The sequence below is a fragment of the Yersinia sp. 2540 StPb PI genome (assembly GCF_052217165.1).
GTDB classification, from domain to species: domain Bacteria; phylum Pseudomonadota; class Gammaproteobacteria; order Enterobacterales; family Enterobacteriaceae; genus Yersinia; species Yersinia enterocolitica_E.
This window is the reverse complement of sequence record NZ_JAZGQC010000003.1, coordinates 1-57,671: the sequence shown is the minus strand read 5'-3', so window position 1 is coordinate 57,671 and position 57,671 is coordinate 1. Positions and strand designations below refer to the sequence as shown.

The following is a 57,671-nucleotide window of genomic DNA, read 5'->3' as shown; positions in this document are numbered from 1 at the left end:
GTGCTGTAAATGGGATTACGGGAGATATAAAACTCAATAATGCTCTTTGGAAATTGGCCGAAGAAATGAAAAAAATTAAAGCCTAATTCACTTTATGGCGGTGCTGATCACACTGCCTATAGGAGCAATTATGAGTAAAGAACTGGAAGTTAAACGCTGTCTGGTTTGCTCTACAGCACACATGACATTTGATGATAATACTGTTCTTGGCCTGTACGGTTGCCGGATTACGCCACATGCCAATTGGGTTTTAGAATATGAATATGGATTTATTATTGATTTGTGGGGCGGGAGAGTCGCTGTGTTGCGTTTGAAACGTATGGGATTATCAAAAACTCTCAGAAAATTTGTTTATCAGATGATGACAAAATATGACATTAAAATGATTCAATTTGATTGCGACGGTGGTGTGATTTCAGGAATGCCAGTCTGCAATTGGTGAAAAATATTTATCCATTAGCAGCACATTGAGTGCCGCTGATGGATATTAATTGATTCGAGACATGAATCTATATTGCATTAAATTTACCCTTTCTGCCGTTCACGGCATTGAGCCATGACCGACAGATTTATCAACTCTGTACTGCCACATTTGTTCCGGTATTTTCTACTTCTGCTTTTTTAATGCTTCTTACTTTCGATAATGAAGCCGCTTTCTTTTTTGTCACAGCTACAGATTTAATGGCTTCCTGAATAGCTCTTTCACTGACAACAATTTCGCAACTTTCCAATGCTGATTTTATATCTTTAGCTGTATACCCTTTTTGCGTAGCCAAGATTAAAATTTGCTCTTTTAATCCTGCCAATACTTCCTTACCCGTGAGACGCTCTGTTCTCAAATCAGGTAATTCAGATAATTGTACTTTCGCTAATTCTAACTGCTCAGTACTGTAATGATTTTTTGCCGCCATATGCCATATTTCCCCATTCTAAAAATTTTAGGTACGACAATAGTATACGGGCGTTTCAAATCAGCACAACTCCGAAAAAAGTTCTCCCATGGTGTAATGACTTCTCAAACCATTTAGGGCAAAATACAAATATCCGGTTTCAAATACGGGACTGGATATCAGTAGAACTGCCTACATTGGCAGTCTGAGATGTCGTAATTCCAGCGACAAAGTCTTGCTGTAATGCCATTTGTAAAGGTACTGGTGACATATTCGTGGTCATGGCAGAGGCTTGAGTCACGATACTGGTGTTGGTTTTTTCAGACAGTGCTTTAATAAATGCCGCAGACCCTTTTCCTTTTCCATCCAGTAGGGTAACCCCACCACTCATCGCATTCTCGGCCGCATTCGCAAATGAACCTGTTAGCATGCCTTTGACGCTGCCGCTGTTAAAGACGCCTGTCAAATCGAACCCCAGGTTTTCCTGATTACGGGCTTCGACACTGTAAACCTGAACATTAAAGACCACTTGCCGGTTAAGCTGTTTATTACGGTCAGCGATATAACGGCCCACAGCTTCAAGTACTTGAGGTGTATCGCTGACCGTTAACATTCCAGCAGAAAGATTCATACGACCCGCTTTAGGCGTCAGCATAGCGGTTACAGTGGTTTTGATATCGTCATATAAACTGGTTTTTATCTTCGTTTCGGTCGATTGTGATGTGTTGTTATCGCCGGCAATACCGCCTGAAGAAGTGGTCCCTCCTGAACTGCCGTTGCTGGTTGTTGTACCGCTGACTGTCGTGGAAGAAAAGACCGTCATGTTATCCATAAAATTGACAGGAAACGTGCGTGTATCAATGTAAAAAATAGTTATTTTACCCTGCTCATAACGCCACGATAGTCCAAGGCGGGTAGTGATGTTATCCAGGAAGCCATCTAGTCCACCTTGCCAGAAAACACCATGCAAAGTGTTACTGGTCGTAGTCATCGGTGTAGCAGAGGGTCCTGACATTGAACCTAATTGTGCCAACGGGATCATGCCCGTAGTCGGATCAGGCGGGGGAATAGAACCGCTCATTGCCTGAGTCGTTGTTCCCCCCGAGCTACCGACCCCTTGGGCATCCGGTGTGATAAATAACGGAATTCGGCAGGTTGTAGAAATGAAAGCACCAATATCTGCAAGGCTAACGTCACCGGCACGACTAAATGTTGGTGCGCACGAAGGGAGTTGGCTCTTTTCGCTGCCTTTTCCGGTGATGGGAGTTGTATTAATCCATTGCGATGTCAGCTCTTGAACGACCTTGCCCTTTCGCATGTCCTCAATCTTGCCAGTAACGATTTTCTGAGTATTTTCAGTATCACTGATCTGAGTATTAATGCGGTCCAGACTTGGGCAGCCCGTCAGTAACAGGCAGGCAAAAATAGGGGCAAGTTTTACCCTTGGTTGTAGCAACATGTGTTCTCCATTAATTGATGTAGACGATTGACCCATCTGGAATTGATGTGGGAGCCATGAGTCCTGTGCTGAGTCCCGCGTGATCAAACAGCTGCCGGTTGTAGACTCGACCTACAAGCGATGAACTCAGTGATGCATTGATTAATGCATTCATGAGTCCAGGATAGTCAGGTTGATAAACCCATGTTTTTCCTTGGGTTATGAGGTTATTGACAGGGCCGAGAGGGAATACTGGTTTTGCGATATCAACCACGCCATCGTTCTGTGGGTGAGTGTAGAGCGTGTCGTTTATCTGGTTGATATAACTTACCGTTGCCACAGCTTGTGCCTGCGCCTCGGTGGTTTGAGTAGACAACGCATTCATTTCAGTGTGCCGGGGCGGGACGAGCGTCAATGTCAACAGACCGACCATAAACACCATCATCCAGTGCGTCATTTTGGCACCTCGTCACTGACGGTCACCTGACACTGCTGACTCCGAGTTCCTGCATACAGCGGCACCGAAGCATTCAGATAAAGGCTAAAAGCACCGTTCAGTGCATCCATAAATGTTCCATGGAACACCAGCGGAGCATCGATACGGTAATTCACGGAAGTTAACCACTCCACGGTCCAGTGTTTAACGTTTGGAAGTGAACATTTCGCTTCGGCAGACCATGTCAAAATTGAGTCTTTGAGGGTGCTACCCGGCGCCATAATCCAGACACGCTGTGCTTCTTTCTCACCAGGCGTGGATATTTTTGCAGAAAGTACTGTTTGGGTTTTCTTCTCTGGAACAGATTTTCCAGTGAATGGATTGCTTTTATTGACTACTTCGGTTTTAAGGGATGGTGCGGTAGTTGTTGTGATCGCGGAGGCTTTGGGTACAAGTGGGACTGTCGTGGATAACGTAGAAACAGAAATCCTTCGATTTGGCCAGTCGATTGATGCTTTTAGTTTTTCCTGCGTAAGCAAACTATTCAGTACATACGGCCACTGATCATTACCGCGCCACTCTAGTGGTCGCCGCACATCGGGCCTAATACCTAGGCCATAACTTTGTTGCCAACCTACTGGCGCTATTCGTGTAACTGCCTGCCTCAGTGTCTGAGCTTGACCCGCGCCCGCCAGCGCTGGAGTGCCCGGTCGTCCATCAGTAAAACTAACAGCGTGTAATCCAGCAATCTTCTGGCCCGACAGCATAGATGATTGTGATTTATTGGCCGCATTTAATACCGGTTTGTTTGCTTTTTGTGGCACAACCGGCAACGGATTCTTAGGTTTTAATCGGACATTGCTGACTAACGCCAGTTCAGCCTGAGCTTGTTGAATAAGAGGGCGCTGTTCTTGTATCAGCGTGGTAACAAATTGTTGTGCCGGAGTTGCAGGGGGCTTGTGATTCGTCAGGGCACAGCCGCTCAACACCATCGGCGCTAATGCCATGGGGATGAGCATTTTCATTGGCGTTTATTCCTGGAGCCGCGTGTTCGACGGGGTTCGTTGGCTATATCGAGGACTTTCTGAGCCAGTTCAGCGCTGTCGATTTGGTAAGCCAGGTCCAAAATGGCGTAAAGGACATGGCGACAAGCAATGGGCCGGTCGAGTCTTCCGGTCAAGTTTACGGCCTGTTCTGTCAGCATTTGGTCATGCTGAACACCCAGGGAATATGTTTTGCGTAGAGACATTCAAGTCACCTCGGTTACGCGGTGGCGTATGCAGGAAAAAAAGACCACCCGACATTACGGGTGGTCAAGAGGTCAGTGGAGACTGAGGGTGCTACTGGGGGTAGGAATGCCGGCGTGGCCTACAAGAGTTCAAATGGGAAATATATTGTGGGAGATAATCTTTACCGGTGTCGTGTGTTTTGTTACCCGGACTACGAACATCATTTTCTAAGGTAAAAGCTTGTAGAACAAAATCATCAGATTGCCATTCAATGACAGGGGGAACATCTTGGACTTGCTTTGACATCTATCCTCCGATTAAGCAGAGAAATACTGAAATCAAATACAACAAACTCATTAGTAGCTAGCGGATTGCCTCGATAAAAGCGAAGAAGAGTGCGCTGCGGACTTCGCCATCCTTTTCATCAACCAACGACTGGATCTGCTGGCGTTGCACGTTATTGAGTGGAATCTGATTCTTATCCCACTGACGTTTTCCGGGATGAATGCTGGCAAATGCCTGCACACAAACCGGCAACCGCATCACACTGTCCGCGACTGTTTCGCGGATAGGCGCGATTTCGCCCGCAAAACGTACCAGATGGCTGATGCCTTGGGAGGTTTCGATTTTAGATGAGTGATGAATTTCGGGATCGAAACAAATAAAGATATAACCAGGAAATAACTGCTCAATGACTTGTCGGTTTTGGCCCGGACGGTCGGCCCGAGGACGATAAGTGCGCATTATTGGACTAAAAGCCATGACATTAATGCGCTCCAGGGGCATCTGGGCTTTGAAGACGTTATCTTTTCCTGCTTTATGGCAAGCGAGATACCAGCGTTCCATGATGTTCCCCGGTGATGAGCGGAAGAATAATGAAAAAGCGCAATGTAATGAGTAAGCTCCGCCAAAATCGAACCCAGTGGATTCAACTGACAAAGACGAGCGATAGTGAAAACGTGCATCGCGGCTCTCCTAACATGCGCTTTAGCCTGGACTGTACCCGACAACCAAGGGCAGAGAGGTACCGGTAGGAAGCTACCAGGCACAGTCCAGGCTAAAGCAAATATACGGGTTTTTGGCGGGTGTAAGTTGGCGGACTTGCAAACCGTTTGAACCTGTACTTAAGTATGGGTTGAATGGTATTTTCAATTTAATATGTTGTAAATTACTTTTTAACGATCATATATCCTGACATGAATGTATAAAACAGTGATAAATAACTATTTACCCCTACTTTTTGATCAAAAGATCTGGGAAAGATCCTTTTTGCAGATCAATTGATCTTTAAAACTAAATAATCAGAATATTTGACTCCCATAGTTACTTTGCTGAGTGGTTAAATGTTGATCGATAACGGGCTAAAAAATTGAGTAATCGGAATGTTCTTGTTTTCTTTTCAAGCTAATTATGTTTGAGGAATGGTTTTTTTTACGGATTTTGTTGGTTGTGTTACTGGAGGGGATACAAAATAATCGTGCGGTAAGATAGGATACGTAAATGGTGGCATTCGGCACAAAAAGAGATCACCAGAGATCCAATTGTTGCAAGCCGGCCAAAATCCGGTAGTATTTACGCATGTTTTTGCTGGGGTTTCTTAGTGGCATAAGCATCTGAGCAGCTATAGAAGAATGAGTAAGGGCGATGTTTTATAACGTCGTTCTGTTACAGGATGGGGCATATCCTTAAATGTCCGGGGTTAGAGGCACCAGATTTATCGGGCCTTAAATGCAAAAACCCCCCGAAATCCTCTCGAACTTGGCGGGACGAAGGATATCAGGGGGTCACAAAGCAGGCGCTGGCCTGTGAGAGATTATAACTCATGCAATCTAGAAAACAATACCCATCCGCCATCTGTGTAGGATGGGGTGAATAGTCAAAGCCAACAGGCAATTCAGGTACATCCTGATCCTCTAAAGCGTACACGGCGCGGCGAATCGAACGCTTTGCGACGTGGACAATCTAAAGTTCATCGGCGTTATACACCCCAGTTGTGTTGCTCTGTGCCTCGAGGCATGGCGGCTAAAGTTGTGGCGCGTATGCAAAGCCATAATTGGCACCGCAATCATGATCTCATTGAACTGCGGCGGGAAGGTTATGTGCCATACACCAAGCGTAATGACCCTTACTTTACGCCAAAGGCAATGCGTATCTCGGCACGTTCTGAAAGCTGTGAAGCACTGACAGCGTTGTCAATGGCACTGGCTGCCAATTGCGATTATAACCCTGACAGTGATTACCCGTTCGAAATCATGGCCCCGTTTGAGCAAATTGCGGCCTCGATGGGGATGTTGCATGTTTATGATAATGGTCGCAAAGCTTACGACAGTCCTTTGCATGCGTTATCCGTGCAAGAACAACTGGGCTATGTGATAGCGCTTCACGGTAAAGATACTGACAGTGGCCAGAACAAGCCGCTGCGACTGTGGCTAACCGAGAAATTCTTCATTTCACGGGGGATTGCCGTTGAAGAGATCCGTCATTGGCTTGGCCAGTTCAAAACGTGGGCGATAAAAAACGGGTTGACTGAAAGTCTGCGTAAGAAATATGAACGGCACCTGTTGCGTGTTGAGCGGATTGGTATTGATCTGAATGACAAACCCTCTCTGAGAAATCGCTTGAAACAAATCAAGCGTTGGGTTGTTAGTCCTGACCTGGCAAAAGAGAAACAAGAGAAAGTGGCTCTTTTAGAAGGGCGACTGGCTGAAATAGACAGTGATAATACCCCGCGCCTCGATCTTATCCTGGATCAGACACAGCAAAATATACGCAGTCTGGCCAAGGCGAAACATAAACGGCAAAACCCGTATTATCAGTCGTATGTTAAATGGTCAACCAGTGGGGCCGTCATGACGCATGAAGTCGTGATGCAAGAACAGGCGTTGCAGAAAGAACAGCCTGGACTCAAACACAGTGACCCTGAAACCTATTACAGACTGTTGCTTGAGCGGGCAGGCATAATCTAGCCCCAATATCCCCCCATTCTGAAGCTTACCGTGCCTGGCGTGGTTTTTGTGTTGGCCAAAAGACTAAAACAGGGTGTTATTTAAATACCCACCGACTCTTCATTTAGCATTATTCTCCCGAATTTATGACTGAGAGTGACGCAATTCAGACAATGCTGGATATTTGTACTATTAACTTCGAGTTGATGTGCTTAGTTTCGTAATTTGTCTTATAAATATCATTAAGTTCGAATGTTATTACTGAACAAAAGAAGCCTCTAAATAGAGGAGTACTTTTCGAGCGGCTAAAGCCAGCTCTCTAAAGTAGCTCCCCTCGCTTCGCTCAGGGCAAATTACACATTGGCAATACAGAAAAAAGACAATAATAAGTAGCTCCCGGCTAAAGCCGGGCAAAAGGACTTCGCATAACCATAAGTTATTAACTAGGATTAATCCTACACATCAGTTTCAGTCGCTAGTTCTTTCTTTTGTCTCCGACCGTTAAACTAATTCATTGCTGTAAGATTAGTTAAACGGCTCTCGCACAGCTCAAGCCTCAAAAAGATAGGTCTAGCAGGATGGGGGAGGTAACGGGATTATGAAAGCTTGGAACCGCTACGCGGGTCACCGGCGACCCTTACCAATAGCGTTTATCTTTTACATTGTTGTCGCCTGCATACGGCATAGCCGTATTGATCAGTATTCGATCAATCATGAACGATGGATCGGGTTTAACACTGGTTTTACAGGCAGGCAAAGTGCTATTCCAAAAAAAATGACGTAGGATTATGGGTTTAGCCATGAATTCAGATTGCCAGGTTTCTATGTCCACGTTGTTTATTGATTTACTAATCAAACCGCGTAAAAGATTTACGATAAAAACCCGCACGCATGATGCATTCGTACAATGCCTGGTTGCATACGTGCAATTACACTATGCGAAAGAGCCTGGTTGGTCATTGTACAAATATGGTACAAGCTGGGGATGTTTATGCCAGGTAGTTACACGGCCCTTTCTTAGCTGGCTTGAAAAGTTTAGAGATAACCCACGTATTAATGAAATCCTAGATACTTTTTTACCTCATATTCCAGAAAATGGAAATGAGCTCGATCCTCCAATAGCGGTATACATCCCGCTTTACTGGTTCTGTATAACAATGCCTCCTGTTCGTGATCAAATACGGGACATGTGGCTGGGTAAGACTACTCATACTGTTTTGACTGCCTCACCGCCGCGCATTACAGTGCCATCCCTAAGGCCTTCCGATTACTATCTACTGTATGAGGGACGGGTTGTAGCTCAGGATTTACAGCAACATTTCCAGCGGTGCTTAAATGAGAATATCCCTTTTATTGGGGTGTGGCATTATCGACCTAAACAACATACTTATGCGCACAGGTATGACATTCTCTTCTCCTGGGAGCCTTTTATAAAAAGCCATCCCCATATATTTGATAATCCAAAGTACCCTAGTATTGATAAGGTTATCCTGCGGCGTATTACACAAATCCTCAAAGATAACAAATCATACGATGGTTTTGAAAAAGCACAGATACAGAGCCAGTTAACTAAAGGGCAGCTCAATATTCTCAAATTGAATTTTATGGCAGCGGAACAGCTGACTCTAGATCTGGTAAAGCTAACGCTGCAGCTGATTGAGGAAATGGAACAAAAGTTAGAAACTACCGAGGCTTTGGGAACAAAACTGGGGGTATTGGAATAATTAACTAGGGCGCTATTATCTAAGCGCCCTGGATATTTTTTTAACTATTTCTACGCTGATTTAGAAGTTCAATGGCGGATTCCATTTCTGCGTATAATCTCTCCAAATCACTTCCTTTATGTACATTAGTACACCAGTGAGACAATATTGAATATGCAGCACTTGGATCATTAATTTGCTCGTTTTTTCTTCTCAATTTATAAAACTGAACAAGACAAACAAAAATCAATGTAATAAATAATAAAACCAGAGTCGTTATAGTTGCAATGTGCACAAAAACCTCAATTTAATATAAAAATTGGAAAGGTATTTCAAAAAGTGTCACAATTTAATATGCGACTACTAAGTACTATATCTTTAATCTTAACTGTTGTTAAAGCTAAATATAATTTATTATCATATACATTAATGATAGTTAATGCGGCTCCGTTATCTGATAGGCCGAATGTATTGGTACCTTCGAATGTGATACCATTACCCCATAATTTATATGATTGCATTAACTTATAAATCCCTAATTTATTTCGACTTAAAATGTCATTTTTTATGCTAGCATTTAACTTATTTACTCCCTCGATAGCAAGGGTGGTAGCTAATGGTTCGAAGTCTCCATTTTTTGAAATACCCTCTAAACTAACCTTATGATTTATTTTACCATTTTCTTTAAGCGCATTTGTTAAAACTTCATCAGTAAGGACCTGGTTTTTAGAGTCCGGTTTAATAACGAGGACATTGTGTCTAAGTGTAGAAAGTCTCAAACTGTCGGCGACAGTTGCAGTTGTAAATCCGGTAGATTCTAATTTTTTAACTGTATTTGTTAAAGCTAAGTCGTCTTTATATGATAGTTCATATATAACAACAGTTTCTAAGTGAAATTTATTATCTTGAAAATTAATTTTAATTTCTGGAATGTTGAGTCCAGGAGATTTGTTCACGTTACTTTGAGAGTGAACTATTGGCGTTAAGAGTAAAAAATAAGAGTTAAGCATTTTAGTAGAGTATTCATAATAATCCTTATGTGTTGATAATAGAGTTATCGGCCTAATTATATAAATCTTTATACCTTTTGATGATTAACTTATCAGTAATAGATGTGAGAGGGGAATCTATGTTTGGATTAATATTATATATAATGTCGATAATAGTTGGGTATGTGGTTTTATATCTTATATAAGTGCATCTAATAACTTTAATGAATAAAGGGAATTGTCATGAGTGAATATTGTTTTGATGGGATAAATTCAAATGGAGCTTGCGCTCAATGCCCTGCTTAGTGGTGTAAGGCGGCAGTTTGGATATCGAAAATAATTGTACGTTAAGACTAATTTTTGACCTGTTCTACCTGAACGTCGCACAGTGGTAGGAGAGCATGAAATTGTGTGGGGCAATGACGTAACACGTTGATGGAATAGCCATGTTTTTCTCACCCACAATCTGCTTTTACTACAAATCTAGCTTTCTATGATGTGACCAGTATCATGGCGTGCCCCATGTTTTTTCATGCTCTCCATTCACCACCGCCGACCCACTGTGCGCTTGTGTCGGCGAAAAACCTTATCCAGCAGCGGCACCAGGCGGATAACCCAACGGAGTAACGTGGAATAGTCAACGGCAATACCGCGCTCTGCCATCATCTCCTCGAGATTACGCAGGCTGAGGGCATAAGCGAGATACCAGCGAACACATTGCGCGATAACATCAGTGGGGTAATGCAGGCGACGGAAGGCTTTTCGGATTAGAGACATGGGCAAGCAACATCGTAAAAAAAAACAGCATGTTGCCTGACGACGCCTTAATACGACAGAGCCCTTAGGTTTGGTGACGTAATTGACGGGCTTACTGTGTTGGTGAAGATGAATTTGAAAGGAAAGATAAGAAATGTTAAACTGAAGAGCCCGGTCAGCAGTGACTTTTTGCTTATCCTGTCTGACCGGAACATTTTTCCCTGGTGTTGGCTGAATTAGCTACCTGACCGATAGGTCAGGTTTTTTTTATCATTCGCCTAACGAGTGTTATTATAAGTTGTGTCTCTTGATTCGTAAGCTGTTTTTAAGTCTCATGAATACCTATACTTAAGTTCAGGTTCTATCGCTAAAAGGGAAATTAGACTGCAACGGAGCTTGTATGTTTTCTGTCTTCAATGAAAATCAGACCATAACGGAAACGCTCCGTGAGTATATAGACAGAAAACTGTCCTCATTTGGGCAGCTGGAATACTCTTATATGGTCGTTAGCAAAAAAAATCCTTCAGATGTGCTTATTATTTCCACTTATCCTGATGAATGGGTAGAGCTCTACCGTACTAACAACTTTCAACTCACTGACCCGGTGATATTGAGCGCGTTCAGGCGTACATCTCCCTTTTCATGGGACGAAAACATTACCCTTATGTCTGATCTGAAGTTCACCAAAATCTTTTCCCTCGCTAAACATTACAATATCGCCAATGGCTTCACTTTTGTGTTACATGACCATATGAATAACCTAGCGTTGTTGTCGGTCATTATTGCCAGCAACGGACAAGGGGACTTGGAAGCGCGGCTCTCGTCTGAACGCGGGGAAATACAGATATTGCTGATAGATATTAATGAGCAGATGTATCGTCTTGCCGGTGCTAGCTCATCCGGTAGGCAAAGACATAATGTTGATACGGTAAAACCCATTTTCACCCTGCGGGAAAACGAAGTGCTGTATTGGTCCAGTATGGGAAAAACTTATGGGGAGATTGCCGCCATAGCGGGTATTTCCGTGAGTACGGTGAAGTTTCATATGGGCAATATTGTATCCAAACTGTGCGTCAACAACGCCCGCCAGGCAATCCGGCTGGGCGTTGAGCTAGGACTTATTACACCGGCAGCGACAGCGGCCAGGTAATAACTGAGGCCGCGGGGTAGCCGAGCTCGCTGATGAGCCCTGATGCCATCTGATCCCGCTCCTCCACTGCAGTTGGCAAAAACACCAGATAGATACGCTCCCGCTCACTGAGGAAGGCCTCTTTAAGCGTCCTTATCTGCCATCCTGAACGTTTCAGGATAGTCAGCATCGGCCGGCTTACAATGGTGTGAATGCCGTCGCGTTCGTTGTGACGAGCCCAGTTGATCATGGCAAGAAACAGGATCTGACTTACCGGATAGCGTCTGCCAAGTAGTTGCTGTGCACGGTCTTTGTCGACAAAGAAACGGCTTGATTCTATACCGCCGAGAGGAAGCGGGACTGTGTCAAAACAGGCCCGAAATGTGTGAGTTATCATGTTGGGTTGTTCAAGGCCAGTAAAGCGCACACTGCAGACCAGCTGGCCATTGTACAGGCCAAGAATATAGCGCGTTTCAGGATTATCGAATTCATCAAACTCCATATCGGCATTGCACACCACGTTCCATCCCAGCCGGTCACTGAAAGTTTTTTTTCTCAGCCGATAAAGTTCATTCGAGTGCGTTACCTTCAGCTCATCATAGCTAACGTCAAACAGTTCAAGCACTCCATCGAAAGTCTGTGTTTCCATTCCTTTTTTATTCATTGTTTGCTGAACCTCGGATCCTCTAATTGTTTGTCTTGATGTTTTAAATTCACAAGCCACACTTACTATGCTGTTTGAAGCCCTGCGGTGCGGAAGTGTGTACGTTAAGGTAACAACCCTCTGATTTAATTGAAATCGTAATTTTTAAGTATACCATAATGGTTATTCGACGCTGCTAGCGTTATGGGCTTGTTGCAAAAAATGGAGTTGTCATGAAAACTGAGGCTATTCATCCCTTATTCAGTGAACCCACATGACCCCTAGCGATTTCAAATGGAAACATTTTGCACCCGAGATCATCCTGTGGTGCTTACGTTGGTACGGTTCAACCCCGATGAGTTATGTCAATGTCAGCGATATGCTGGCAGAGCGTGGGATTTCCGTTCATCGCTCTACCATTTACCGTTGGTTTATTGAATATGCACCCATACTTCGTCAGAAATTGAAACGATATCAATTTATGCATGCCGACTCCTCATGACAACTCGATGAAACCTATATCAAAGTCAACGGAAAATGGTTTTATCTCTATCGCGCCATCAATAAGCACGGTACTACATTAGATTTTTACTTTTCGCCTAAACGAAATAAAAATGCTGCCTATCAATTCCTTAAACGGGTGTTAAAGCCCTATCCTGTTGAAAGACAGCCGAAAATACTCAATACCGATAAACATTCTTCATACGGTTACGCTATTACTCGTTTGATGAAAGAAGGAAAGCTACGGGATGATGCAAAGCAGCGGCAAGTCAAATACCTGAATAATCGTATCGAGTCTGACCATGCACCCATCAAAAAATTGGTAAAAGCGGCCGGGGGGTTCAAACGGCCAAATCGAGCGTGGTCAACGCTTCAGGGATTTGAAACATTGCGACGACTGAATAAAGGTCAATTTGATATTTGGCTACGCCGTGACGAACCTGAATGTCTAGTGCGGGAAAGATCCGCCTTTATGAATCGGCTCTTTAACATTGAGACGGTTTTAGCCTAATTATTCCACCCATCAATGAGTAAAATCACCGACTCTCATTATTTGCAACAAGCCTGTTCAGGGACGTTTGGAGTTAGCTTACTGACGAACTCTCTTCAGGAGTGGCAAGCCCCGCATCACAGGCAAAATATTCGTTGCTATTTGGGTTCAGACTCCCCAATAAAACCGATATTGCACAGCTCACCGATTGGTTAACTGAATTTACCGAAGGCGATTGACTCACTGACAAACTGGCGTTCTCCGGCCGCTTTCAGAAAATGGCCAAGATTTTCAGCAGACACCAGGCTTGCGATAGTTTGCTGCAGCTGAAGAATATAAATGTCCTGCTGTTCGGCAGAAGCCTGCTTATCAATGTCCATCCGCAACGCCGGGTGCTCTGACAGCGGAGGAAGCAAAGATTTGATGAAATCGATCCCGTTACGCCGCCTGAACGCAAAAGAGATGTGCAGTGAATGGGAGTCACTCGGCTCTGGTGCATGCCAGTGGCCACGCGGCAAATACAAAAAGTCATTACTTTTTAGGATCAGGCTCTCTGCGGGCGGACCTTCAGGAGGTGACATACGACTTTTATTCTCTGTGACAGGGAACAGAAAGTCAGGTGTCCAGAGATCCCATTTTTTTCTGCCGCTGAGCTGAAAGATCAGGGTGTCACTGTCATCCCAGTGCGTGGTAAATCCTTTCGTGCCACCGGTGCTGAAAAAGACTGTTGCGCCGGTTTTTTCCTGAAATTCAGTGGCTATGGCCTCAGCAATGTGTCGCACTTTGCTGGATAAGTCTTCGACAAAATCCAGTACCAAGGTAGCCCCGTCTCTCAATTCCCTCATGACGCGGTTTGGGATCAATTTCATGACAGGTTCACCCAGCGCTGAATGCGACCGCGCATTATATTCCACCGGGTTTAAGGGTTTTCCGACACGGACAAGACGGCAACGGTGAAACGACAGACGCCGGGTGTTGATAATGTCCTGTAACCCGTCCAGAGTTAGAATTGTGCCAGCCACCTCCTTGTGCATTTTGCCGCGGTAGACGGTATTTCGCGAAAAACATCCCAGAAATGCCTTGTACTGGTCCGGGCCAAGCAGGGAGGCCAGAGTGAGCATCATTTGTGTGTTATCCATATTATCTTCTTCCACTGAACGCCTCCGGGTAGGTTTTTTCGTAGTAGCCTTTCATTTCGGTCTCTTCGAGGGACAGGGCCTTTTTCAGATGCCATGACCAGAGGAGAACTGGCGCCACCAGGATCACGGCGATCCCAGAAAATACGGCGAAGGGAGTGACGCCAAGCCAGTGAATGTACCAGCCGGCAATGACCACACCGAAAGGGTTAGCCAGACTTGAGAGAAACGCCGCCATTGCACTCATTCGTGTCCGGTAATGCCCAGGTGTGGCAGTCGATCGTAGAGTGCTGAGGTTGACATTGATAAAGATGAACGCCAGACCACTAAAGAAGGCCAGGGCAATGGAAACATAGATGTTAGGTGCCATCACAATTCCGATGACACTCCCGCCTAGCAGTACAAACCCAGAGACTACATTCCAGAAGCGTCCAACCAGTTCCCTAATAGCCGTGTTCAGATACAGGCTGCCCGCCAACAGTCCGAGGGCAAATGAAAACTCAAATGCACCAAGATAAGACGCCGGCAGTTGCAGTTCAGTACTTATCCAGAATGGTACCGTCACCGAAAAGAAGGGGAACATGGTAAAATTGATGACCGAGGAAATTAAGGCGATATGAAACTCTGATTTCACACGGTAAATGGCAGTAAACCCCCCTTTCGTTTTGCTGAACCAGCTTTCACCACTGAGCGCCAAGGATGCAGGCACGGGTTTTTTCGCGAGCACAATAAAGGCCAGGCACGAGAGTCCCTGCAGCACGGCGGCGACATACAGCGCCACACCTACAGAAAACAATGAGATGAGTGAGGCGGCCAGTACCGGTCCGGACAACATAATCACTGAATTGATGGCTGAACGACTGGAAATCGCCCGGGATATTTCCCCCTCTCCGACCAGATCGGGTATCAATCCCATGATAGTGGGTTCTCTGACCGAGACCACGGCACTCATGACAATTAGACCTGTGGTCACGGCAATGATGTGAAAGTGACCAGCTGTATTGGCGAGGCAAAACAGAATAATCATTGTCAGAACAGCGAGCTGGCAGAAAACGATGAATTTTATCCGGTGAAACTGATCGCCAAAAGAGGCCAGGAAAGGCTTTAGATAAACCTCTGCGGCAACCGAAAATGCGATCAGGGATGAAAATGCGACCGCCGAATTCGTTTCCTTTAAACACCACCAAGCCAGGGCTAGGCGGAACACATGGCCAGAAAACAGGCTGAAGGTAGTGCCGGTTTGTAACAGGAAAAATCCGGGGCCGAGCCGCATGAACGCATCAATTTTCATGGCGAGTATCAAACTCCTGCAGTTGATTCCGTTCGTGCGGAGTCAGTCCCATTACGCCACCTTTGAGGCTAAATACGCGACTGAAACCTTGATCCTGAAGAAAAAGTATCGCCCGCTGACTGCGGCTGCCGGATTTGCAGTAACACACGATTGGAAGCGTCTGCGGCAATTCTTCAAGACGTTCAGGTAGCTCTCTTAAAGGGATATGTACGCCACCGATGGAAACCGATTCACGTTCAGCCTGTTCTCTAACATCCAGCAAGATCAGTGACGGAACACTGGATTTCATACGAATAAGGTACGAGAAACTGATATTTTCCAGAGTCTCTGTCTGCGCGGCTAATTCATTGACCTGTATGGAACTGCGCGGCTTCAGACGAAGCAGGGAGGAACGATTGCTGAGGGCATCGTAAGTCATGACCCGATCGCAGAGCACATCCCCCATACCTGTTACAATCTTGAGAACCTCTCCGGCCTGCATTGTGCCGAGGATCCCCGGCAATACACCCAGGACGCCTGCCTCACTGCAGTTTTCACGAAATTCAGCCGGTGGTGGTGCCGGAAACAAATCCCGGTAGCTCAGGGAAGTGCCGGTTGTTCCCCTGTAGTGAAAAACCGCCAATTGTCCCTCAAACTGAAAAATGGACGCATACACCAGCGGTTTCTGCAGTTCATCACAGATATCATTAAGCAGATATTTGGCCTCAAAATTATCGGTACAGTCCACAACGATATCGTATTGGCTGAGGAGCCCCTTGGCATTGACGGCATTGACCCGTTCCTGGTTGACCTCAATGTCGATAAAGGGGTTCAGGGCAGACAGGCGCTTAGCGGCGAGAATGGCTTTACTTTCACCAATGTTCTGGTGACTGAACAGAACCTGCCGTGGAAGATTACTGGCACTGATCACGCCATGATCAGCAATGCCTATGTGTCCGATACCCGCCCCAGCAAGATAAAGCAGACAGGGTGCGCCAAGGCCACCGCTGCCTATCACCAGAACGCGGGCGGCTTTCAGCTTTAACTGCGTTTTTTCATCAAAACCCGGCAACGAAAAGTGCCGCAGATAATACTCCTGCTCACTAACGGACAAGTGACTCATCTTAGCCTCCGGCCACAGCAACAATAATCTGGATCCGTGAATGGGGAAGCACCGGCATGCGTAAGTCGTCGGCCATTTTTTCATTCACAAAGATATTCACAAAATTACGCAGCGTCCGGTCCTGATTATAAATCTGTGCCTTCAGCATAGGGTGAGACTGCACTAGATCGTCGAGTGCCTGCTCAATGGTGGTTGCCTCACTGATAAAGTCACCTGTCAGGTTGGTGTAGTTCATCAGCTGTCTTGGCAGTGTTAATTTAACCATAACGTATCTTTTCTCCCATCACTTGGACGATATCTTTTCCTGTCGGCTTTAACTCACGCATAACCATGAGTTGTTCCATGCATCCGGAGTAATACATCTTCAGCCATGCAAAACGCTCTTCCTCCTCCGGCGATAATTTCACGATGGTGTTCTTTTTTTGATAATAGACCAGCGTGCAGGCAGCAAAGTGAGACGCAAAAATGACGGCACTGTTGCAAAAATCTGGTGATGATAAGCTAAAGCGTCATTTCGGCTGAAGGAGAGCGTATGACCCCATTCAAAGGTCGGCATTTTCAGAGTGAAATCATCCTCTGGGCTGTTCGCTGGTATTGTAAATACGGCATCAGCTATCGCGAACTCCAGGAAATGCTGGCTGAACGGGGCATCAATGTTGACCACACCACGATTTATCGTTGGGTTTAGCGCTATGCACCTGAAATGGAAAAGCGCCTGCGATGGTACTGGCGTCATCCGACCGACCTGCGTCCCTGGCATCTGGATGAAACCTACGTCAAAATCGGTGGCAAATGGGCTTATCTGTACCGGGCCGTAGACAGCCACGGTAGAACGATTGATTTTTATCTTTCGTCTCGGCGTAATACTCAAGCGGCTTATCGATTTTTGAAGAAGATGTTGGGTCACTTACGGGATTGGAAACAGCCACGACGCATTATTACAGATAAAGCACCCACCTATGGCAGAGCGCTCGCGTTATTGAAACAGGAAGGTAAATGCCCGCCAGACGTGGTGCACCGTCAGGTGAAATACCTCAACAACGTGATTGAATGTGATCATGGTAAGCTGAAGCGGATAATCAATCCGATGTTAGGCTTCAAATCCATGAAAACGGCTTATGCCACGATCAAGGGTATAGAAGTGATGCGTGCGTTGCGTAAAGGTCAGGCTGAACCTTGGTATTATGGTCATCCTCAGGGCGAAGTGCGTCTGGTGAACTACGTTTTCAGCCTCTAAGGTTTTTTAGCCTAAGGGAGCGTTGACCCTAACGGGCTATTTGCAACAGTGCCTCCTGCGTGGCGTGAGTTTTTTAAAGCACGGATGACGGTGTTGATGCCGATTTTCAGCACTCTGGCGGAATCTCGGACACCGGAGCCGTTGAAAGCCATCTCAATAATTTGCTCTTTCACCCCAGGTTTAAGGACTTCATAGGTGTAGGTGAACTTAAATACTCGATGGCAATCACGACAGATAAACCTGTCAGAACCTCTCGGGTTCTGGCCATGCCGATAAACCAGAGCAGGTTGCAACGGGGACAATGAAGATTAACGCTGGCCATAAGCAAACCTAAAAAAAACGCATTATACATCAGATTCAACTAATTGGAGGCACACCCCGTATTCTCTCCGTTAATGCAACAGAGCCCTTTTTTATATTCTCCAACAATATCTTCGGTATTAGTATTGCAAAAATTGGAGTGACCATAGACTCCTAACCATCAACCTTACATTTTATATAATAGTAATTATATAAAAACAAATAAAACACTCCAATGTTCTGTGGTATAGAGTTTATACTAGTAATAACTTAAAGCGTAACCAACTGAAAAAATAATAACTCGTTTAAATAAAAACAACGATGCAATTGGTTGTATGATTAATATATTATAATATTATTACGGTGGATTATTACTCGGATAGCGAAATAAAAATATTTTCTATAATATATTTGACAGAACCATGCTATAGGTTAGTAATGAGTAAGTGAAAATCTAATTATTACTGCGGTGAAAATACACTACTCAGTTAGTAGAAACTATGGCTCTGTCGCATTAGCGTAGGCAAGTTAGCAAAAGTTGCGCTGCCGGTTTTTTAGGCAGTAAACGATAAAATTGTTCTGCCGGTGATAAAACCTCCTTGGCAGGATGCTGAAGCGGTCCTTTGCGTATCATCTGCACTAACTCAATGCCTGCCAATATTGGCTGCGCTCGTCGAAACGATTTGAACCCCAGCATTGGCCGTATTCGCCGTTTGATATTGCGGTGATCTTGCCCCACAAGGTTGTTCAGGTACTTGCTCTACCTGACGGTAATAGCTTCCTCATCGGGTTTGTCGGCGTTGAGCGTGGCCAAAGCTGCAGTGTTATCAGCACTTTTATCGATAGTGACCATCTCGGGTTCGCCGTGATGACGAATAGCCTTGCAAAAGAAGCGCAATGCAGCTGCGGCATCCACCTTGCGGTACAGATATTTCCATTGGCCTTTGATTTTGAGGTAGGTTTCATCCATTCACCACCGCCGACCCACTGTGCGCTTGTGTCGGCAAAAAACCTTATCCAGCAGCGGCACCAGGCGGATAACCCAACGGAGTAACGTGGAATAGTCAACGGCAATACCGCGCTCTGCCATCATCTCCTCGAGCTTGCGAAGGCTCAGGGCGTAAGCCAGATACCAGCGAACACATTGTGCGATAACATCGACGGGATAATGCAGGCGACGGAAGGCTTTTCTTATTAGATACATGGGCAGGTAACATCAGAAAAAAACAGAATGTTACCCGACTACGCCTTAATGTGACAGAACCTAAAATACTATAGTTAATGAAGACCAATGTGTATTTCTCATAGTGGAGTTGCGTTATGTATCAAGTAAAAACAAAACCTGTCAGAAAAAATACAAATATCAACCATGATTCAGGACTACATATCACTGAAAGTGGGAGTGTATTTAATACTACCGTCTTGAACGATAATCATATGGGAATACATTCTTTGGGATTATCAACGATAAATGAAAATTTCAGAGAAGAAAAAGGTGATCTTGTCTATGGGCTGGCTACGCCTCGAGGTGCCTATATCTCAACTGCGGTAGGCCGCCCATTTTTTCCTGATAATAAAGATGCACCAGCTTCAATTATTGACTTGTATAACAATACAGTTTCTGGGCAGGCGCTTCTTAGCGTAGACCAAACCACTTTACTAAATTTTATGAAGTCACCCAAAAAACATGAGAAAAAATTAGCACCTCCATCCAACATCAAAGAATTGGTAAAAATGGCCAGGGATTATCCTTTATGGGATAACTATTTCGTGGCTGGAGAAAGCAATCCAAAATTTAACATCGCATCTATATACAAAGAGGTTAGAAAGTCTCCGGAAAAGAGCCAATATCATGAGTGGCATATGGCGGGAGCACAAATGGCACCCAAGCTTCTTTGGAAACGAGGAAGCAAACTAGGTATTGAAATGGCAGCCAGCGGGGCCGGTAATAAAATACATTTTGTTCTTGATGAGCTGGATATATCCAATGTTGTTAACAAAGAAGGCATGGGAGGGCAATCTATTACAGCCAGTGAGTTGCGTTATGCATACAGAAACCGGGAAAGGCTGGTTGGAAGGATAAATTTCTACAAAAATAATGTTGAAACTGATACTCCGTGGGATGCAAGCCCAGAGCTGTGGATATCTTATAATCCGAAATCGAAGCATGAAAGAAATGAGTCGGTACAAATAACTACGCAAAGGCGGAGAAATCCTCTGCTTGCATCAATCAGGAGAATTTTCACAAAAAACTAATTTCTTGACATAACCAGATTTATGAAAGTCATGACCTTGGTGGGTTCTGTCGCATTAAGGCATAGTCGGGTAACATTCTGTTTTTTTTTCTGATGTTACCTGCCCATGTATCTAATAAGAAAAGCCTTCCGTCGCCTGCATTATCCCGTCGATGTTATCGCACAATGTGTTCGCTGGTATCTGGCTTACGCCCTTAGCCTTCGCAAGCTCGAGGAGATGATGGCAGAGCGCGGTATTGCCGTTGATCATTCCACGCTGCATCGTTGGGTTATCCGCCTGGTGCCGCTGCTGGATAAGGTTTTTCGCCGACACAAGCGCACAGTAGGTCGGCAGTGGCGAATGGATGAAACCTACCTCAAAATCAAAGGCCAGTGGAAATATCTATACCGCAAGGTGGATACTGCAGGACAAACCATCGACTTTTTGCTGACCGCCAAACGGGATGCCGCAGCTGCATTGCGCTTCTTTCGCAAGGCTATTCGTTATCACGGCGAATCCGTGGTGGTGACTATCGATAAAAGTGGTACCAACACAACCTCCATGACCACACTCAATGCCAACAAACCAGAAAAAGAAAGGATGACCATCAGACAGAGCAAGTACCTGAACAACCTTGTGGAGCAGGATCACCGCAATATCAAATGGCGAATACGGCCAATGCTGAGGTTCAAATTGTTTCGACGAGCGCAGCCGATATTGCCAGGCATTGAGTTAGTGCAGATGATACGCAAAGGACCGCTTCAGCATCCTGGCGGAGAGGTTTTATCACCGGCAGAACAATTTTATCTGCTGGCCGCTTGAAAAACCGGCAGCGCAACTTTTGCTAACTTGCCTACGCTAATGCGACAGAGCCCCTTTGCTTAAACTTTAGCGGTGGGTCATCGAGTCAGAGCGAGAATGATATTTATAAGACATACAGCACATAAATAAAATTTATATGTTTCTTCATGATTTTTTTGGTCGTAACATCAATGTTCGTTTTGTGTAGGATATTTTAAATGTATGGACCGTGAAATAAATATAAATAATATAGTAATATTGATTGGCCAAGATGTTATTGGCAAGTTTACAATTATTGATGCATATGAAAATTTTGACGTTTTAGGAAAAGAAAAACACTCGATATTAGTTGTTTTTACAATGAAGACCCAATTTGTAAAAACTGGGAATATAACGGCCCTACATATGAAGAGAGTGTGTGGTTTCGATGAGTATGGACTTTACCGAGAGAAACATCACAAAAAGAAGAGTTTGATGCAAAGAAAAGCATTTAATACCGATAGTCAGGCAAGTTGATACAAAAACAATAAGCCTAATTTATAAACTAATTAGTATAAAACCAGATGGTTCGGTGTTGAAAAAAATAAATCATAATTGATACTCTAAATAAAAACGTTAAAGACTATCTCAGTAGTAGTTCTGACATCTAAAACTGATGTGATTGCACAAGTTGAAACACTAATAACCACATGGTTGATTCATCAAAAGCAGAGTTTGATATATTTATTGGTCGCGTGACTGAAAGTGAAAATGTATATTAATGGGGATTAATATGGAGCCGATATATTATTTAAAAAATCCTTTCGATGAGAAAATAATATCATCTGAGTTATACTCCAAAATAAAAAAACATAAAGGAAAATTTAGTCTCATTGATTTACAACGTACTGGACTGCAACGTTCTTTGCTATGGTCTACCATTTATATTTTATCACAAGAAGAAAAAGGTAATAAAGACGTCGTAGCAAAAAACAATAATATATTGTTAATTGATGAAGCCGAAGAATTTCTTACCTATCAACAATACGTCGTGCACGTGAAGCCCTTTATGTGTTTTCAGCCAATAATCTAGGCTGGCAAGTAATTGCAACAATTCATTCGCTTACCTTCATTGATTTATCGAAAGATCATACGACAATGACTCGTGTAGATAACGGCAGAAATAGTAAATTCATATCAATGAATGGCATATATTTTGAAAAATACGAAAAGGGAAATATAAAAATCATAAGATCTTGTAAGCATATAGTAAATTTTTCTAGTTGAAGGGTTAACGAAAAAATAGTGCTTAATTGTATGCAAGGTAAACTTGGATTAAAATTACATGTAATTGACTTTTTAGGTAAAGGAAACGCTATACATTTGCAAAGATACTTAATAATTTTGGCGTGCCTTACATAATAATCCATGACTCTGACTTGCACAAGGTTAAAAGAAAATGTCACTACACTAATAGTGGGATGTGCACAGTTAACTCTAAAATAAAACATGAAGTTTCAAAGTCTAAGAAAGGTAAATTATATATTTAATTTCCAAATTTCGAATTTTTTTAGGATGGAATACTTAAGTCAGGATAAAGTGGAAAATGTTATGTAAGAAATTCAATATACAGAGTCAAAATAATGCTGAAAAATTATATTTACCAACATGAAAGATAATTTTATGGATAAATTTTATACATATATTGGAGATAGGTCTTTATTATCTGATCCAGCATTATGGGATTTACCACAAAACGGATGATCGCTGAACTTTGGTTCCAGTGTGAGCTGAGAAAATGCTTAACGTGCAATTTTTCCGTTTCGTGAGCTGACCCCTTATCCAGCAGCGGCATCAGGCGGAAGACCCAGGGTGAAGTGTGGAATGGTGAGAGGCAATAAAGCGTTCAGTCATCATTTCTTAGAGGTTGTGCAGCCTCAAGGGGTATACCAGATACCAGCGAACAGATTGCCCGTTAACATCGACGGGGTAATGCAGGAGACTGAATACGTTTAGGATCAGACAAATAGGCAGGCAACATAATGTTACCTGGCAACTCGTTAATGCGATAGTACCATGTTAAGCATAACTATTGTATCTACGACGTAGACATGATTCATCATTTTAGCTAACTATTATCAATTCATTTTATAGAATAACTATTATATAAAATGAATTGATAATATTAGAATCACCTACGGAATAGGAACTACTCTATTAATGGTAAGAAAATCCAAAAGATTTGTTTTATATAAGTTAATTAAATCGATAATGTTAAAGTTATTTTTGTAAAGCATAAAATAGGTGTTATTTTATATATTCATAGGAGGTGAGTATTTTGTTTCTGTCTAAACAACTAAATCTTTTCATAGCCATGGCTGAAGAAAAAAGCTATAAAAAAGCTGCGGAAAGGCTTTTTATTACAGTTCCGCCTGTTTTTAAAATGTTGAAAGAAATAGAATCATGGGCAGGGTGTAAACTATTTGAAAATTTAAACGGAGTGTTTTTAATAACTAGGGAAGGTCAGGAGTTATACAATACTTTACTTCCTGTTTATAGAGAGCTGCAAAATGTTAAAATAAAGCAAACCAATAAAACAAAAGTCATATCACTAACATCGGATTCTCCTGATTCGGAGATAGTAACAGATCTCTCACTCCATTTATTGAGAGACAAAATAACATTTGTAAATATAAAAAATGAGAAAGAACGCCTTCTAGGAAGCGACATTCATGTCTCTACAGCGAAAAAAAAACATGATGCCAATATTACTGAGTTCACACTTAAGGAGTCGATGAGAATTTGGTTTTCAAAAGATATAAACACTAACCTATCTAATGTATTGCTAGCACAGGATCACGGTTTTTATGAGAGTGCATTCTATCGTTTGATCGTAAAAAACCTCCAGGAAATAGGTTATAAAGATAATGGAATTATCATTGATAATATAAAAGTCAGGAAAGATATGGTCATGCGAGGGATGGCTATATCAATTGATTCTTGTTCATGGGGTAAGGATATTAATAATATATCCAGTAGTGAGATGTCAGAAAAAAAAGAGACATTTATTTATGTTAGAAATAATATCTTAGAAGATGTGATCATATCATTAAATGATTTTATATTATCTAGATAAATAATAAATATACGATTCTGTCGCATTAACAGAGAGATATCAGCGAAAGTTCCATTGCCAGTTTTTTAAGGCAGCTAACAGATAAAACTGTTCTGCTGAGGAGAATCAGTCCCCAGCAGGACGGTAAGTATCAATGAAGGTGTCACCCTAGGTTGATTTATGGATTCTGTCGCATTAAAGCGTTGACTGTTTGGGGAAGGAGAGCATGAAAAACCGTGGGGCAATAGTGAGCTATGCTGCTATCGCGGATAGCTTCCCGCCATTCTGATCGTCTATCGCGCAACCTGGATACCAACTGGAAAATTTATCCTGAAGCTCGTTATTCAGGACTGCTGTCCGGGTCTGTAACAAATAATGCGCGCCTTTTCTGCTCCACTGCATCAGTTGCTTTTTGGCCATTCGTCTGGCGATTACTTCATTGATCGTTGATTCCACAAACGCCGTTGAAACCGGCTCCCCGTACCGGTGCATTTCACCGTAGTTTGGGATCATCATCTGATTGTTCCGGATATAGGTATACATTTCATCCAGATGTTTTTGCAGGGATTTCAGGTTTGTATAGCTGAGATCAGGGTCATCGCAGTACATGCTGCAGTCATCAATATGTTCCAGGCCGGCGACAACATTACCATGCCAGAGGTATCGTTTACTGTTTTCCAGAAACGCCGAAACCTTACTGCCCGTCTCCGGATCTGATGCCTGCAGTCCCTTTGCATATTGCATTAACACCGTCAGCCGCATCGTAATATGAAACCAGTCAAGCACATGAATTGACTCAGGATACATAACGAACTGCAGTTCCCTCAGGTTATCCGCACCGTCGGATAAAAAGAATATCTGCTGGTTGGCCTGCATTCCCTGGACGGAGAGGTGTGCCATTAGTCTGCGTTCCGGATGGCAGTCGTCGTTCTGGACAAAACCAAAGCGGCGCGTGTCTGCCGGCGCCCCGACTGAAAAGGATTTGCCGGCAATAATTTCAAAATTACGCTTTTTGTCCTCTCGATCCCGAACATAACCACCATCAATACCTACCACAAGCGGTTTACCCGGTCTGGGCAGGTTCCCCCTGTCGCGGGGGCAATCGGAAAGAAAGCCAGAATTAGCTTCTGCCTCTGCCTCTGCATCAAGGCGCTGCGCCACCTGACATAAGTGATTCCTCACCGTTGAGGCATTCAGGCTGTCTCCCACTGGCAGAATATCTTTCAGTAGACGGGTCGTCATTTCATACGAAATCATTGAGGCCCAGCGGGTTTCTATATATTTCAGGGCAGAATGGGTGTGATCGCCCGCCCAGTCACTGATAAGGCTGACGGTCTTTGTTGTACTTTCTTCGCAGCTGCATCGGTACACCCGGAGCCCCGAAACAGGAATAATGCCAAACAACGTCCGGTACTGTATTTTCTGCCGGCCTTTGATTCTGCGCGCCGCAAGGCAGTGAGGACACTGGATATGCTGGTGAGTATATTCGTCCGCCTGCTGCTGCACCATTGACTGCTGGACGGTGTTCAGCAAGCTCTTCGACTCTGAAAGCGATAATCCGATATCATTTCGGGCATCTCCTGACTTCTGTAATGTCTCAGTTCTTCCGTTCGACTCACGCCTGACTCATCGGTGATAACTATCTGGATCGTCAATTTCATCGTTGCCTCCTGCAGTGGTGGGTTTATCTCTTGGTTACTGGTTTTTCATCTGGTTGCAAAGTTTATAATATGTTGAAATGCCAAGGCTTACGTGGTCGCAGGCGATCCTGAGTCTGACACCTCTGGTCCTGAGCGCGTCAATTTCCTGAATTAGAGAAGTATACCTTTATAGACACCCGTCAGCGGCGGCGACCCAACCAGATCACTTCAGGTTCCAGTGCTGGCGACGCTAGGTCGAGTTTGCTCAATTGCCTGTTGATTTTATTGCGATTGAACCGAACAGTATCAAGGTCGTCAACAAAGGGCCGGATATCACCGACCGTTGCTGTATCATCCGCATTTACAATGGCCTCCAGAAACACCAGCGTCTTATCAGCTTCATCCTCGGGGGTTGCTCCGGGCATGCCATGACCGCTCATACAAAATGGTGTTTTCAGTGTTGAGTCTTCATGAATGGCCTCAACACGAACGTCATGAAGCCAGTGCTCAAAGAAGTTGTATTCGTAGGTAAAGCGATCGCCGATATCAAAAATAAAATCATCAATCACGGTCCGGAACGGATTATCCGGAAAGCCAATACCACCGTAGTAAGATATACCGTAATCTTTGCCGTAAATATGAAACTGATGGAGGTAATCATCACCCCAGCCCTGCACGATTTGGAAAATGAAGTGAAGTGCGGCCAGCGACGTATCAGCAGCGATTCTTAGCCGGCGCCAGACCATGGGACTTACTCCACGAACAGCGATTTTGATGACGTAGATCTTCATAGCCAGGTAACGGGTATTGTTATGAAATGATGTTGGTTATTCTAGCCCCAGCAGGCGATACATTCGGTGACTGCCCCACGGTTTTTCATGCTATTGTTACCAACAATAATGCCCGGATTATCTGGTCAATTCTTCGTAACGAGACAGAATATCGACCAGCAGTAATATGATACTTACCTTAAAAGTTGCAGAGTGTTGAAAAATGGTAACAGGTTGCACCTGCACAATCGGAACCTGATTTTTATACAGGCCTTCGAGGCCGTCCAGTTGTTGAGGCGATTGTGTGCGGATTACCCATTTGGGCACAGGTATTCCTGATGCCGGATAGATGTAAGCAACAACCTAAAACCTGATTCAGTGCTTGCAAAACGGAGGTAGTCCATAGATATAAAAAGTGGCTTCAGAAATACCCATCTTTCTGCACACTTCCTCCACCCGAGTGCCGGTTTCGACCTGTTTAAGGGCAAATGCTATCTGTTCTTCGGTATAACGGGTCTTTTTCATGGTTGATATGCCTCTCAGTGAGATGAAAGAAAGACCGGATACTTCAGTTTAGACTGGCACTGTTTTCAGGGAGAAGATCAGAGAGACTGGAAGCGGAAGAGAATGCTAAAGGCATTGAGGCTCTGACCCGGATATCACCAGTGGCCTGGCAACACATTTTACTGAATGGGCATTACACCTTCCAGAGCAGCAATGAGCTTATTGACCTGGATGCACTGGTTGCTGGGCTAAAACTGGATGAACGGAAATTTCGGCGGTTCCGGTGTAGAACTCCCAATTGGAGTGGTCACAAATGGCAAAAAAACTGGTTGACCATTAATAACTCCTTTTCCCTTGATTGTAGCCAAGATGAGTACAGGTAATTTGGCTATCGTAAATGAGGTGGCTAAGAAGGGCAATCTGCTATGTAAATTGGCTGGTTGATTTTTGGCTATTTAAAATGACCGCTTAACTGCGTTTCTGGTTCCGATACTTCCCAAATCCAAAATTCAGGCGGGTGCTGTTTGCGAGTTTTCTTACTAGTTGATGTTGGTTTTGTCATGTGAGTCACCTCTGGTTAAGTGGTGACTCACTTAGTACCGTGTCCACTATTGCTGGGTAAGATCAATAACCACTAAACTCCAGTCTAATTACCCCACCCAGCTATGAGCAAAATCATCGCCTATCATTATTTGCAACAAGCCCGAATTAACAGGTTCTAGACGAGTAACCAATGGTGAAACGTGGAATAATCAATGGCAATACCGCGCTCTGCCATTATCAGGTTTGTTGCAAAATTGGTTTTGTAATAAAAATTTAGGCTATGCTAATGTGACAGAAACGCGACAACGCTGTTGGATATTAACAACCTGCTATCCAAGCACCCAATTGGGCTCCAAAGCAAGCTCCCATACCTCCACTTTCAATCCCCCCAGTCCCACCAAAGCAATTTTCTTGGATTGCACGATGATAATCCTCGCATTTATCCTTATTGTCTGCCAGAGCTGAACCACTGAAAGTACATAGAAGTCCCAACGCTACTAAAGAGGACATAATGATTTTTTTCATAAAATACACCTATTTCAGTTATAGAATTAAAGAACACATTATGTTAACTAATGTGTTGCGATAAAAACATGACGCTACATTTATGTAAATATATAGTTCATTGTCATTGAGTGTTTGTTTATAATTGTAATATTTAGAAACCTTTCGTTCACTTCATTGAGAATTAGATATAACAGAAAATGTAGTGATGTGATGGGCGTCCCTCACTCTGCGTAAGTCCCGCCATTCTTATGCTGAGCGATCTTATTCACAGGGGCACTGCATCATGAACGAAATAACAGTTATCGGTATCGATCTGGCTAAATCTGTCTTTCAGGTTTGCGTCTGGATGAGCGACGGTAGTATCGTATCTAACCGTAAGGTTTCCTGGGCTAAATTACTGACTACAATTAGTCAATTTCCTGCCGGTTCGATGATTGCCATGGTGGCTTGCGCTACTTCGCATTACTGGGGACGCACTTTTCAGTCTATGGGCTTTAACGTCCGGCTAAGCATTAACGCATCACCAGAAAAACGACGCCAAAGATGCGCTGGTAATTTGTGAGACAACTCTTCGCCCGGCCATTCATTTCGTTACTATAAAAAAGTTGAACAACAGGATATAAAGGCTCTCAGAGGCGCCCAGCAGTTGATGATTGGGCAGCGTACTGCGCTGGCAAACTAGGCCCGGTCACTGTCGGCAGAACAGGGTATCGAGATCCCTGTCGGTATTCATATTTTACAGTAAAGACTGCCCGACATTATTGAAGATGCAGAGCAGTTAATTTCTCTCGTGCTTCGCCAATTACTGTTCTCGTTGCTCGAAAATATACATTCATTTAATGAACGCATTCTTTCTGCAGAGCATAGTCTGCGGCTCTTTGCCAACAATAACCCAAATATAAACTGTTGATGACAATACCGGGTATCGGTCCACTTATTGCCGCGGCTTTTTTGAGTGAACTGAACGCTGGGCAATTTACTAACGGATGACAATTATCTGCCTAGTGTGGCCTAGTCCCTAGACAACACAGTTCGGGAGGTAAAAGTAGTCTTTCTTCGATGACCAAAAATGGCAATCGTGATCTTCGGACACTGATAATTCATGATGCCCTATCTGTTATTCACTGGGTTCATAAATGTGATTACTCACTGGGATATGGCTGAAGCAGCTTACTGAACGAAGAGGCAAAATGAAAGCTACGGTTGCGTTGGCCAATAAGCTGACACGAATTGTCTGGCGGTTACTGACAGAATCCACAAGTTTTAACGTCAACAGGGCTTTCTCTATTAACTAACCGTTGTTTTATCCGGAGAATAGTATTCCTCCTGAGTTTGTAGGTACTGATGATAAAATGGTGAACCGATCCTGTAATAGCCTGAAGTGTGCCGAAGTAGTGACATACCGGTGTTGTGATAAGGAAACAGGATGCGGATAACATCATGGCGCTGGAGTAATGACGCCGGATATATGGCAGCAAACCGTATCAACTCAGCGCTTGCACAACACGGGACGTCCATATATGGCACACTGAATTTGGCCACCTGAATAGAGGTTATATGGCTCTGTTGCAAATAGCCCGTTAGGGTAAACGTTCCCTTAGGCTACAAACCCTTAGAGGCTGAAAACGGAGTTCACTAGGTGCACAGCCCCCTGCGGATGACCATAATACCAAGGTTTAGTCTGGCCTTTACGCGACGCACGCATGACCTCTATACCCTTGATTGTGGCATAAGCCGTCTTTATAGACTTGAAGCCTAGCATCGGATTGATTATCCGTTTCAGCTTACCGTGGTTACATTCAAGCACGTTGTTAAGGTATTTCATCTGTCGGTGCTCTACATACGGCAAGTATTTCCCTTCTCGTTTCAACAACGCCAGCGCTCTGCCGTAGGTCGGTGCTTTATCTGTAAGGATACGTCGTGGTTGTTCCCAATCCCGTAAGTTGCCCAGCATTTTCTTCAAAAATCGATAAGCTGCTTGAGTATTAAGGCGTGAGGAAAGAGAAAAATCGATAGTTCGACCGTCGCTGTCGACGGCTCGGTACAAATAAGCCCATTTTCCGCAAATTTTGACGTAGGTTTCATCCAGACGCCAGGGACGCAGGTCGGTGGGATGGCACCAGTACCAACGCAGACGTTTTTCCATTTCAGGCGTGTAGCGCTGTACCCAACGATAAATCGTGGTGTGATCAAACATTAACCTCCGGTTCAGCCAACATTTACTGGAGTTCGCGGTAGCTAATCCCGTATTTGCAGTACCAGAGTACCGCCCAGAAGATGATAGCACTCTGAAAATGTCGACCTTTGAATGGGTTATGTGTTACTCCTTCAGCCAAAATGGCGCTTTAGCTTACCATCACCAGATTTTTGCAACAGTGCCCAGTCAGGCAACTGACTGGGCTTATCCAACTTATGCGATATAATGTTCATTTTCAGAAGGGGTGACAGCTATGCTGACACTAAGAGACTCTTCGACATGATTCACAAAAAACCGGGTGCCTATGCACCCGATGATATTAGCGTTTATCTTTTAGAATAATGTGTTCGAAAAAGATGCTAAATACTACATGACTACTCTGCTCCATAAATACACACCCGGCGCACCCGGCGCCCACCCTGCATTGGAAGTATTGGCATATATGCACTTCCAGATGTAACCATTGTGTGTTACAAGATCACCAAGTTCGTACCGAACGCCATTTGGCGACCACGACGCTGGAGTCTCGCCACCACCACCTTCACCACCACCTTCACCACCACCTTCACCACCACCTTCACCACCACCTTCACCACCAAAATTGACGTCGAATGCTGAATAAAAACCAGCACCAGTGTCTGCAATCATCCATATTGCTAAAATGATATGGTGACCATTTTTATTGGTCGGTAACTGTATGTTTTGCTCCGGCATGACCGCAAAACCCTCACCCGCGCGATTAATAATACTGGCAAAGGGTACTGGCTCAAAATCGTCGCGTGTTGCTCTCCGATGTGGGTTCCAGTTATTTTTGGTAATAAAATAACGGTAGCCTCGGGTGGAATGCACCGCTGTATGAATCCAATTGACATTTAAATACTGACCAGGCTGGACCGGTGTTTTCGGCCAGGTCACACCATGTTGGTTCAGCAACTCTGAATCTGTCAAATTCACGATGTTACGATTACCACCTGTCTGGCCACCACTAAAGATAATTCCATCCGGTACAGGTGATGCCACGCCGGCAAAGATGTAGGTGCTATCGTTATACGGACCCCCCTCACCAGCGAACCATATAAGGTTACCAGAATCGCTGGTGTTAGTATAACGGGGAAAGTTTTTCATCCCTTCCATTTCACTTGCTGGCCAACCATTGGGTAGCCACCCTTTAGTTATGGCAAATGCAGTACGCCCGACAGGAGCAGTAAGCCAACCATGAGCCGGAGCAATGTTTTCCGGAACACAGTGAGTTTCTTGATGACTACCGTGGTCATTATTCTTACTCATAATTAATCCTCATTATCATTTGATGACGATCTAAAAAGACAATTTTAACGTAGATACTATTCCAATTATTCGAACGTAAACAAAAATCAAGATTGTTCGTAAATAATGTTCACGTATAAATCAATCTACTAACGCTTTCCGTGGAGAATAAAAAGTGAACTGGGCAAAAGGCTTGATACCGAGACAGTGAAAATAATGGCAGGGGAATATATCTCTCCCTTATACAACTAGCCTATTTTGATAAATTAATTAAGTACTTAAATCTATAACACACCTCCTTATCAAATGTTGCGATCGAATAATAATTCGCCAACAATTAGCACGCAATGGTACTTATTGATTGAACTAGTATTAGTAACTAATATCAATATTCTTTTATAGTGATTTATCCAGATAAAATCATGGGGTCATCCTGATTTTAAAGCCATTAAATATTTTTTTAAACCTTGTTAACAGTGCCTGGTAATATAAATAATCTTAACATCATTTTTTCACTTGTTATTAGAATAGTCGCTGTTTGAATGTTTTGAATTTCATTTTTTGCAATCATCGTTATACTAAATGAAATGATAAAAACTAGCCAAGATTAGAATGCATACATATGCTTTAGGAATGCTGTTTTTAATGTGACTGAATTTTTTTACTTCTTTTTTTTGGGGAAGTGATAGGATAACTCGGGAAATATAATTTTTAGGGCCACATTTGAGGAAAGTCGCTATATTCTCATTACCTTTATTTTATGGGTGTAATTTTATATTTTTCGTTATATACCAGACCAGCATTTGGGTATAGGAGCATACGATGAAAGTGGGTATTAACGGCCTTAATTTAATTAAACATTTTGAGGGATTGAGACTCCGAGCCTATCAGTGTTCCGCCAGAGTGTGGACTGTGGGGTATGGGCATCCTGCTAATGTTCGTCCTGATGATGTTATCACCGAAGAAGAAGCCGATAGTTTTCTGCATCAGGATATTGCCAACAGTGAGCGTGCGGTGAATATTAATGTCATGTCCCACTCACCCAAAACCAGTTTGATGCCTTTTTTTCCTTTGTTTCCTTTGTTTTCAACCTTGGTATTGGGAATTTCCTCGCCTCTACATTAAGAAAAAACTTAGTGCCGGCGACTATGGCGGGTCTGCGCAAGAGTTTCTTCGTTGGGTTCATGTTGGCGGGAAAAAACTCCCCGGATTGGTTAGAAGAAGAGAAGCCGAAAAGGCACTGTTCCTGAAATAAACTTAATGGCTCTACGGGTATCGTTATTTTATTCGCATGAAGAAACTTCTGGCACAAGCCAAGGGCGGTAGCGTGCTTTTTTCAGGGAAATGCCACATCAGTTATTCCACTTCCCACGTAAATAACGGTCTTTATGTTATTTACACTTATCGTTAATATTGAAGAAGAGGTTGTTATGTCTACAAGTGTATCTCAAATTGCGGTTGAATATCCAATTCCTACTTATCGCTTTATTGTGTCTATTGGTGATGAGCAAATTCCATTTAATAGTGTTTCAGGGTTGGATATAACCTATGACACGATCGAATATCGGGACGGTATCGGCAATTGGTTTAAAATGCCTGGGCAGCGTCAGTTGATTAATATTACCTTGCGAAAAGGTGTTTTTCCTGGGAAAACGGAACTGTTTGATTGGATCAATTCCATTCAACTTAACCAAGTAGAAAAAAAGGATATCACTATCAGTTTGACTAATGATTCAGGTACCGAATTACTGATGACCTGGAGCGTTTCTAATGCATTCCCTACCTCGTTGACCTCTCCTTCATTCGATGCCACCAGTAATGACATTGCCGTTCAGGAAATGACGTTGGCAGCCGATCGGGTAACGATTCAAGCTATTTAATCTGCTGATAATCATTGAATCTGACAAAGGAATTATTATGACGAATATTACCACCACTTACCCAGGTGTTTATATCGAAGAACTGAACAGTCTTGCGCTTTCTGTTTCAAATAGTGCCACCGCCGTGCCGGTTTTTGCTGTGGGCAGTAGCATTGTCGAACAGGGGAGCGTCACACGAATCAATTCATGGATGGAATATCTTAACCTGCTGGGTGATTTTGATAATAAAAACCTATTAGCAATTTCGCTGCGCGCTTATTTCACCAATGGCGGTGGATACTGTTATCTGATTAATACCGATGATCTGGTGGCTTTAGTTCCCACGTTGGACGATGTCACCTTATTGGTGGCGGCGGGTGAGGATATTAAAACGGCTGTGGACATTTTATGCCAGCCAGGCCGAGGGTTATTTGCCATCCTTGACGGCCCGAAAACGATGCTTACAAAAGATGATGTCGACGAGGCTAAGGGAAAATATGACGCCACGCCATTTGCTGCGGTGTATTACCCGTGGCTAACCGCGGAGTGGGCTGACGCAGATATTCCGCCCAGCGCTGTTATGGCGGGTGTGTATGCCTCAGTGGATTTGTCCAGAGGGGTGTGGAAAGCGCCCGCCAATGTCGCCTTGAAAGGGGGATTGGAGCCGAAGTTTTTGGTTACCGATGAATTGCAAGGGGTTTATAATTCAGGCCGCGCGTTCAACATGATCCGCAGTTTCAGTAACACGGGTACTACTGTCTGGGGAGCAAGAACCCTGGAAGATAATGATAACTGGCGTTATATCCCAGTTCGGCGTTTGTTTAACACCGCAGAGCGGGACATCAAGCGGGCCATGAGTTTTGCCGTGTTTGAGCCGAATAGCCAGCCTACTTGGGAGCGAGTAAGAGCGGCGATCAGTAATTATCTTTATGCCCTATGGCGTCAAGGGGGCTTGGCCGGAAATAGTGAAGAAGACGCTTATTTTGTGCAGATTGGCCGAGGTATCACTATGACCCCTGAGCAAATCAACGAAGGGAAGATGATTATTAAAGTGGGTCTTGCGGCGGTTCGACCCGCGGAATTTATCATCCTTCAGTTCACCCAAGATGTTGAGCAGCGTTAACTCACTGATTACGAGGTATCACTATGTCCGCTATTCTACAAGCGCCCGGTGTTTATATTGAAGAAGATGCGTCGTTGGCATTTTCTGTCAATAATAGCCCTACGGCTGTCCCCGTCTTTATCGGTGAGTTTACGCCGCTATTGGCAAGCTCTGTTTCCGTCTGTACCCGTATCAATAATTGGCTTGAGTTTACCTCGGCATTCTCTCTGGCTCCGGCAACGCAGGTTGTAATTCGTTCGACTAAACCTGATGAACTGCTCGTTATTGAGGATAAAGGCGAAACCGAGCTTAAGTCGAAAACCAAAGCGAAGAGCAAAGTCGCTACTGCCGAGGCACAGGCGTGGATCTACAGCATAGAACGCATCAAATTATCTCCCGCCGTTGAAGCGTTACAGCTCTATTTCCAAAATGGCGGAGGAACTTGTTATCTCTATCCCATCAGTGATGCTAGCGATCCAACGGTGTTGGCGGCTATTCCCGATATTATTGAGCAAAAAGGGGATATTACATTAGTTGTTTGTCCAGAAATCGACCTCGAGTATAAAAGCGCCGTTTACGGCGCAGTGAACACGCTATTAACTAAGAAGGTGGGTTACTTCCTGATTGCGGACAGCAATGATGGTACGCCTGTGTTGAATGTTGAGCATATCCCTCAGGCTGCCGTTTATTACCCACAATTGGAAACCAACCTCAGAAGCTCAGCATCAGTACCTAAGGATGAGAATATTCTTATCAGCGGTTATGAGGATGATGATGGCAAGGACAAGTTTGCGACACTGGCAGTGCTGCGGCAGGAAAACTCAGCGCTGGCTGAAGCCATCGACTATGAACTGGCAGAAGGGCAGAAACGCAGGGTTATTATCCCGCCCAGCCCGGTTATCGCCGGGGCTTATTGCCACACCGACAGCAGCCGTGGGGTCTGGAAAGCACCAGCCAATGTAGCACTCACCGGTATTGGGCGTTTGCTTGATAAAGTTGATGACCAACGTCAGGGGGATATGAATGTCAACGGCGTGAATGTCATCCGCTCTTTTAGCGACCGGGGTTTTGTCATTTGGGGTGCGCGTACGGCGGTAGTCGACCCAGGTGATATTAACTGGCGCTATATTCCCGTTCGTCGTCTGTTCAATTCTGCTGAGCGGGATATTCGACAGGCATTACGAGCTGCATTATTCGAAACCAATAGTCAACCCACTTGGATGCGAGCCAAGTCTGCCGTTGATAATTATCTTTACGCGCTTTGGCAGCGTGGCGCGTTGGTGGGAGATCGCCCTGAAGAGGCTTATTTTGTCCAGATTGGTCAGGGTATCACTATGTCGGAGGATCACATTAAACAGGGCAAAATGATCATGATGATCGGTTTGGCTGCTGTACGCCCGGCTGAGTTTATTATTCTGCAATTTACGCAGGATGTCGCTCAATAATCTCCATAACAACAACATCGGGCATCCGCAGTATCAGGGTGCCTGTTTCACTCTTTATGGAGGAACTTATGATGGAGAGAATACAACCGGGTGTCACACTGTCAGACCGTATTATCTCTGCCAGTCAGGGTGTAATTGCCACGGCCATTCCCGTATTTATTGGTTATACCGAACCGGTTCGAGAAGAACAGCCTGAAACTGTGGCCATTCGTGTCGATAGCCTGGCTGATTACTCCCGGATATTTGGTAGCGAAGGCATCATGGCTTTTGCTGTCAGGCACTATTTTGATAATGGCGGAGAGCAAGCCTTTATTCTACCTCTGGCAGGGAATATGCCATCCGACAGAATGACGGGGCCCGAAGTTGACGATTATTTCTCGGCGCTGCAAAGCACTGATGTTAGTTCCGCGATTGCCAGCGAACCGTTGATTACGTTGATTTTGGCACCGGATATGGCACGTCTTAATGACAGTCCTATGACGGGCAACACAGCCCTTGCAAATTTGTGGTCAAGCGGTTGGGCAATGTTGCTGCAACTCAGTCAAATCAAGCCCAATCTCTTTGTGCTACTGGATGCGCCGGATGACGCAGATCTTGCTTTGCAGTGTGCAAATACCTTGTCGTCAGACTACCGTCAATGGGGCGCTGCCTACTGGCCAAGAGTAGAAACAACCTATAGGGACACATCGGTAACGGAAGGCGAAGCTCCGCGGGCCGTGCTGTCGCCTACGGCGGCCATTGCGGCGGTAATACAGCGTACGGATAAGCGTGTCGGGGTATGGAAAGCGCCAGCCAATGTGGCATTGGCTCAGGTGATCCGTCCGGTTGTTTCCCACTTTCAGGGAGATGCGTTGTTTAACGCTAGCGGCACTTCTCTCAATTTGGTCCGCAGTTTTCCCGGAAAAGGGATCCGTATATGGGGGTGTCGTACGCTGGAAAATAGTGCCAGCTCGTCGTGGCGTTATTTACAAACCCGTCGCCTAGTTTCTTATGTTGCCGCTAATTTGGCCCAGCTAATTCGTCTGTATACCTTTGAGCCGAACAATGAGCTGACGTGGATGAAGTGCAAAGGGCAAAGCTATAACTGGCTTCGGCAACTGTGGTTGCAGGGGGGGCTTTATGGTGCACAGGAAGATGAGGCGTTTAATGTCCTATTGGGGTTAAACGAGACGATGACTGAGGATGACGTTCGTGCAGGGAAAATGATCGTAAAAATAGAGTTAGCCATATTATTCCCGGCTGAATTTATTGAGATCAGTTTGGTATTTGATACCCGCACGGGTGCACTTTTGTTTTAAAAGAGGAAAGAACCCGATGAGCGATTATTACACACCGGCGGTATCGCACCGTTTTATGGCCAGTTTCGTTTTTAACGGTATTCCTAATCCCCTGGATATTCGTTTTCAGCGTATATCAGGCCTTAGCCGGGAACTCCAGGTTACCCAATACAGTGAAGGTGGAGAAAATGCCCGCAACAGTTTTTTAGCTGAAAAAATCCAGCATGGCACTCTCCGGCTTGAACGTGGTGTGATGACCGTATCCCCGCTAACCATGATGTTTGATCGGGTTTTACGTGGGGATAACGTTGCTTATGCCGATGTGGTGATTATGTTATTGAATGAGAATTTACTGCCGCTATCCAGTTGGACATTGAGTAATGCACTGCCGGTCAGCTGGCAAACCAGCGATTTTGACGCCAGCAGTAACGCCATATTGGTTAACACCCTTGAATTACGCTATCAAGATATGCGTTGGCTGGGAGTCAAACTATGACAGTCGAAATCAGAGAGTTAGTTATTCAGGCCCGAGTCGTCTCTGACGCACAGCCGGGCCCTGTGGAACCCCAAAATCGTTCGTTGATACAGGAAAGTCTGGATGACTCGGCGTGGGTAGAAATGATTAAACGTGAAGTGCTGGCAGCACTGCGCGATGGGGAAGGGTGGCGTCCATGAGTTTGCTTGAACGAGGTTTGGCCAAACTGACTATCGATGCTTATAAGGATCGGGAAGGAAAGGTTCGGGCAGGAAATAGCCTACAGGCCATGTACAACCCGACCACGTTACATTTGGATTATCAGACGGACTATTTGCAATCTCAGGCCATTAATAACGAGAAACAGAGCAGTACTTATGTACAGGCGAAACCCGCAGGGCTATCGCTGGAACTGACTTTTGATGCAACTATGCCGGGTAATACCCTCCCGATAGAAACCCAGCTGATGCAGCTTAAACAGCTGTGTACGGTGGATGCAACCAGCAAAGAAACCCGGTTTTTGCACATTAAATGGGGAAAAATGCGCTGGGAGAGTCGTGGCTATTTTGCTGGGCGAGCCAAAGGGCTGTCGGTGAGTTATACCCTGTTTGATCGGGATGCCACACCATTGCGAGCTCAGGTTGTTCTGACGTTGGTTGCGGATGAAAGTCTGGTATTGCAAGAAACCGAACAAAACCTGAAGTCACCGGCAAAAGTGGCGTTACGCGTGCAGGATGGGGTCTCTTTGGCACTGATGGCGGTTAGCACGGCATCAACCCTAGCAGGTGGTGTTGATTATCTGACGCTGGCCTGGCAAAACGGTTTGGATAATCTTAACGGTTTTGTGCCGGGAGAAATTCTACAGGCTACCAGGGAGAATGATTCATGAGTCATCAACTCAAGATCACCGCCGATGGTAAGGTGCTTTCCCTGCTGACCGCTGTTGATGTGGATACCTATCATCGGGTTAATAGCTTAGCCTCAGCAACCATCAAACTCAGCGTATTGGATCGGCCGTTATCCTCTTTCAGTCAGCCCGATATTCAGGAAGAGTTAGCTCACTGCCAAGTGGGAAAAACACTAATGTTAGAGTTGAATACAGGTAACCGAAAATCGGCCCTGTTTAATGGGGTGATAACTCGACAGACACTGCGTATCAAAAATAAACAATCACTGCTCACGTTAGTTATCAAACACCCACTACAACGGATGGTTGATACCCAGCATTCGCAGTTATTTAGTGATGAAAGTGATAAAAAAATCTTAAGTGCACTGTTAAATCAGGCGGGTGTTAAGGCCAGTTTTGGGCAAATAGCCGCATTGGATCAAAAGCATGAACAGATGGTGCAATTTCGCTGCTCGGATTGGTACTTTTTGTTGTGTCGCCTCTCGGCAACAGGGGTATGGCTGCTGCCCTCCCCTGAGGGGGCCAGGCTGGTACAAGCCGGAGCCCAGAGTGCGGCTAAGATCCATATCCTAAAAAGCCGGGGAGATGAGAACAGCGATATTGTGGTGAAAGACGCATACTGGCAGTTTGACAATCAACGTAATCCCGCCTCGCTAGAAGTCAGTAGTTGGGACATCAGTAAGCAACAATCGCAATCGGGTGGCCGCTATGGCAGTAGTGCTACAGGTAAAGGTGCGCTTTCCCTCGATCGTTTAGCTTCGCTGAATAAAGAGAATTGGGATATTCGTTACAGCAGTCCACTCACCACTCAGGAAAGTGGCTATTTAGCACAAGGATTATTGCTCAATCAACGTATTGCCGGGGTGATGGGCGAGTTTTTGCTAGAAGGCAGTACGCTTTATCAATTGGGTGATGGTGTGCAACTGGTGGGATTTGGTTCCCAAATCGATGGCACGGCAACGATTACCGGTGTTCGACAGCGTTTTAACCGGCAAATTGATTGGGAAACCACCTTGGAAATAGGTTTACAGCCAGAACATCTTCCTTTAGTGCCAGAAGCACCAGAGCTGCATATTGCCACCGTAGCAAAATATCAGCAGGACAGTGCGGCGCTCAACCGCATTCCCATTACGCTATCGACCTTAAATAGGCCAAATGAAATTTTGTGGGCCAGATTGGGCAAACCTTACGCTAGCAGTGAAAGTGGTTTCTGTTTTTATCCTGAGCAAGGTGATGAGGTTATTGTTGGCTTTTTTGAAAATGACCCGCGTTACCCGGTTATTTTAGGGGCGATGCATAACCCTAAAAATAAAGCCCCTTTTGAGCCGAGCCAAGATAACAGAGAAAAAACGCTGATTGTTAAAACCGGAGATATACAGCAACAGCTGCTTATTAATAGCAAGGATAGAACTATCACAATAAATGCGGGGGGGAACCAAATGACCATGCAACAGAATAAAGACATCTCTCTGGTGGTGGAAAAAGAGTTTACGTTAAAAGCACAATCCATTCATGCAACGGCAGATAAGTCATTGGCAATATCAGGGAAAAGTAGTGTGGAAATTAAAGGCGCTAAAATTAATCTAACCCAGTGAAGGTGATAAATGGAAAACCAAATACTGACACAACTTTATGGTCGAGGTTGGGCGTTCCCCCCGTTATTTTCCCTGGATAATGGCGTGGCGATGGCTGAAGGGGCAGAAGATGTTCGGCAAAGTTTGCAAATCCTCTTTAGTACCGAGCCTGGAGAGCGGTTGATGCGTGAAGATTATGGCTGCGGATTGAATGATTATATGTTTGAAAATATCCGTAATGAACTGATCGCTGAGATAGAAACTCGGATCCAAGACAGCGTGCTACGTTATGAACCCAGAGCGGATATGACGGATATTCAAGTCAGTCAGGCTCCGAATAGGAGCAATACTCTGCAAGTCCGGGTAGCCTACCGTCTGCGGGGCAGTGAAATTAACCAACAAATTCAAGGGGCACTTGCCCTAGGTGAGGGGAATAGTGCGGAGGTTGCATGAGTGAGGCAATGGTGATAGACGGTGATTTGTTACTGTTTGACCTGCAGTTTGGCAATCGTACGGTAACGGTTCCTGCCCCGGGGAAAATCAGCGGCACAGGTCATGCACAAGTCAATGGCAAGAAAGTATGTATTTTGGGGGATGAAAAGAAAGTACAGGTTTCGGCCACTTATATCACGGCGACCCACAGTATCTTGGGTGATGGAAAAATCACCATCAGCGCACTGGATAGCAGCCAGCAGGCTTTGCAGTGCACTAGCGGGGCTGCATTAATTATCAAAGGTAAGAAGTTTACCGCGATGTTTACGCCGGGAACGGTGGCCACAGCGCCGGGTAGCCCTCCTCCTCCTCCGGATGTTTCGGCGCCTTCAGCAGGAACGGGCAGTTTTATTACCCAACAAAGCTTTGCCACTGTGAATTAAGTTAACCGTCTAATACGGAAATGCAAATGGAGTGAATAGTTATTTATTCGCTGAGGGTTCTCTGTGCTCGGAAAACACAGGTGATATTATGGAATTGACCGCGTTAAACAATAAACTGTCAGATTTAGTACCCGACTCTGATTTCAAATTAGATAACCGAAGCAGTTTAACATTGCTTGAGTATATTAAAGAATATACTCACCAAATTCCTTTTAATGATAAAGAGAATTTTTGGGATGCCTTTTTCTTTATGTTGGACAATGCTCCTGAGGAATTAGCGAAACTCTATCAGGCAGAAACGGCAGCTGATGGAACACTCCCCCCTCATCAAGCTTTTATGTTGGCTATCTTGCAGATATTGGAAACGCCCAGAGCATTATTGAATTCATTGCCGGCTGTTCACCGAAATCTTTATTACCGGGATTTATTAGGTTTATCTTCCCGGCCAGCCAATCCCGATCAGGTGGCGCTGTCTATTGCACTGAATCCCACAGTGAGGACGCAATTATTGGCTGAAGGCACCTTATTTGAAGCCGGTCAGGATGCGCTGGGAAATTCATTGCACTACGGGCTGGATGCCAGCCTATTGGCCAACCGCGGATATATCAGCGATCTGCGTTGGTTACGGAAAAATGGACCTCAGGGATGGGTTATTACCGCCCCTTTGGATGTGCAAAATCAGATAGACCTCCCCATTACGGGGATTCGATTATTCAGTGAAACGCCGGGCGATCGACCCGCGGCCAGTGGCTTACTGATCGTGGCGGCACGGCTGGCGATGGCGGAGGGAGATAGACAGATTACGCTGACTTTTTCCGAGAATATTGAGGTGACTACATTAGCCTCGATACACATTAGCAGCGGCGATCGCTGGCTGGCCTTAACACCCGTGGTAGCAGCGGACAAGGTCACTATCACGCTTTCCGACCGGGAGCCCGCCATTAGTGCGCCAGACAATCTTGACGATCTTACTTTTGAACACCCGGTATTGCGCTTACAGTCAGCGGAAGGCCAGCCACTGCCGCCGGTCACGGCCGTTCAGGTTGAGCAACTTCCGACAACTGATGCGGATAGCCAGTGGGATATGCACACTGCGGCTGCGGTGGATGCCCCCTTCGATTCCTATTATTTGACCCCCTTTGGTTACAGTCGGAATGATGAGTGGGTGCAGGAAACGGGATCTTCGCTTTATTTAGGTTTCTCCGATGTCGCGCCCGGCCAGACATTATCGTTGTATTGGAAGTTAAAAACTCCGATTCAACCTACCGTAGCCTGGTTTTACCTGAATCAGGAGGATCAATGGGCTGCTTTGGACGCCTGGGTTTATGATGAAACTCAAAACCTGTATCAGGACGGTCTCTGGCGTCTGGTATTGCCAGCTGACGCAGCTAATCAGGCCAGCCAAATGCCGGGCGGGCGCCATTGGCTAAAAGGCGTGGTTAGCATCCCCGAACAGGCCGGCGTTTGGGAAAGTTATCCCTGGTTACAAGGCGTTATTTATAATGCAATGACGGCAACGTTAATCAATGCAGAAACCTTAAGCGATAGCCATTTCTTGCAAGCACTCCCCGCCGAGACTATCCAGCACTCAGTTGAACCTATTCCCGTGGTGTCAACCATCTCTCAGCCTTGGGCATCATGGGATGGCCGTATGGCGGAGTCAGATGGTGAATTCTTTGAGCGTGAGGCGCAGCGTATCTCACACCGTAATCGGGCGCTGACCTGGGGCAATATGGCTACGTTGTTGAAACAGCGGTATCTCAGTATTTTCGATGTGAAATATCCGGGCAATGATGAGTTAACTCAGGTGCCTGCCCCTGAGATACAACAGCTGACGGTGATCCCCGTAAACCGTTATAACGACGGCGATGACCCTCTACGTCCACTGCTCAATCCGGCTCGTCTGGCGGAAATGGCCGACTGGTTGGAACAACGGGACTCGCTCTGGGCCTCAATTATCGTGGCTAATCCGACCTATATTGATGTGCATATCGATTATCAACTAATTTTCAAATCAGGCGTTAACCCGGATTTTGGCTATCAACAACTCCGACAACGCCTGAGTGAGGTATATATGCCCTGGAGTGTCGATGAACAACGGGCGGTCATGATGAACAATAATATTGGCTATTTTCAGTTGCTGGCAACCATTCAACAGCACCCGTTGGTTGAACGGGTCACTGGCTTGACATTGCATCGGGACGGTACCACTACGACTGTCGATGACATGGCTTCGGTGGATGCAAATAATAACGAAGTGCTGATTCTGGTCTGGGAAAATGATGATTTGGCGCAACGTCGAGGAGCAAAATATGAGTAATCCAGACACATTGTTTCTCCTTGTAAAAGAGGATATCCATTTCGATAAGTTGCTAAATCAGGCTCATCAGGTGGTGGAACAGCAGACCGGAAAGTTATGGACAGATACCGCAGAGCACGATCCGGGGGTGACAATCCTGGAAGGGGTCTGTTACGGCGCGTCAGATTTAGCCTATCGCCATACATTACCGCTGCAAGATCTCCTGACGCCTGCAGTGTCTGAGCAGCAAGAGGGGGTCTTCCCCCGCGAATTTGGCCCGCACCGGGCGCTGACCTGTGGCCCAATCACGGCTGATGATTACCGAAAAGCGTTACTGGATTTACACAGCAATGATTGGCCGGTAGAAAACGCCGGTCATGAGGGCGATTTCTTATTTCGCAATGTGCAATTGGTGCGTGAACCGGAATATGAGCGGTATACCTATTGGTATGACTCAACGAAAAGAGAGTACAGTTTTGTAGAGACAGACAACGCAAAAAAGTTAACTCTGCGGGGGAATTACTGGCTCTATCTGGAGCCTACCCGGCAAACTCAGCGCGATCCTGCGGCGGCAAAAGAACAGCTCAACGCATTCTTGACGGAAAATCGCAACATTGGTGAAGCAGTCAGCCAGATAAATTGGCTGGAACCGGTTGATTTTCCTCTATTACTGGATATTGAACTGGGTGACGATACGCAGAATATCGCCAACATATTTGCCAACGTCTATAGTGCGGTTGAACAGTTTATGATGCCCAGAGCGCTGCGTTACAGCACGGGAACGTTACAACAGCGGGGCATGAGTAATGACGATATTTTCGACGGACCGCAGCTGAAATACGGTTGGATACCGGAACTGGCACCCGATCGGGACTATACACAAGGTGTTACGCTCAATTTGAGCCGGCTGGCTAATGTCTTGTTGGGCATTGACGGCATCAAGAATATTACCCGCATGGTATTAGGGGATTACGATAGTAATAAAATTACTCCGGTCGCGGATGATACCTGGTCATGGAAAATAGCCGCCGGATGCTATCCACGGCTGTGGGGAGCGAACCCTATCCATTTATTGGCACAGCAAGACAGTCCGCTTCGGGTGATTGCCAAAGGGGGGATCAGCGTCACCGTCAGTGAACAGGATATTATTAACAGTTTCCCTCCAATTGAAATGATCCAGAATTCGCCGGTTACCTTACATTACGGACAACACCGTGATGTGGGCAGTTATCATCCGGTTAGTGATACCTTGCCCCCGTGCTACGAACTACAGCAGTCATTGCAGATATTGGCTGATCCTGACCGTTCACGGGTGTTGGCATTGCATCAGTTTATGTTGCCCTTTGAACAACTATTAGCCAACGGTTGCCAGCAACTGGCGATGCTGCCGCAGTTACTGGCTTTTCAACGCAAGGGGATCCGGGTATGGGGAACGCAGTGGCCGTTTAAATCAGGTTCTGTAAACGATGAGGCCCATAAAGATTACGCCGCAGAGCTAAAAGACTGGCAGGAAGGCATAGCACAAGATACCGAACAGGAACTGAATATCATCAATTACCTGTTGGGTTATTTTGCTACGCAACGGGCACCCCGCACCTTTACCTCCGAAGCCAGTGACTTTCTTGCTGTGCAACAAGGCTATTTGTCGCAGCAGACGGTATTAACTTACCACCGTGATAATATTCGTATTGATCAGGTCTCCTCATTACAAAAACGCATTGCCGCCCGGATGGGATTGGGGGGGGGATTATTTAAGCCGCAGCCTGATTTAAGTCGACTGCCTTTCTACCTTATCGAACACCGCGCCTTGCTACCGATCAAACCCAACGACAAGTTTGATTATGAGCAAACGCCAGATTCAGTAACGCTGGATGATGAGAATAGTCCGAGTTATCTGGTGATCACTCAACGCGGTATTGGTGATAAGTTAACGCCAGGCCAGGTGGTCAATCTGACGCTGTATGAGGGCGAGGTCGGTGAGAACAAGTTTATTTTACGTGGGCAGATGATCGCCAAAACCGACACTGACAGCATCTGGTTGAATATCAGCAACAGCGCACAGTTGGGCCATAACTTAGCGCGGGTGATGGCCGCGGCAGAGAACAGTAAGTTATACTGGCAAAATAGCCTGGTGTGGCTGGAAGATATGAGTTACCGCCTAGCCTACGCCAGCGATCAAACCCAGAACGGTGTACAATTGCCGGCGAATCAACGGCGATTGACCCGAACCGATCAGACGCCGTTCCCGGCTCTGATTAGGGTGGGAAGCGAAATCACACTGATCCGTAATTTTGGAATAGGTAACATTACTCGGGACGTTGCGCCGGAACTTAATGCCAGGGTCATTAGCTTTGACCGTATTCAAGGTACCCTGATTATCGAACGTTTGGAAACATCTACTCTGCCTTTCCCGTCTCCTGAAGATGACTGGCGCTACAATTGGCACTTCTCCGGTGATGAATATGAACGTACTGACCGTTTCTCATTCGTGATTAGTGTGGTGGTCAATAGTGCGTTAATTTCTATGCCCGGAGTTGATCCCTATAAATTGGAGGAGTGGGTTAAAGACACTATTCTCACTGAGTTTCCTGCTCATATTTCCATGATTATTCATTGGATGGATAATAGCAAGTTTTTAAATTTCGGTAGAACCTATCAGCGCTGGCAAAATAATGGAGCACCATTAGGTGATGCCGCTTATTCTATTTTAGAAAATTTGACACTGGGGAGATTACCATCAGGTTTTATCGGTATTGGCATAATGCGAATAGCCACACCTGCTCAACGGACTGAAGTTATCGGCAGCGATGAAAATGAATGGAATACAGACAAGATAATTCAGAACGAATTATTCTATGTTCCGAAAGAAAGCTAAAAATAACCTGGTCATCTAATGGAATTTTATTAATCATATTTGTGGAGTTCATTATGAAAGAAACTCGTCGTTTAATTATTGGCAATGAAAAACAAATGTTAACTGGCCTGGCAGTAGTTGGGCCAAAGGCGGATGATTTAAAAGAAAGATTTAAGGAAGGCAGTATTCCGCTGCAAACGGATTTTGAGGCGCTAATTGATATTGCAGACGTTGGGCGTAAAGCGGCAGGGTTAGCTCCAGGGCAAATTGGCCCGGGGAATGGTTTTCAAATTGACAGCTTAGAGCGCTTGTCTGTAAAGGTTGACACCAACAGTGGATTATCAGTAAGTAGTTCTGGGGTAAAGGTTATACCAAAAACTAATGGTGGAGTAGTAATAGATTCAACCGGTATCTCTGTGAAGCCAGGTAGAGGAATGGAAGTTACATCTGATGGCGTGCGTATAACAAATGAGTTTGCTTTCCAGAAAGGTATGATTCTGATGTTTGCCGGAACAGAGGCTGAAATGCCGCCTGGGTGGGCTTTATGTGATGGAGGTGATGGCAGACCAAATCTGATAGACCGTTTTATTTTAGGCTCTACGTTCACTAACTCAAAATATTCTAATACTGCACAACTAACAGGTTCAGGTACCACAAAAGCCTATAACAAGCAGAGCACACCATTTACGGTTACAGGTTCGGTTACTGTAAATGAGATTATATTAACGTCTAGCCAAATTCCTTCGCACAGCCATACTGGCGGAATGGCTTATTGTACTCATAATGGACATAGTCATGGTAGTACGTCGTTGCCTGACACAAAAATATGGAGGATTGATAATAGAAATGAACTCGTCTTCTCTGAACGCAGTTTTAAGGATCGCTCACTATCTTATATACCGAGCAACAATTACGCATGGCTTGCGTATACGTCAAGTGTTGGCGAAGGGGCAGGCCATAATCATACTGCTAAGATGAGCACTGATGGACATCAGCATTCCACGGATGTTATTCCGCCTTACTACACGTTGGCCTTTATTATCAAGTTATAGTTTGTTGATTAATTGGAATGAATCTTGACTGAGAGCGCTAAGGATAGTGCTCATCTACTAATTCTTCAATGGCTATTTTCTCAAAGGTTTATATGGAAAATCCTGACCTAGGTGATGGGAGCTTTATTGGGCGAGTCACAATCGTTATTGAAATATCAGATTGTGATGGAAATAGAGTAATAGAGAAGTGCTCATCTGTGTTTCATAAAAGAATAGACGAAATCATATCAAAAAAAATACAGGAATTAATATTTAGCCTGAATGAAAATTTATCCATCGACCGTCTTGTTGTGGATATAGGCATGATTGAGTATGAACTATTTGAAGTCCAGATGGTGGACAAATTAACTCTAGCATTGGAAAAAGCATTGTCGGTTTATTATCAGGCAATACCAAAATTTTCCTTGGGTGAAACGGGCGCCTACCCCACGTGCCAATCAGAACGTCAACTAATAGAAAATGGCTTATTGGCTCAGTCTTTGCCTCAAATGTCAGCGGCATTAGTGGAAAATAGAATATCAGTCCCATCAGTCCCATCAGTACAGTCGGTGGCAGATATCGCCGCTGAAACAACAGCTACTGGCGAGCTATCACTGATAGCCACCGTCGAACATTATTTACAGCAAGGAGATTGGTCAACGCCATCAAATCAGATCCTGCCTTTAAATAGCCAAGAATCACCATTGATTACGCAGGACCTCTGGTTACAGGTTCAGCGCCAACCTCAGCAATGGTTACCTATGCTGGCAAAGCACTGTTTACAGCCATCTGGACGGCGGCGTTTGTCGGTAATTCTTTCGCAAGCGGCACAGAAGGTGCTATGTCGCTTAATGACTGAAGATAACCCTATAGCAGTGCAATTCAACCATACATCAAGGGTCACGCCTGAGCAGTTAACTACAGCGGCAGAGCATTATTTTAGAAATCAAGGCGCGGTGACAAAAGAAAACCCGGACGTTATATCGACCCCGTTGGAGTGGCCACCACAAACAACGCCACCAATCGCTATGACGGAGCAACTCAACCATACAGCAAGAAGGGGCATTCCTGAGCAGTTAACTACAGCGGCAGAGCAGTATTTTAGAAATCAAGGCGCGGTGACAAAAGAAAACCCGGACGTTATATCGACCCCGTTGGAGTGGCCACCACAAACAACGCCACCAATCGCTATGACGGAGCAACTCAACCATACAGCAAGAAGGGGCATGCCTGAGCAGTTAACTACAACGGCGGAGCATTATTTTAGAAACCAAGGCGCGGTGGCAAAAGAGAACCCAGAAGCTACGCCGACTCAGCCAAAATGGTTGCCACAGAAAGCGTCATCAGTAGCATCAGATTTAACCCGTAGAGTCGATAAAGAAACCCCGGAGCCTATTTTTGCCACCACGCTCAAGGGAAATAAGCCGCCGGCATGGTCAGGTACAAAACCCGTAGCTCAACCTATGGGAGTGGATATAGCCCCCATATCAGGAAAGATTTTGGCTGTCAGTAATGCGGGAAGTTTAATTTTTTGGCCGCTATTATCAACGTTTTTTAGCATTTTTGGTTTGCTGGAAAAACAGGTGTTTATTAATCAGCAGGCACAGGTAGACGCCGTATGTTTACTTGACTGGCTTATCTGGGGGGATGATGAAATATCTAACCGGCGGCTGACATTAACTAAAGTCTTGTGTGGATTACCGATGCATTTCGACGCGGCATGGTGCGCTCCGGCGGCAGAACAAAAAATAGTGATCAGCGAATGGTTGGAGGGGGTCCGAGGGCAACTTCCTGCCTGGAAAAGAATGGGGTCAGAGGATATTCGTACGCTTTTTCTACAACGTGCTGGCGAAATTCTTTGGTTAGAGGGAGGGATAACCATTCATGTTAACTCGGAAATTTATGATGCACTCATTAATGACTGGCCGTGGCCAATGAACATGGCCTGTTTTAACTGGCTACAGCAACCATTAACTATTCGCTGGTTATGACCTTCCAACGAGTATTCCAGGATGAATTAAAATATGAGTATATCTTCAGTATTACAGTCTAGAGGCTGCCAGCATCGCGGAGATCAATTGTTGCTGTTGTTTGGTGAGTTGGAGCGGATAGACCTTGTCTTGCAGCATTATTATTATCGTTTCAAGGGAACACGTAACGATCTGGTCGATGAATTCTTGTTAAGTGAGACGGAGGTGTTGGCGCGGATCAATCAGCCTCTTGGCAGACCGCATTGGGCGAAAGCCGAACTGACAATAAAGCAGGCTCAAAGTACTCAACTTTCAGAGGTAGCAGAAGGTCTCACTGAACTGGTTGATCGTTTTGAATTAACTGATTTCGAGCGAGATACTCTATTGCTGGGTTTATTGCCCCACTTTGATAGCCGCTATTATGGTTTATTTTCTCTACTTCAAGGCGGAAAACAAAGCCAGCTACCCAGTTTTTCATTGGCATTAACGTTATTTTGCCATTCAGAAATGGAAAAACGGGCACATCAAGCCAGTTTTTTACATCGTCCGCCATTGCTCGGCTGTCAGCTATTATCCGTTGATAATAATCACAAGAATCTGGCGTGGAGTCAGACGACATTTATTACTGACACCGGTGTCTACCATTTTTTATTGGGGCACCACTACCTTTCGCCGGTATTAGCCCAATGCGCTCAATGGTTCATGTTGCCAACGTCTCCCTGCTATCCGGAAAGTTTAAAGCAGGCATTTGGGCCACTATTAACGGAGGATATTGAACCTCGACCTGTGGTGTTATTACAGGGCGTTGTGGGTAGCGCCAGAGCGCATACGGTTGCTCATATTTTCTCTTCAGAAAAACGGCAGACGCTGGTTGTCGATATGGGCAAATTCGTTGAAAGCGATGACGATGTAATATTAATGCAATTAAAGTGCATTCTACGGGAAACGCGTCTGCGGGGCGCGTGTAGCGTATTCCGGAACCTGAGCTTACTGAAGGAACGAAATTCATCATTCCTCGATTCCCTATCAGAGTTATTGGCTCAGCCAGGAATAAGAGTTGTTTGTCTGGTGGACCCGTACTCACCGTTGTTATTGTTTAAAAAAACGTCAACATTACAAATAGAGATGCCGATTTTTACCCATGAGGAAAAGATACTGTTATTAACAGGCTGTTTGCCTGAACGCCGTTCAGCAGATATTGATCCGATAAGCTTAAGCCAGCGCTATACCTTTAATGCAGAAAGTCTACCGCTTATTATACAAGAGGCTGAGCTTTATCAACGACAGCGGGATTATTCGGATATCTTGCAACAATGCGATATTCGTAAGGCATTCAATTTACGCGCACAACAGAATTTTGGTTCATTGGCTAAAAGAGTTACGCCTAAGCGAAACATACAGGATCTCTTAGTATCCGATAATATCACGCAGCAATTAAAAGAAATTATTACCGCAATAAAATACCGGGAGAAAGTTCTCTCAAGTGGTTTTAAAGATAAAATTGGCTATGGCACAGGGATTAGCGCTTTATTCTACGGTGACTCTGGAACGGGGAAAACGATGGCGGCAGAAGTACTGGCGAATACTATTGGAGTAGATCTCATTAAAGTAGATCTCTCAACAGTAATCAATAAATATATCGGGGAAACGGAGAAAAATCTCTCCCGTATCTTTGATTTGGCAGAACTAGATGCCGGTATTTTATTTTTTGATGAAGCAGATGCATTATTTGGTAAGCGCAGCGAAACTAAAGATGCACATGACAGGCATGCTAATATTGAAGTGTCATATTTATTACAGCGTTTGGAAAGCTATCCTGGTCTGGTTATTTTATCTACCAACAATCGAAGTCATTTAGACAGTGCTTTTAATCGTCGTTTTACCTTTATTACACGATTTACTTATCCGGATGAAGCGGTGCGCCATGAGATGTGGCAGAAAATATGGCCAAAGAATATCAAGGTTTCATCGGATATTGATTTTAATCAATTAGCGAAGAAGGCTAATGTCACGGGAGCTAATATCAGGAATATTGCTCTGTTAGCCTCTTTCTTTGCCGGAGAAAATGAAAATCAAGAAGTCACTTATGCTCATATTGAAACTGCACTTGCTCGCGAGTTAGCTAAAACAGGCCGACTGACGATTTAGGTTCTCTTTAGAAATATGCTTGAAAGTCGTAGACAGACACATTGTAAATATTGAATGGTCCAAATCTAACCAAGAGGTTTTCATATGTTAAAAACTCAAACGGTAGTTGAAGTCAATAAAGTGATGAATGCGATCCTGCGTGAATATCTTAATAATGACGTCGCTATTCGCTTTGATTTACCCGATGTCGATGCCACGCAGGCAGATGCTGCTATCAGCGTATTTCTTTATGACATACATGAGGATCTACAATTACGAACGGCTGAGTCTCGAGCATTTAGTGCTTCGGCCGGTAGATTATTGCCCGGCTGGGTCAATATTCAATGCAACTATCTGATTACTTACTGGGAACCTACTGGGCCAGCCAACGATGCCAGTAATCCTGATAGCCAGCCGGACAATCAGGCAATACAGATAATGTCTCAGGTGTTGGATGCCTTAATTAATAACCGACAACTGACCGGTATCCCTGGAGCCTACACACAGGTTATCCCACCGAAAGAAAACCTAAATAGTTTGGGTAATTTTTGGCAGTCTCTGGGCAACCGGCCACGTCTGTCTCTCAATTATTCTGTCACGGTACCCATTAGTTTGAGTGATAAAGAAGATAAGTCCACACCAGTCACATCACTGTCGGCAAATATCGAGCAAACAGCGTCGATCTCTTCACAGGTCATTAATGATGCATTACGGGAGCTATTGATTGCTGCCATCGGTGGAGGGGCTGATGCCAGGCTAGCCGTCACTCACGTTAATCTGAACACCATTCCGGCAACTCATACGACAAGTGATGTGTTTAAAATGGCTGTTTCTCTGGCTGTATCGGGTATTACACGGGAAGAATATATTCCCAAAATAAGCGATGTATTGGAGGGTTGGGTAAGTAATGAAACTGCTGTGGTGACTCTCGATGGCTATGGCATTTATATCAACACGGTTGAAAAATCAACCCTGTCTGGCATTTAGGTGAGGGTGTGAATAGTTAGGTTGCATTAATCTGTTCCCTGGAAACTGATTTTAATTAAATCATTCAGATACTTCTGAACTAAAAGTATTTAAACGTTATATTTTTTCTAAAAAATAGCAAAAATAATCACCCTATCAATAGATAGCATTAGAGTAGTAAATTTCAATTGGTTTCTGAAATAATAATTAAATGAAGAAGATTTCATTATGTCTAATGTTGAAGAAATAAAGAAATTAACACAATATAAAAATAAATAAAAAAAAGGGGGGTGCCAACGATTAGTGAGAGTATTAACGAAGCTACTGAGATTTCAGATTCAGCTGATTACCAGCCATCATCGGACAGTAAAAATTGATGTATTACTGTATGTTTTTGAATAAGACTCACCGAACTTAGGCAATAAGAATAATAACCCCATCTTTCATCAATACCGGTGGCGGATAATATGCAGCTGAAGGAAATAATTGAGCAGGACTTTCTGAGTAAACTCTCACAGCTAATGGAGGGGGTTGTGCCGCATTATGGCACAGTCCGGTACATGCTGTTTTTTTATGTTTCCAGCCTATGTTTCTGATCCGAAATGCCTTCAGTCGCCTGTATTACCCGCCGATATTCTCGGTCATAGTGCCTTTCAGAATCCAGTCTTAAATAATCCTATCCTGAGGACAGTCTTATGCCTTACTCCAATGAGTCGAAGGAAAAAAAAACAACGTCAAAAGAAACCGAAAGAGATCACGTTGACGAGGCCTCCCAATGGCTTAGCCAAGGTGACGCTGGCCCCTCGTTGCCTGATGAGGGGGGAGATATCTCTGTACGGCAGAAGGCCGGAAGCGACAATGACAGTTTGTTCTCTTTTATTCGTAAGGCACATCTACAAGAAGCTCAGGAATTCAGGCGCAAGGGGTATAACAGCCAGGTGCCCGAGGTTGACCCGAGGTTAGTGACGCAGCTGCGTGACGACTTGGCCGCGGCCAAATCTCGCCTGTGCCTCCAGGCAAGCGTTGGGGGGCCGCTGGGTTCTCTGTGGCTACTGGAGCAGATAGGCAACATAGAGCGTCTTACGGGCAAGCTTTCGGACGACGTCATAAAGCTCTGGGTTGAGCATGAGTTGCCACGCAAAAGCGGCGGGGAAGCCACGGAGACTGCATTGGGGAGCCGGCGTACGGCTCAGTCGCTGGCCAGACGGCTGGAGTTAACCCTGCAGACGCTGATACGTGTTGTCCATACCCTGCGTGCTATTGATGATTACAGCACCCAGGAAAAACGGCACGACATGCTGGTCGCTGAGCTTACCGATGCATTCTCCTCCAGTGATAAAAGTACGGTGATACAGACGCTGGGGAGCATTACGGCAGAGACGTCAGGCCATGCTGCCTGGGCTTCTCTTATGCAGGCCAGGGCAGCGGCGTGGGAGGCAGGTAAGCCGACCTCCGTCAATGCGATGATTGCGGCCTCGCGGCACGAAGCAGCAAAAGCCAATAAAAAAGCCCGTGAGCTGCAGGGCGCTTCGCAGGCTTTCTTTAGTGATGTTGCCGCCTATCTTCAGAGCCTCTCCAGCGATTTGGCAACAGCATCGATTAACGTAAGTCAGAGCGTTTCTCCCCAAGTCATGCCGCCTGTGAATAATGATGAGGTGGCTGCGCCGTTGTCACGATCAAACACACTCACGCAGAGAATCAAGACGGGTTTTGCTAAGAAAAAGGAGCAAGGGCAAGTGGTGCTTGCGGTGGCGAAAAGCTATGCGTATAGGGGCGCTGGGATCCTACGGCATGGTCATACAACTGAAATCCCATCAAAAGAACCCGAACACGTCATTGCCGATTCCATCATCAGAAGCATTTTATGGCAGTGGCAACAGCCGGCAATAAAAATTCAATACGCCAGCGCTGCGCTGTTGTCAAAAGTGGATGAGCTGCAAAAAATAGAAGGGATACTTTCATCCTACGCTGTGACGCCTGGCAAGGGAAATGAACAAGAGGGCAGCGATATTTCGGTCAGTCAGCCGGGTGAGGATGAAATGGATGCACAGGTCAGGCAATGGGTGAATGACAGCCTTGAACAGGAAAACCCCGAAAACCAACTGACAGCAAAAGTGGCGGTGCTGGAGCAGTTGCTGGGCGGTGATATCAACCACGCTCAGACCGTTTTGGCGCGTCTGGGTAACACAACCGAGAATATTCAGAATATGCTTCGGCGGCAGCGGTTTGCTGTTCTGAAAATGATTGTTGAACACCTCCCCGATATTGCCCTCTCCCTAAAGGCGGTGGATAAACTGCTGCCGGATATTGCCAAGGACCTCACTGCGAGTATTGCTGCCTTGGATAAAGCCCTACTGGCAGTAGCATCCCCCACACGCGACTTTGCCGAAGCTAAAAAACAGGTTGGCTATGCGCAATTGCTGGCGACAAAGGTTAAGGAAAATATATCGGCAGAGTCCGCACGGCTTACCGAAAGGCCGTTGGATGAATATTCTCGGGGCTCACGCCTTGCCAAACATTGGGCTAATCTTGCCAAAGAACAGAACCTGAGCAATTATCCGCCGCTTGATGCAGAACATGCATTTTCCTCACTGAAAAAACAGGGTCTGTTAGACGGGGTTCTTTCAACCGGAGACCCGGAGGGGTATCTCTTCGCCACCCGGCTTGCCGGTGAGCTTGAAAATGCCCGCAATGATGAATTGAGATTACCGATGAGTCCGGAGCAATATACTGCATTAGAAAAGGATCTTGTTGAGTATATTGTGAAGTGGGGGCAAAAGAGGATCTCACATGGGGGAGCTCGTATCGTTATTGAACTGTCTTTTGAGCAGGCATTGAATACGGTGGCATTCAACTTGTCTAATCTTGCTCGAGTGCCATATAAAATCCTTAAGGCATCGATAAAAATACCTTACAACGTTAACAAGGTAAACAATTATACCATGCCCGGTCACGATAAGCCCTATAAGGCTATTTATGGCTTGCTAGAAAAGAAATTAAAGCAACTTGGCTTTAATTTAATTACGGCACCAGTGCCTGGGGTGGTCAAGTTTGCAGCCGGTTCTTGGGTGGCTGCAGGCGCAACTTTGTATAATTTACATGTCGGGAGTAGAGAGAAAACATTTAGTGCGGTTTATCAACGAATAGCGGAAGGGAAAAAAAAGGAAAAAATAAAAATGGACTCACCGGGGGGGATGCTTTTTGATTCTGTGATTGATGGCACTTCTACGGCTGCTTTTAAAGGGATACGCAGGGCCTGGCAATCAGAGGGAAGTGAAAGCGGCGTTATTTTCGATAAACAGTACGTTAACGAACATGTTGGTGACGCTAATGAGGAAACACTTCCGCAAGCGCACTGGGGCGAAATGGCGGCCGAAAATGATAATGCTGCATGGGCGAATGCTGCGGCGAACGAAAGAGAAGTCGAGCCGGTGAGTCATTCATCGTCATTACAGCAACAAACAGATGTTAAGCCGTTCTCTGATAATCGTGACCCGACTTCCGACCAACCCCGAGTCAGACGTAAACGGACAGTGGTGAATGAGGCTACCGCTCAATCTCATCAAGAACCTGATACAGCACCAGTCAACGCGACTCTAGAGTCAGAACATTTTGATTTTGATCGTGGCATACGTTATCAGGACTTCTCCGATGAACAGAAAAAACAAACCTATTTACATGCCATTAAATTCGTATTACTTCAAATAGAAAATGATGAAAACTTACGACAAGAAATTAGGAGTAAGGCCTCTCTTGCCAGGATAGGTGCCAAGATCGCAGTTCCTGTTGATATAAAAGGATACAAACTGAATAACACAATTTTCCTTCCTGATGATGCGGGCTCCAAATCGGGGATTCTTATCCGTTTGGATTCGGAAATACCTTATTACTATGTCAGCGAAGGGAAAGACCTTTTAGCAAACATTGAATGGGCCATGCCTTATAATGCTGATCAACGGAAGCGTCTTCGTGTTATCAATATTTATAAATTCTCTGAGACTATTACTCTTCCCAGTGGTATTGATATGCTTAATAATATCAGGAGCGGGAGATCCATTTTTGAAGAATACTTTAATTATAACGATCCGGAGCCGATGGATATTGCGAGTCTTTCTGAAAGACTCGCTAATACTATCGAGGCTGATTATAAGCTTAAGAACGCGACCCCAACAAACAAACTATTAATTCCCAGGGCGATTGTTGGCGCCCACATTCCTGACCCAGAGGTCCGTGCAACCGAAGCAAGATATCATCTTGACTTCACCTGGGCTAACTTGACTGCCGCAGAGTATCTGAGGTCATTCGCAAGACCATTCTCTACCCTCAGTGGGCAGGCACAGTTAATAGTCAGTGACATTAAAGGGGAAACGGTACAAGAAACAGAGTTGCATGTACATCAGGCTGAATATATAGGAAGCTGGGTTGACGTCACGGTAGGGACAGTTACCTTCTTTACGCCAGCGGGGGTGGCCCTCAATACCGCGCAATTAGCAGCGGAGATTGCTGCTGATTTGATAGAGGGTCAGGATCCTGACCCATTAGCGATTATTGCTTTGATTGCAGGGAGCATTCCTGGAGGTAAAATTGCAGCTAAAGTAGGGAAATTCAGCCATATTGGCGGTAAGACTGTTAAATACGGCTTGATGCTTGGAAATAAAACTGTCGATCTGGCAATCGTGGGGAAAAGCATTAAGACAGCCGTAGACACTGGTGAGCCCCTCGCTATTTACCAGGCATTTTTGGCCAGTGGCATGAGTGTTAAGAATTCTTATGACATGGCAAAAAATATGTCATCAAAGCTAAAAATAAGTAGAAAAATGGAAGACAGTGCTCCACTGGAAAAACTTGAAGCGCTCCAAAATAATGCTCCCGAGTATCCTTTAAGTTCAAAAATGCCCGTGCGCACATTTAGAGTTGGACAGACAGACCTGCTAGGCAAAATAAACCATGGGGAAATTGAGATATCCAGAGATAACGGAGCCAAATGGGAGAGGGGAAGTAAACTTCATTTGTTAGCGTTTAGGCTACAAAACGCGGGGGGGGGACACAAGCTTCCTGCAGAGGGTAAATCAGCACCTCAGGATCATTCACAATCCACGAATCTTGTCACTGAAAATCCGACAGTGAGCATACCGCCG

The 57,671-nt window shown here is 45.0% G+C and carries 41 protein-coding genes and 10 pseudogenes (1 of these 51 running past the window's edge); 30 read left to right on the top strand and 21 right to left on the bottom strand.

What is annotated here, in order from left to right:
* Both V1956_RS24175 and V1956_RS24170 read left to right on the top strand, forming a co-directional pair.
* A protein-coding gene (locus V1956_RS24175; RefSeq protein ID WP_145544671.1) for a DUF932 domain-containing protein crosses the window boundary here: on the top strand, positions 1–86 show its 3' end. The gene continues 736 nt to the left of window position 1, outside the view; 86 of the gene's 822 nt are visible here — the last part of the coding sequence; the start codon falls outside the window, past its left edge; the stop codon is at positions 84–86.
* A gap of 44 nt (positions 87–130) precedes the next feature.
* Positions 131–442, top strand: coding sequence for a DUF5983 family protein (locus V1956_RS24170; protein ID WP_145559209.1), 312 nt, complete (start codon positions 131–133; stop codon positions 440–442).
* 130 nt (positions 443–572) lie between these two features.
* On the opposite strand, the gene V1956_RS24165 is transcribed toward V1956_RS24170, so the two are convergent.
* The 5 genes from V1956_RS24165 to V1956_RS24145 all read right to left on the bottom strand — a co-directional run bounded on the left by V1956_RS24165 (position 573) and on the right by V1956_RS24145 (position 4,839).
* Positions 573–911: a mobilization protein MobC gene (locus V1956_RS24165; RefSeq protein WP_442825874.1), complete on the bottom strand. Its 339-nt coding sequence runs from the start codon at positions 909–911 to the stop codon at positions 573–575.
* Between the two features lie 139 nt (positions 912–1,050).
* The gene (locus V1956_RS24160) at positions 1,051–2,349 is read right to left on the bottom strand and encodes a secretin N-terminal domain-containing protein (RefSeq protein WP_442825873.1); all 1,299 of its coding nucleotides are present in this window, start codon (positions 2,347–2,349) and stop codon (positions 1,051–1,053) included.
* Positions 2,350–2,359: 10 nt separating this feature from the next.
* Positions 2,360–2,785, bottom strand: coding sequence for a type IV pilus biogenesis protein PilM (gene pilM / locus V1956_RS24155; protein WP_442825872.1), 426 nt, complete (start codon positions 2,783–2,785; stop codon positions 2,360–2,362).
* Positions 2,782–3,789 carry a TcpQ domain-containing protein gene (locus tag V1956_RS24150; protein WP_442825871.1) on the bottom strand — a complete coding sequence of 336 codons (1,008 nt, stop codon included), beginning with the start codon at positions 3,787–3,789 and terminating at the stop codon, positions 2,782–2,784. Before V1956_RS24150 ends, pilM begins: the two co-directional genes overlap by 4 nt.
* Before the next feature lie 567 nt (positions 3,790–4,356).
* Positions 4,357–4,839, bottom strand: coding sequence for a transcription termination/antitermination NusG family protein (locus tag V1956_RS24145; protein ID WP_442825870.1), 483 nt, complete (start codon positions 4,837–4,839; stop codon positions 4,357–4,359).
* 1,022 nt (positions 4,840–5,861) lie between these two features.
* Here V1956_RS24145 and V1956_RS24140 point away from each other — a divergent pair.
* Entirely contained in the window at positions 5,862–6,959 is a 1,098-nt protein-coding gene (locus tag V1956_RS24140; protein WP_442825869.1) for a Replication protein, read from the top strand.
* A gap of 779 nt (positions 6,960–7,738) precedes the next feature.
* Positions 7,739–8,662 carry a hypothetical protein gene (locus tag V1956_RS24135; protein ID WP_442825868.1) on the top strand — a complete coding sequence of 308 codons (924 nt, stop codon included), beginning with the start codon at positions 7,739–7,741 and terminating at the stop codon, positions 8,660–8,662.
* 311 nt (positions 8,663–8,973) lie between these two features.
* Here V1956_RS24135 and V1956_RS24130 read toward each other — a convergent pair whose 3' ends face one another.
* Both V1956_RS24130 and V1956_RS24125 read right to left on the bottom strand, forming a co-directional pair.
* Positions 8,974–9,597, bottom strand: coding sequence for a hypothetical protein (locus V1956_RS24130; RefSeq protein ID WP_442825867.1), 624 nt, complete (start codon positions 9,595–9,597; stop codon positions 8,974–8,976).
* Positions 9,598–10,176: 579 nt separating this feature from the next.
* A pseudogene (locus tag V1956_RS24125) lies at positions 10,177–10,407 on the bottom strand (IS6 family transposase); the annotation flags it as partial.
* Positions 10,408–10,786: 379 nt separating this feature from the next.
* Here V1956_RS24125 and V1956_RS24120 point away from each other — a divergent pair.
* The gene (locus V1956_RS24120) at positions 10,787–11,536 is read left to right on the top strand and encodes a helix-turn-helix transcriptional regulator (protein WP_420071486.1); all 750 of its coding nucleotides are present in this window, start codon (positions 10,787–10,789) and stop codon (positions 11,534–11,536) included.
* Here V1956_RS24120 and V1956_RS24115 read toward each other — a convergent pair.
* Entirely contained in the window at positions 11,508–12,140 is a 633-nt protein-coding gene (locus tag V1956_RS24115; protein WP_025380208.1) for an acyl-homoserine-lactone synthase, read from the bottom strand. The two genes, V1956_RS24120 and V1956_RS24115, sit on opposite strands and share 29 nt — an antisense overlap.
* 292 nt (positions 12,141–12,432) lie before the next feature.
* Between V1956_RS24115 and V1956_RS24110 the strand changes: the two are divergent.
* Positions 12,433–13,170, top strand: a pseudogene (locus tag V1956_RS24110) (IS6 family transposase).
* Between the two features lie 191 nt (positions 13,171–13,361).
* On the opposite strand, the gene V1956_RS24105 reads toward V1956_RS24110, so the two are convergent.
* From V1956_RS24105 to V1956_RS24085, 5 genes are all read right to left on the bottom strand, one after another.
* Positions 13,362–13,994 carry a JmjC domain-containing protein gene (locus V1956_RS24105; protein ID WP_442825906.1) on the bottom strand — a complete coding sequence of 211 codons (633 nt, stop codon included), beginning with the start codon at positions 13,992–13,994 and terminating at the stop codon, positions 13,362–13,364.
* 295 nt (positions 13,995–14,289) lie between these two features.
* Entirely contained in the window at positions 14,290–15,576 is a 1,287-nt protein-coding gene (locus tag V1956_RS24100; protein WP_442825866.1) for an MFS transporter, read from the bottom strand.
* On the bottom strand, positions 15,566–16,678 hold the full coding sequence (locus tag V1956_RS24095; protein ID WP_442825865.1) for a ThiF family adenylyltransferase: 1,113 nt from the start codon (positions 16,676–16,678) through the stop codon (positions 15,566–15,568). Before V1956_RS24095 ends, V1956_RS24100 begins: the two co-directional genes overlap by 11 nt.
* 1 nt (position 16,679) lies before the next feature.
* Entirely contained in the window at positions 16,680–16,943 is a 264-nt protein-coding gene (locus V1956_RS24090; RefSeq protein WP_442825864.1) for a MoaD/ThiS family protein, read from the bottom strand.
* On the bottom strand, positions 16,936–17,085 hold the full coding sequence (locus V1956_RS24085; RefSeq protein WP_420071483.1) for a hypothetical protein: 150 nt from the start codon (positions 17,083–17,085) through the stop codon (positions 16,936–16,938). The genes V1956_RS24090 and V1956_RS24085 overlap by 8 nt, the downstream gene beginning before the upstream one ends.
* A 125-nt stretch (positions 17,086–17,210) precedes the next feature.
* On the opposite strand from V1956_RS24085, the pseudogene V1956_RS24080 reads away from it, so the two are divergent.
* Positions 17,211–17,915, top strand: a pseudogene (locus tag V1956_RS24080) (IS6 family transposase).
* A gap of 65 nt (positions 17,916–17,980) precedes the next feature.
* Here the strand turns inward: V1956_RS24080 and V1956_RS24075 are convergent.
* Positions 17,981–18,237, bottom strand: a pseudogene (locus tag V1956_RS24075) (IS1-like element transposase); the annotation flags it as partial.
* Between the two features lie 492 nt (positions 18,238–18,729).
* Positions 18,730–19,419 (bottom strand): annotated as a pseudogene (locus V1956_RS24070) (IS6 family transposase).
* A gap of 116 nt (positions 19,420–19,535) precedes the next feature.
* On the opposite strand from V1956_RS24070, the gene V1956_RS24065 reads away from it, so the two are divergent.
* From V1956_RS24065 to V1956_RS24050, 4 genes are all read left to right on the top strand, one after another.
* A complete protein-coding gene (locus V1956_RS24065; RefSeq protein WP_420072483.1) occupies positions 19,536–20,471 on the top strand; it encodes a hypothetical protein in 936 nt (311 codons plus the stop codon).
* 105 nt (positions 20,472–20,576) lie between these two features.
* Positions 20,577–21,272, top strand: a complete 696-nt coding sequence (locus V1956_RS24060; protein WP_442825863.1) for an IS6 family transposase — start codon at positions 20,577–20,579, stop codon at positions 21,270–21,272.
* A gap of 201 nt (positions 21,273–21,473) precedes the next feature.
* Positions 21,474–21,767 (top strand): hypothetical protein, encoded by a 294-nt coding sequence (locus V1956_RS24055; protein WP_442825862.1) that lies wholly within the window; start codon positions 21,474–21,476, stop codon positions 21,765–21,767.
* Between the two features lie 1,801 nt (positions 21,768–23,568).
* Entirely contained in the window at positions 23,569–24,366 is a 798-nt protein-coding gene (locus V1956_RS24050; protein WP_442825861.1) for a helix-turn-helix domain-containing protein, read from the top strand.
* A gap of 231 nt (positions 24,367–24,597) precedes the next feature.
* Here the strand turns inward: V1956_RS24050 and V1956_RS24045 are convergent.
* The 4 genes and pseudogenes from V1956_RS24045 to V1956_RS24030 form a co-directional block, all read right to left on the bottom strand.
* A pseudogene (locus V1956_RS24045) lies at positions 24,598–26,006 on the bottom strand (ISKra4 family transposase).
* 179 nt (positions 26,007–26,185) lie between these two features.
* On the bottom strand, positions 26,186–26,776 hold the full coding sequence (locus V1956_RS24040) for a plasmid pRiA4b ORF-3 family protein (RefSeq protein WP_420072162.1): 591 nt from the start codon (positions 26,774–26,776) through the stop codon (positions 26,186–26,188).
* Positions 26,777–27,163: 387 nt separating this feature from the next.
* Positions 27,164–27,280: pseudogene (locus V1956_RS24035) on the bottom strand (transposase); the annotation flags it as partial.
* 840 nt (positions 27,281–28,120) lie between these two features.
* On the bottom strand, positions 28,121–28,327 hold the full coding sequence (locus V1956_RS24030) for a hypothetical protein (protein WP_442825860.1): 207 nt from the start codon (positions 28,325–28,327) through the stop codon (positions 28,121–28,123).
* Positions 28,328–28,592: 265 nt separating this feature from the next.
* On the opposite strand from V1956_RS24030, the pseudogene V1956_RS24025 reads away from it, so the two are divergent.
* A pseudogene (locus tag V1956_RS24025) lies at positions 28,593–29,604 on the top strand (IS110 family transposase).
* Positions 29,605–29,921: 317 nt separating this feature from the next.
* On the opposite strand, the pseudogene V1956_RS24020 reads toward V1956_RS24025, so the two are convergent.
* Together V1956_RS24020 and V1956_RS24015 are read right to left on the bottom strand one after the other, a co-directional pair.
* Positions 29,922–30,645, bottom strand: a pseudogene (locus tag V1956_RS24020) (IS6 family transposase).
* Between the two features lie 227 nt (positions 30,646–30,872).
* Complete coding sequence (locus tag V1956_RS24015) at positions 30,873–31,793, bottom strand: lytic polysaccharide monooxygenase (RefSeq protein WP_442825859.1); 921 nt, start codon at positions 31,791–31,793, stop codon at positions 30,873–30,875.
* Positions 31,794–32,675: 882 nt separating this feature from the next.
* Here V1956_RS24015 and V1956_RS24010 point away from each other — a divergent pair.
* The 18 genes and pseudogenes from V1956_RS24010 to V1956_RS23925 form a co-directional block, all read left to right on the top strand.
* A pseudogene (locus V1956_RS24010) lies at positions 32,676–33,027 on the top strand (lysozyme).
* Between the two features lie 175 nt (positions 33,028–33,202).
* On the top strand, positions 33,203–33,652 hold the full coding sequence (locus tag V1956_RS24005; protein WP_420071603.1) for a phage tail protein: 450 nt from the start codon (positions 33,203–33,205) through the stop codon (positions 33,650–33,652).
* 37 nt (positions 33,653–33,689) lie between these two features.
* The gene (locus V1956_RS24000) at positions 33,690–34,754 is read left to right on the top strand and encodes a phage tail sheath family protein (protein WP_420071602.1); all 1,065 of its coding nucleotides are present in this window, start codon (positions 33,690–33,692) and stop codon (positions 34,752–34,754) included.
* A 23-nt stretch (positions 34,755–34,777) separates the two neighbouring features.
* Complete coding sequence (locus V1956_RS23995) at positions 34,778–36,178, top strand: phage tail sheath family protein (protein ID WP_442825858.1); 1,401 nt, start codon at positions 34,778–34,780, stop codon at positions 36,176–36,178.
* A 68-nt stretch (positions 36,179–36,246) separates the two neighbouring features.
* Positions 36,247–37,476, top strand: a complete 1,230-nt coding sequence (locus tag V1956_RS23990; protein WP_442825857.1) for a phage tail sheath C-terminal domain-containing protein — start codon at positions 36,247–36,249, stop codon at positions 37,474–37,476.
* 16 nt (positions 37,477–37,492) lie between these two features.
* Positions 37,493–37,951 carry a phage tail protein gene (locus V1956_RS23985; RefSeq protein WP_420071599.1) on the top strand — a complete coding sequence of 153 codons (459 nt, stop codon included), beginning with the start codon at positions 37,493–37,495 and terminating at the stop codon, positions 37,949–37,951.
* A complete protein-coding gene (locus V1956_RS23980) occupies positions 37,948–38,130 on the top strand; it encodes a DUF5908 family protein (RefSeq protein WP_420071598.1) in 183 nt (60 codons plus the stop codon). The genes V1956_RS23985 and V1956_RS23980 overlap by 4 nt, the downstream gene beginning before the upstream one ends.
* Positions 38,127–38,819: a CIS tube protein gene (locus tag V1956_RS23975; protein WP_420071597.1), complete on the top strand. Its 693-nt coding sequence runs from the start codon at positions 38,127–38,129 to the stop codon at positions 38,817–38,819. Before V1956_RS23980 ends, V1956_RS23975 begins: the two co-directional genes overlap by 4 nt.
* Positions 38,816–40,432: a phage baseplate assembly protein V gene (locus tag V1956_RS23970; RefSeq protein WP_420071596.1), complete on the top strand. Its 1,617-nt coding sequence runs from the start codon at positions 38,816–38,818 to the stop codon at positions 40,430–40,432. Before V1956_RS23975 ends, V1956_RS23970 begins: the two co-directional genes overlap by 4 nt.
* Positions 40,433–40,441: 9 nt before the next feature.
* The gene (locus tag V1956_RS23965) at positions 40,442–40,864 is read left to right on the top strand and encodes a GPW/gp25 family protein (RefSeq protein ID WP_442825856.1); all 423 of its coding nucleotides are present in this window, start codon (positions 40,442–40,444) and stop codon (positions 40,862–40,864) included.
* Positions 40,861–41,286: a hypothetical protein gene (locus V1956_RS23960; protein ID WP_442825855.1), complete on the top strand. Its 426-nt coding sequence runs from the start codon at positions 40,861–40,863 to the stop codon at positions 41,284–41,286. Before V1956_RS23965 ends, V1956_RS23960 begins: the two co-directional genes overlap by 4 nt.
* An 88-nt stretch (positions 41,287–41,374) precedes the next feature.
* Positions 41,375–43,606, top strand: a complete 2,232-nt coding sequence (locus tag V1956_RS23955; RefSeq protein ID WP_420071593.1) for a hypothetical protein — start codon at positions 41,375–41,377, stop codon at positions 43,604–43,606.
* Positions 43,599–46,460 carry a hypothetical protein gene (locus tag V1956_RS23950; RefSeq protein WP_420071592.1) on the top strand — a complete coding sequence of 954 codons (2,862 nt, stop codon included), beginning with the start codon at positions 43,599–43,601 and terminating at the stop codon, positions 46,458–46,460. Before V1956_RS23955 ends, V1956_RS23950 begins: the two co-directional genes overlap by 8 nt.
* Complete coding sequence (locus V1956_RS23945) at positions 46,403–47,491, top strand: hypothetical protein (protein ID WP_420071604.1); 1,089 nt, start codon at positions 46,403–46,405, stop codon at positions 47,489–47,491. Before V1956_RS23950 ends, V1956_RS23945 begins: the two co-directional genes overlap by 58 nt.
* 68 nt (positions 47,492–47,559) lie before the next feature.
* A complete protein-coding gene (locus tag V1956_RS23940; protein WP_442825854.1) occupies positions 47,560–49,461 on the top strand; it encodes a contractile injection system tape measure protein in 1,902 nt (633 codons plus the stop codon).
* A 33-nt stretch (positions 49,462–49,494) separates the two neighbouring features.
* A complete protein-coding gene (locus V1956_RS23935; protein WP_442825853.1) occupies positions 49,495–51,588 on the top strand; it encodes an ATP-binding protein in 2,094 nt (697 codons plus the stop codon).
* Between the two features lie 84 nt (positions 51,589–51,672).
* Positions 51,673–52,554, top strand: a complete 882-nt coding sequence (locus V1956_RS23930) for a DUF4255 domain-containing protein (RefSeq protein WP_442825852.1) — start codon at positions 51,673–51,675, stop codon at positions 52,552–52,554.
* Between the two features lie 674 nt (positions 52,555–53,228).
* A partial coding sequence (locus V1956_RS23925; RefSeq protein ID WP_442825851.1) for a hypothetical protein occupies positions 53,229–57,671 on the top strand: 4,443 nt, incomplete at its 3' end.

Bases quoted from the DNA above. Each gene is read 5' to 3' on its own strand.
- V1956_RS24170 (WP_145559209.1), top strand. From the start codon at position 131: ATGAGTAAAGAACTGGAAGTTAAACGCTGTCTGGTTTGCTCTACAGCA.
- V1956_RS24165 (WP_442825874.1), bottom strand. From the start codon at position 911: ATGGCGGCAAAAAATCATTACAGTACTGAGCAGTTAGAATTAGCGAAA.
- V1956_RS24160 (WP_442825873.1), bottom strand. From the start codon at position 2,349: ATGTTGCTACAACCAAGGGTAAAACTTGCCCCTATTTTTGCCTGCCTG.
- pilM (WP_442825872.1), bottom strand. From the start codon at position 2,785: ATGACGCACTGGATGATGGTGTTTATGGTCGGTCTGTTGACATTGACG.
- V1956_RS24150 (WP_442825871.1), bottom strand. From the start codon at position 3,789: ATGAAAATGCTCATCCCCATGGCATTAGCGCCGATGGTGTTGAGCGGC.
- V1956_RS24145 (WP_442825870.1), bottom strand. From the start codon at position 4,839: ATGGAACGCTGGTATCTCGCTTGCCATAAAGCAGGAAAAGATAACGTC.
- V1956_RS24135 (WP_442825868.1), top strand. From the start codon at position 7,739: ATGAATTCAGATTGCCAGGTTTCTATGTCCACGTTGTTTATTGATTTA.
- V1956_RS24120 (WP_420071486.1), top strand. From the start codon at position 10,787: ATGTTTTCTGTCTTCAATGAAAATCAGACCATAACGGAAACGCTCCGT.
- V1956_RS24105 (WP_442825906.1), bottom strand. From the start codon at position 13,994: ATGAGGGAATTGAGAGACGGGGCTACCTTGGTACTGGATTTTGTCGAA.
- V1956_RS24100 (WP_442825866.1), bottom strand. From the start codon at position 15,576: ATGAAAATTGATGCGTTCATGCGGCTCGGCCCCGGATTTTTCCTGTTA.
- V1956_RS24095 (WP_442825865.1), bottom strand. From the start codon at position 16,678: ATGAGTCACTTGTCCGTTAGTGAGCAGGAGTATTATCTGCGGCACTTT.
- V1956_RS24090 (WP_442825864.1), bottom strand. From the start codon at position 16,943: ATGGTTAAATTAACACTGCCAAGACAGCTGATGAACTACACCAACCTG.
- V1956_RS24065 (WP_420072483.1), top strand. From the start codon at position 19,536: ATGTATCAAGTAAAAACAAAACCTGTCAGAAAAAATACAAATATCAAC.
- V1956_RS24060 (WP_442825863.1), top strand. From the start codon at position 20,577: ATGTATCTAATAAGAAAAGCCTTCCGTCGCCTGCATTATCCCGTCGAT.
- V1956_RS24055 (WP_442825862.1), top strand. From the start codon at position 21,474: ATGGACCGTGAAATAAATATAAATAATATAGTAATATTGATTGGCCAA.
- V1956_RS24040 (WP_420072162.1), bottom strand. From the start codon at position 26,776: ATGAAGATCTACGTCATCAAAATCGCTGTTCGTGGAGTAAGTCCCATG.
- V1956_RS24030 (WP_442825860.1), bottom strand. From the start codon at position 28,327: ATGAAAAAAATCATTATGTCCTCTTTAGTAGCGTTGGGACTTCTATGT.
- V1956_RS24015 (WP_442825859.1), bottom strand. From the start codon at position 31,793: ATGAGTAAGAATAATGACCACGGTAGTCATCAAGAAACTCACTGTGTT.
- V1956_RS24005 (WP_420071603.1), top strand. From the start codon at position 33,203: ATGTCTACAAGTGTATCTCAAATTGCGGTTGAATATCCAATTCCTACT.
- V1956_RS24000 (WP_420071602.1), top strand. From the start codon at position 33,690: ATGACGAATATTACCACCACTTACCCAGGTGTTTATATCGAAGAACTG.
- V1956_RS23995 (WP_442825858.1), top strand. From the start codon at position 34,778: ATGTCCGCTATTCTACAAGCGCCCGGTGTTTATATTGAAGAAGATGCG.
- V1956_RS23990 (WP_442825857.1), top strand. From the start codon at position 36,247: ATGATGGAGAGAATACAACCGGGTGTCACACTGTCAGACCGTATTATC.
- V1956_RS23985 (WP_420071599.1), top strand. From the start codon at position 37,493: ATGAGCGATTATTACACACCGGCGGTATCGCACCGTTTTATGGCCAGT.
- V1956_RS23980 (WP_420071598.1), top strand. From the start codon at position 37,948: ATGACAGTCGAAATCAGAGAGTTAGTTATTCAGGCCCGAGTCGTCTCT.
- V1956_RS23975 (WP_420071597.1), top strand. From the start codon at position 38,127: ATGAGTTTGCTTGAACGAGGTTTGGCCAAACTGACTATCGATGCTTAT.
- V1956_RS23970 (WP_420071596.1), top strand. From the start codon at position 38,816: ATGAGTCATCAACTCAAGATCACCGCCGATGGTAAGGTGCTTTCCCTG.
- V1956_RS23965 (WP_442825856.1), top strand. From the start codon at position 40,442: ATGGAAAACCAAATACTGACACAACTTTATGGTCGAGGTTGGGCGTTC.
- V1956_RS23960 (WP_442825855.1), top strand. From the start codon at position 40,861: ATGAGTGAGGCAATGGTGATAGACGGTGATTTGTTACTGTTTGACCTG.
- V1956_RS23955 (WP_420071593.1), top strand. From the start codon at position 41,375: ATGGAATTGACCGCGTTAAACAATAAACTGTCAGATTTAGTACCCGAC.
- V1956_RS23950 (WP_420071592.1), top strand. From the start codon at position 43,599: ATGAGTAATCCAGACACATTGTTTCTCCTTGTAAAAGAGGATATCCAT.
- V1956_RS23945 (WP_420071604.1), top strand. From the start codon at position 46,403: ATGGAATACAGACAAGATAATTCAGAACGAATTATTCTATGTTCCGAA.
- V1956_RS23940 (WP_442825854.1), top strand. From the start codon at position 47,560: ATGGCTATTTTCTCAAAGGTTTATATGGAAAATCCTGACCTAGGTGAT.
- V1956_RS23935 (WP_442825853.1), top strand. From the start codon at position 49,495: ATGAGTATATCTTCAGTATTACAGTCTAGAGGCTGCCAGCATCGCGGA.
- V1956_RS23930 (WP_442825852.1), top strand. From the start codon at position 51,673: ATGTTAAAAACTCAAACGGTAGTTGAAGTCAATAAAGTGATGAATGCG.